We start from the raw sequence: 42,449 nt of genomic DNA, 5'->3' as shown, positions 1-42,449 counted from the left end.
TCAATCAGGGGGTGACGTCGCTTCTGAAGTCCAGGCTTTTCTGGAGCACCTTGCCGTAGAGCGATATGTGGCTGCGGCTACACAAAACCTGGCGCTAAATGCTTTAGTATTTCTGTATCGCCATATCCTTGATATGCCATTGGGTGATATTGGCACCTTTTCACGAGCTAAACGCCCGCGTCGATTACCTGTCGTACTTTCTCACGAAGAGGTTATGCGCGTATTAAGTCAATTGTCTGGGCCTATGCATTTAATGGCAACCCTGATGTATGGCTCAGGACTGAGACTCATCGAAACATGCCGTTTGCGCGTAAGAGATATTGATACCGAACGCCATATCCTCACCGTCAGAGCAGGGAAAGGTGCTCTGGATCGTAAGTACCCAAACGCGGGCATTTCCCTAGGTTGGCAATGGCTGTTTCCTGCCAGCCGCCCATGCTGCGATGATGCCGGTAACGTCGTTCTTCACCATATTCATTCATCGGCTGTGCAAAAGGCCATGAAGCAGGCGATGAAATCTGCATCATTGCCACGTCCAGGCTCTTGCCATATCTTACGGCACAGTTTCGCCACCCAATTCCTAAGCCAAGGCACGGACATTCGCACAGTACAAGAATTGCTAGACCACAAAAGTATCGAGACAACACAAATTCATACGCATGTAATAGGGAAGGAATTTGCAGGTGTGCGCAGCCCTTTAGGCTAATGAGCTAAAACGAAACCACGCTACCGCCACGGTGCATTCGAAGCACGTTAAAACGCTCCGCCTGCGACCGCATTTATCATATTAATCATACTTTATTCATAAATTAGTTTTAGGTCACGCTTCTATTCTAAGAAGTGGTTCGTATTTTAGTTGAATATCGAGTTTGGTGGCGTTGGTTTGGCATCGCTGCGCGATGCTCCCGCGGGTGCCTTATTTGCTCGTTCCTCGCAAAGTCGTTACCACGCGCTACGGAATGTGGCTGTATCTGGTTCAATGGAATCTTTATAAAGATGTAATTGTTGTGTGTTGTATAGCCGGTTTAGTGGCGTTCGCCTGGCATCGCTGCGCGATGCTTTCGCGGGTGCCTTATTTGCTCGTTCCTCGCAAAGTCGTTACCGCGCGCTACGTAATGTGGCTGTATTGGGTTCAATGTAGTTGCCTTTTTTGTTTTAATTGTTGTGTGTATAGCGGGTTTGGTGGTTTTGGCCTGGCATCGCTGCGCGATGCTTTCGCGGGTGCCTTATTTGCTCGTTCCTCGCAAAGTCGTTACCACGCGCTACGAAATGTGGCTATGCATTTATTAATGCCAACCAAGGGCACTGCCTCGCTCGTTTCCGCGCGCCACGAAAATCCCCTACCCCTAACTCTGAGCTTACTGCTGGCCTTCCTTTGCAAATCCGATTAGCCTGCTAATTCACTATTAAGGGTTTGGCATGCAAGAGACGACTTCTCGGCAGCGCTTGGCGGGCGTGCTGATTTTGCTTGGTTTGATCGCACAGATTATTGGCTTTACCGGCTGGTTGAGCACTGCCCATGCGGTGAGCTATTTGCTGTGGGCGGCAGTTGTGTTGCTGTGGCGGGATATTCCTCGGCGTTCGCGCATTCAGGCGGCCGTACTGATTGCGCTGGGGGCGGGCATGCTGCTGGTGGCGCGGTTTGCTTATGGTGCGGATGTCGATTGGTCTGCCATGTTGCAGGGCAACTCATTCGTGGCGGCGATGCTGGTGGGCGTTAGCTTTATCTCGCTGATTGGCAAGCAAGGTAATAAGGGCGCGTCGGGTAAGCGTGTTACCGGTGCCAGCGGCGTGATGAGTACCTGGTTGGGGGTGCACTTCCTGGGTACGATTTTGAATCTCTCTACCGTGTTTATGGTAGGCGATAAGCTGGCTCGGCGTGGGCCGTTGACGACTCCGCAGCTATTGGCGCTTAACCGGGGCCTCTCCAGTGCGGCGCTATGGTCACCGTTTTTTGCTTCCATGGGGGTGGTCATTGCCCTGGTGCCCGAGGTGCAGTATGCACAAATTGCCGTGGTGGGCTTTCCCATGGCGATGCTGTCGGGGCTGTTAACCACCCTGGAACTCAGGCGACGGTTTGATCTAAGCGAGGTGGATGGCTACTCACTGGCACCGCGTAGTCTGTTTATGCCGGTGGGTATGGCGGTGTTGGTGATGCTGTTTCACTTTGTGCTTACCCCTGCCCTGACCATTGTCAGCATTATCACCTTTCTACTGCCCAGCGTTGCGCTGCTAAGTAACCTGCCCCATGGGCCCAAATTTACCCTACGGCGCATTCGTCAGCACACCACTACACGTTTACCCGCTATGCGCGGTGAGATTTTGCTATTTTTGGCGGCGGGGTTATTAACCATTGGCCTTTCGACGCTGGTCACGGCCGCGGCTGGCAGTGACTGGACGCTGTTCACACGCTTTGGGGCGCCGCAGGCGATGCTCAGCTTTGCGGCGATCACGCTTAGTGCACTGGCAGGCTTACATCCAATTATTGGCGTCTCGGTGCTGGCGTCGATCCTCAATTTGCAGGGCGGCGAACAGACCGTGTTTGCGTTTGTGGCGTTAACCTCGTGGGCGGTAGGCACAAGCGTGGGCCCGCTTTCGGGGATTAATCTTTCACTGCAGGGGCGCTACGGGGTGAGCGGTTACCGCATGATGAAAAATAACCTGCTCTACGCGGCGGTGATGAGCCTGCTTTCGCTGGGAGCGATCGCAGGCGTCAGCTTACTGGTTACCTAATCGATCAGGTCTCAATGATTTTATTGGGGAAACGGTAGAAGTAACGGTGGCCGCACTGGTGGCAGGGTTCCAGGCGGGCAACAGATGGCAGCATTACCTGGGCATCGCAGTGGGTGCAGGCCATTAGGCCGGGTGCAGCCATTTCACCTTCGCAGTAGTCGGCGCGGGCGGCTTCTAGATCTTCCTCAAAGCGTTCGCGCTCGACCACGCTGCGGTCAGCAATCGACAGTAGCGACTCCGCCACGCGGCGGGAAAGGCCTTCGATATCGATGCCTAACCAGCTGGCCACCTGCTTACCGGTGTCGGCCATGTAATAGCGCATATCTTTGAGGTCACGCTCGACCCAGGCGCGAAGCAAGGCAAGCTCGTCTTTGGTGTACTCTTCCAGCTCCGCTTCAAACTCCACCGCGTCGTCCAGATCCTTCTGCAAGTTTTCCCAGGTTAGCTCGTTAGCGCCCCCCTGCATCCGCTCTAGCAAGCGTTCGTAGCCTTCGCGTAAGCGATTGTCATTCTGTTGATCACTCATGGTGCCTCTCCTTTTGTCGACGCGTGCAGTTACCTATCATCGGCTTACCGTTCAAGGATACACCTGCATAGGATACAATCGACCTCACATATCTGACAGATGTCATCTAACATTCACTTTGCGCCCCTTTTGGGCGAATACGCCAAGGCATTAATAAACCGATGGACGCACACTACAGCCCTCGTGATATCGAACGCGACGCCCAGCAGTACTGGGACAAACATCAGTGCTTCAAAGCCGTAGAGGACGCCAACCGCGAGAAGTTCTACTGTCTCTCAATGTTCCCCTACCCCAGCGGCAAGCTGCACATGGGCCACGTGCGTAACTATACTATCGGCGACGTTGTGTCCCGTTTCCAGCGCATGCAGGGTAAAAATGTCATGCAGCCCATGGGCTGGGATGCGTTTGGTATGCCCGCGGAAAACGCCGCCATCCAGAACCAGGTGCCGCCCGCCAAGTGGACCTATCATAATATCGATTACATGCGCAATCAGTTGAAGGCATTGGGTTTTGCCTATGACTGGAGCCGCGAGTTCGCCACCTGCGATACCAGCTACTACCGCTGGGAGCAGTGGTTCTTCACCAAGCTGGTGGAGAAGGGCTTGGTATATAAAAAGATGTCGACGGTGAACTGGGATCCGGTTGATCAGACCGTCCTCGCCAATGAGCAGGTTATCGAAGGCCGCGGCTGGCGCTCCGGTGCGCTGGTTGAGCGTAAAGAGATACCGTTGTGGTTCTTGAAGATTACCGACTATGCCGATGAGCTGCTGGCCGACCTGGATAAAGTCGAGTGGCCCGAGCAGGTCAAAACCATGCAGCGCAACTGGATTGGTAAATCCCGCGGCGTCGAGCTGACCTTTGATGTTAAAGACGCTGATGGCCAAGCCAATGAGCCGCTAGCAGTTTATACCACCCGCCCGGATACGCTGCTGGGCGTAACCTATGTAGCCGTTGCCGCGAGTCATCCGCTGGCCAAGCAAGCGGCTGAGCAGAATAGCGAGCTGGCTGCCTTCTGCGATGAGTGCGCCAAGGGCGGCACCACTGAAGCCGAAATGGCCACCAAAGAGAAAAAAGGCATGTTCACCGGCCATTTAGCGGTTCACCCGCTGACGGGCGATGAAGTGCCTGTTTACGTGGCTAACTTCGTGCTAATGGAGTTTGGTACCGGCGCCGTCATGGCGGTACCTGGTCACGACCAGCGCGACTGGGAGTTTGCCACCAAGTACGGCGTCCCAATTAAAGCAGTGATTGCCGATGAGAGTGGCAAACCTGCGGACATTTCCGAAGCCGCTTACGCCGAGTACGGCACCGTGGTGAATTCCGGGGAGTTCGATGGGCTGGGCTTTGAGCAAGCGTTCGATGCCATTGCCGCGAAGCTTGCTGAGCTAGGCCGTGGCGAAGTCAAAACCAACTTCCGCCTGCGCGACTGGGGCGTCGCTCGTCAGCGCTACTGGGGCGCGCCGATTCCGGTTAAGTACGGCCCGGAAGGCCAAACCGTACCGCTAACTGATGATGAGCTGCCGGTCTCGCTGCCGATGGAAGTCACCGTAGACGCCTCCGGCTCGCCGCTGAAAAAAATGCCGGCGTTCTCTGACCTAGGCGACGGCTGGACCCGTGAAACCGATACCTTCGACACCTTTATGGAGTCGTCCTGGTACTACGCGCGCTTCTGCTGTGCCGATAATACTGAGGCCATGCTGGATGACCGTGCCAACTACTGGCTGCCGGTGGATCTCTACATTGGCGGCATCGAACACGCCATTTTACACCTGTTGTATGCGCGTTTCTTCCACAAGCTAATGCGTGACTTTGGTTTGGTGGATTCCGACGAGCCGTTCCAGCAGCTGCTGACCCAAGGCATGGTCATCGCCGAAACCTTCTTCCGCCCTACCGATAACGGCGGCAAGCAGTGGTTTAATCCCGCTGATGTGGAAGTGAAGCGCGACGAGAAAGGTCGCCCGCTCAGCGCCATTTTGATGAGCGACGGCGAGCCGGTGGAGATGGGCGGCATTGAGAAGATGTCCAAGTCAAAAAACAACGGCGTTGATCCGCAGTCGATGATCGACAAATTCGGTGCCGATACCGTGCGCCTGTTTATGATGTTTGCCGCACCGCCCGAGCAGTCGTTGGAATGGTCGGACTCCGGCGTTGAAGGCGCTCACCGCTTTTTGAAACGCCTGTGGCGTCAAGTGAATGATCATTTGGCGGCGGGTACGCCGGGTACGCTGAACAGCGATGCGCTTAATGACGATCAAAAAGCGCTGCGCCGCAAAACCCACGAGACGATCAAGAAAGCCAGCGACGACATTGGCCGCCGCACCACCTTCAATACCGCCATTGCCGCGGTGATGGAGCTCTCCAACGCCATTGGCAAGTTCGACGATAGCTCTGAGCTTGGCCTAGCGGTTAGCCGCGAAGCGCTGGAAGCCTGCGTGCTGCTGCTATCGCCGATCACACCGCACCTGTGCCATAGTCTTTGGGAAGCGCTTGGTCACTCTGGCCCGGCGATTGAAGCGGCCTGGCCGGTGGTGGATGAGTCTGCCCTTACTCGTGACACTATTGAGTTGGTGGTACAGGTCAACGGCAAACTGCGCGCGCGCCTTGAAGTACCGGCAAGCGCCGATAAAGCGGCTATTGAAAAAATGGCGATGGAACACGAAAACGTTCAGCGCCATCTTGAGGGCAACACCGTGCGTAAAGTGATCGTAGTGCCCGGAAAACTGGTTAATATCGTGGTGAGCGGATGAACCGACGCACTTTTCTAACCGCAAGCATCGCCGCCTCGGCGGCGGTGCTGCTCAGCGGCTGCGGGTTCCATCTTCGTGGCCAAGCATCGCTACCTACCCTGCCAACCCTGTCCTTGGAGGGCAACACCAATAGTGCCGTCGCTCAGCAGGTTGCCTCACGCCTTCAACAGCTAGGCACCCAAGTAGCCTCTGGTGCGCCCTGGCGGGTTACGCTGGGCACGCCTGCCTTAACCGAACGTCGCTTGGGTGGCGATGGCCGGGCAAGCCGCGAACACGAGCTAACGCTCAGCATTCGCCTCTCGGTACAGGAGCGAGCGTCCAATGCCTATCACATCAATAACCAGACCCTGTCCACGGATACGCGTATTCGGGTCAGCGATGACGACCTGCTCAACCGTGAAACACTGATGATGGAAGCTGAGCAAACGCTTTCACGCCAGCTCTCTGATCGCATTATCGAACGCCTAGCTTACGTTGAGGGCATGCAGTGAAGGTATTTGCTGATCAGCTACCCGCTGCGTTGGCAAAAAAGCTTCCCCGCGTAGTCATTGTCGCAGGGGATGAGCCCTTACAGCATCGCGACGCCTGCGATGCTGTGAGGGTTGCCGCGCGTCAGGCGGGCGTTGAAGAGCGCGAAGTACTTGATGTCGAGCCCAACTTCGCTTGGGGCCGCTTGATGGAAATGTCGAGCAATCTCTCGCTGTTTGCGACCAGCAAGCTGCTGGAGCTGCGGCTCGGCAATCACAAGCTAGGCCAAGAAGGCAGTAAAGCATTAGCCCAGTACGCTGAAACGCTGGATAACAGCGACGACGTACTGCTAATCAGCATGGGTAAACTAGACGCCAAGCAGCAAAAAACCGCCTGGTTCAAAACGCTGGATAAGCACGGCCTGTTTGTACCCGTTTGGCCGGTGGATGCTTCACGCTTAGGCTACTGGCTGCGAGACCGGGCATCGCTCCATGGCTTACAGATTGACCTGGACGCCGCTCGACTGCTAGGCGAGCGCACCGAAGGCAATTTACTGGCCGCCGACCAGGAGCTTCAGAAACTGGCACTCATTCATCCTCAGGGTACGCGCTTGAACGTAGAGAGCATTGCCCAAGGGGTCGAAGACAGCACTCGCTTTGATGTTTTCAACCTGGCCGATGCCTGCTTGAAAGGCGAGCCCAGCCGCGCTTCGCGCATTGTCAATGGCCTACGCAGCGAAGGCGTTGAGGCCCCGATTGTACTCTGGGCGCTTAGCAGGGAACTACGCACTCTGCTCTCGCTGCACCAGCACTTGGATCAGGGGCAGAGTTTTGACCATGCCTGTAAAACCCAAAAGCCGATGATTTTTGATAAGCGCCGCCCAGCGTACCAGAAAGCGATTGGCCGCTTGTCCATGAAACGACTACACAAATTGCTGTTAATGGCGCAACGACTCGATTTAGCCGTCAAGGGCGCTGCGGCGGTGCCGCTATGGCCTGGCCTGCACGATTTGGCGATGACCATGGCCGGTGGCCGCGGGCTGCTCTCCGAATCCGCGTGGACCTATCGCATTAGTGCAAACAATTAGCATTTTGCATATTAAGCTTAAAAATCAAACCATTTGTTTCTATACTCATTCCACACCATCCCGACTAGTCTATAAGGAAGAAGACGATGAAGACATTGCGTGCTTACCTCTCCACCCTGCTGATTGCAGCGCTTGTTATTACCAGCTTACCCGTAGCAGCTGCCTCCACTGCGCCTCAATCTATGGATTTAGTCACTACCCAATCTGCTTTGGCAGCTGACCATGCTGGCGCTGATCGTGAGCGCATCAGCGAAATTCTGGCCCGCGCTGATGTGCAAGATCAACTGGTAAAACAAGGTGTTGACTTGGACGAAGTCGAAGCTCGTGTTGCCGCACTAAGCGATGCTGAAGCACAGCAAATGGCCGAACAGCTTGAGCAACTGCCTGCTGGTGCTGGCGTTGTAGGCGCTTTATTTGCCGTTTTCATCATTCTACTGGTAACCGATATTCTTGGCCTGACCGACGTTTACCCGTTTACTCGTTAATCAATAGGCAGTACATGACCAACCTGCTTACTAACGCCCGCTTTGCGGGCGTTTTTATTATGCTGCTGCTTAGCGGCTGTGCGCGAAATCCGGTATTGCTGCAAAGCACCTATCAAGCGCTACCCCCCCATGCAGAGATCTCCAGCGTGCCGTTTTATGCTCAAACGGAATATCAGTGCGGCCCTGCCACGCTGGCGATGGTACTCAATCATCAGGGCGTTGACACAAACGTCGAACAATTGATCCCCCAGGTGTTTTTACCCGGACGCGATGGCAGTGTGCAGCCAGAAATTCTGGCTACCGTGCGGCGGCATGAGCGCCTGGCGTTTCCTATTCGCGGCACCATGGATGCCCTCTTAAACCATTTGGCGGCGGGCGACCCGGTGGTCGTCATGCAGAATTTGTCGTTGCCAATTTACCCGATGTGGCACTACGCCGTCGCCATTGGCTACGATCTGCCCAATGAAACGCTCATCTTGCGCAGCGGCGAAATTGAGCGTCATAGCATGTCGTTCAGCCGCTTCGATGCCACTTGGGCACGCACGGAGCGCTGGGGGTTTGTGGTCGCCGAGCCGGGAACACTACCCACGGGCATCACAGCCCGTAACGCGCTAGAGGCAATTAGCGCCTACGAGGAGTCTCATGGGCCGCGTGCCACGCTTTCGAGCTGGCAAGCGTTTATAGAGCACCATTCTGGTAACGCAATGGGCCAGTTTGCGCTGGGCAACTCGCTTTACGCCGATCAACAACCCGACAACGCACGCAAGGCCTTTGAGCGGGCAACCGAACTGGATGAAAACATGGGCGCCGCTTGGCTAAATCTCGGCCTTTTACTGCTACAAAACGATGCGCTAGAGGAAGCGCGCGAGGCATTAACCCAGGCAGCATCGCTTGAGGGTAGCTGGCAGGGAAAAGCACGTTTAGCCTTAGACTCTCTAAATAACGATTAAATATCAAACACTAACAGCGTTATTAATAATAACGAGCACAAGTATGATCCTGTAATTAGTAAAGTTGTGGGATGGCATGTATGGCAACTGAGTGCTTAAGTTGCATAAGGATGATGTCTTGAAGCTGTTCATTGGATTACCTAACCATTAACAGGAGAGGTGCCATGCAGAACTGCCCTTTGCTACGGAAGCACTTTTTTGATGACCACACTTTATTGCCCATCGTACTTGCGCCTACTCGGCAGTATGCAAAGAGGGGCATCATTACTGCCAGCTCGTTGATTATCTTAGGATGATGCCTCTCTTTTTTCATCAGCCTGGCGGGCGCTTTGCGTCCATTTTTGCTGTCATACTCTGCGCAATGTCCGTGGTGATGGGTAGCTACGTCTACAGTGCGTGTCAAAAAGCCAGTGCCGACTACACCACGTTAATCAGCGACATTTTACTGGCTCAGCAAGCGACACCTCAGTTACGGGCCGCGCTGGAGGAAGGCAGCCGTAGGCCTGATAGCGAGCATATCGAATATATCGAATATTTTACTGCCCTTTCCAAACAGCATTTAGATAACATCCAGGGCAGTATCGAACGCCATCGTTACCTCATTGCAGATGTCGAGTATCTCAATAGCTATTTCAATAAGCTTAATAACCACCTTGTTGAGTTAGCCCAGCAAACGCGCGAGGCCCAGCGGCGACCAGAGCTGGTCGAAGCGCTCCAGCCCACGGCCATGGAGATCGGTGCCTCTCAGGTATGGTTGTATAATCAACTGCTGGAAGACGTTCACACCATTGCCAGTCAGCAACGTTTGATCATGCAGCGCCTATCGATCGCTGTGAGTGTGCTACTGGTGCTCATGGTCAGTGCGGCGACCACACTCTGTTTGGCGGTTATTTACCTGCGCAGTCAGCGTACCGTCATGCATCAGCAACTTCTGACCGATGAGCTGACCGGACTATATAACCGGCGTCATTTGGTTAATGTCGCCTTCGCCGCGATCACCCAGGCACGGCGTGATCAGGCACCGCTCAGCTTAATGCTGTTGGATATCGATCACTTCAAACAAGTCAACGATACCTATGGGCACCCTACCGGCGATGAGGTTTTGCGCCAGATTAGTCAACAGCTTCGCCTGCTATGCCGTCCATCGGACACATTAGCAAGAATTGGTGGCGAGGAGTTTTGCTTATTGATGCCCAACACGGCTACCCATGATGCGCTACAGGCAGCAGATCGGCTGCGCCGAGAAATTGAAGTCAATACGCTGATTGGTATAGACCTTCACGCCCACCCAACCATTAGCATCGGCGTGACGACGTGCCAAAGCGGCTCGCTGACGTTTGAACAGCTTTATTCGTTTGCCGACAAAGCGCTCTACCAAGCCAAAGCACTGGGGCGCAACCGTGTTGAAAGTCTGTTGCCCCCCAGTGCCCCATCAGCTTACAACGACCCACAAACTTACGCCCAAACGTTTATTCACGAGCCCAGCGACTCTTGAACCTCGAAGGCACAAGGAAGCCACGATTAGAAAACCCGGTTTAAACCGTTCTGTGCAGCCACTCGATATGCTTCTGCCATGGTGGGGTAGTTAAAGGTGGTATTCACAAAGTACTTGAGCGTATTGGCCCCGCCCTCTTGCTGCATGATGGCTTGCCCGATATGCAAAATTTCTGAGGCCTGGTCACCAAAGCAGTGAATCCCCAATATTTCCAGGGTGTCCTGATGGAAAAGAATTTTTAGCATACCCACGGTATCGCCGGTAATCTGCGCCCTAGCGGTATCTTTAAAGAAGGCTTTACCTACCTCGTAAGGCACTTTTGCTTCCGTGAGCTCACGCTCATTTGGGCCAAACGAGCTAATCTCGGGGATGGTATAAATCCCGGTGGGCACATCACTGACAAAGCGATACTCTTTATCGAGCAGTTCATTGCACGAATTCAGGCCTTGATCATAAGCAGCGCTCGCTAGACTCGGCCAGCCAATCACATCGCCCGCTGCGTAGATGTGCGGAACTTCGGTACGATAATGCTCATCGACGCTTAGCTGCCCGCGCCCATTAGCGGTTAAGCCAATGTTCTCAAGGCCTAGACTGTCGGTATTGCCGGTGCGTCCATTGGCCCACAAAAAAGCATCAGCACGAATTTTCTTGCCTGACTGAAGGCGAACAACAACACCTGAGTCATCCCCCTCCACACTCTCATATTCCTCATTATGTCGCACTAACACACCGTGCTTGCGCAAATGGTAAGAGAGCGCATCACTAATCTCATCATCAAGAAACGACAGGAGGCTGTCACGGTTATTAATGAGATCAACTTTGACACCCAAGCCTGAAAAGATCGAGGCATATTCACAACCAATCACGCCAGCGCCAAAAATCACCAGGGTGCGCGGGGTGTGCGAGAGACTAAGTATGGTATCAGAGCAGTAAATTCGCGGATGGCGAAAGTTTATATCCGCGGGACGATAAGGGCGCGAACCGGTGGCAATCACCACTTTTTTAGCCACTAGTTCTTCCATACCTTCCTGACTGTCACGCACCACTAAGGTGTGCTCATCCTTAAACCGGGCGACGCCGTGAAACAGGTCAATGCGGTTACGTGCATAGAAGGTGGTGCGCATTTCGACCTGTTTGTCGATAGTGCCGCGTGAACGCTCCATTACTTTAGGAAAAGAGAACCAGCGTGGTTCACCAATATCGCGGAACATACGGTTGGTGTTGAACGCCATGATCTGTTTGACCTGATGGCGCAACGCTTTAGAAGGAATAGTACCCCAGTGAGTACAGTTGCCACCGACCTGCGCCTGCTTCTCAATAATCGCTACGCGCTTGCCATGTTTTGCAGCGTTAATAGCAGCGCTTTCCCCTGCAGGCCCCGTACCGATAACCACAACATCGTAATTGTGAACCGCCATACTCTCTGCGTCTCCTATTCCTGTTTGTTAAGCGTGACCCTTTTCTCTACCACACGATTTTCTTATCGACGGGTGGCGTCGTAGCCTAAGTCAGCGCCGCGGCTCTCGTCGCTACGGCGGCGAATACTGCCACGCTTGCGGTTCTCTTCTTCACAGACTTCGTCTTTACCGCCGCAAATATCACAGCCATCTTTCATGCCAATTTGGTTTAAACCACCGCAAGAGCCAGCAATCGGCTTTCGGCCCATTAAGACACCCACAGCCATAGCACCCATGATCAGTGCCATAAAACCAAATACCAGTAGCCAAATCGTCATATCAACCTCCCAGCATTACATTGCCTAGCTTTAAATTATTGGCCTCACCTGCCGACAACAGCCGTACTGATAAGTGCCTCACAGTCTTTATTAATTGGATCTATTGTACCTCAGCCAAGCTATTCATATCAGCGCTTGAGGCGGGTCTTCATTTATAAACAAACGGGGCCGACCAAAAGGCCAGCCCCGCTTACAGCTACTATCGATTCATGCCAGGTGATTAGCCACCGAAGTCATCCAACAGGATATTTTCCGGCTCAACACCCATATCAAGCAGCAACTTGATAACCGAGGCGTTCATCATTGGTGGCCCACACATGTAGTACTCGCAATCTTCAGGCGCAGGGTGATCCTTCAGATAGTTCTCGTACAGCACGTTATGGATAAAGCCTGTCGGCCCTTCCCAGTTATCTTCCGGCTGGGCATCAGACAGCGCCAGGTGCCACTCAAAGTTGGGGAACTCTTCGGCTAACTGGTCATACTCTTCGTTGTAGAAGGTTTCACGCCAGGAGCGGGCACCGTACCAGAAACTGATCTTGCGTTTCGATTTCAAACGCTTGAGCTGATCGAAGATATGGCTTCGCATCGGCGCCATGCCTGCACCACCACCGATAAAGATCATTTCGGCGTCAGTATCACGGGCAAAGAACTCACCGAACGGACCCATAACGGTGACCTTATCGCCTTCTTTCAGGTTGAAGACGAAGGTGGACATCAGGCCAGGCGGATGGTTAGTGCCGGGAGGCGGCGTGGCAATACGGATGTTGAACTTGAGGATACCCTTTTCGTCTGGGTAGTTCGCCATAGAGTAGGCGCGAATCACTTCCTCGTTGTTCTTATGGGAAACTTTGAACATATCAAATTTTTCCCAATCACCCCGGTACTCCTCATCAATATCAAAGTCAGCGAACTTGATATCGTAAGGCGGCGCAACAAGCTGCACGTAACCACCGGCGCGGAAGGCAACTTCTTCGCCCTCTGGCAGTTTCAGGTTCAGCTCTTTGATAAAGGTGGCCACATTGGGGTTAGCAATAACCTCCGTTTCCCACTTCTTCACCCCAAAAACTTCTTCTGGCACTTCGACTTTCATGTCCTGTTTCACAGGTACCTGACAAGAGAGGCGCCAGCCCTCTTTCTTTTCACGCATGGTGAAGTGTGATTCTTCGGTCGGCAGGATAGAGCCGCCACCTTCTTCTACCCGGCACTTACACTGGGCACAAGAACCGCCGCCACCACAGGCGGAAGAGAGGAAAATGCCGTTAGCGGCAAGCGTGTTTAGCAGCTTACCACCGGCCTGGGTCTTTAAAGTGTGCTCGGGGTCACCGTTGACCTCGATGGTCACGTCCCCGCTACTCACAAGCTTGCTGCGCGCTGCCAGAATGATCGCCGTTAAGCTAATAACGATGACCGTGAACATGACAACACCGAGCAAGATGACTGTTGTATCAACCATGTCGGTTTCCTATTGCTGGAGGTTTTCTATTACCCAGCAGCGCTTGGCACCGCTGGGAAAAACCGGCTGCGCTTAAAGCTGAATGCCTGAGAAGGACATGAAGCCCAACGACATCAGCCCCACGGTGATAAAAGTAATGCCCAGTCCTTGGAGGCCACCCGGCACATCGCTGTACTTCAGCTTTTCACGAATACCCGCCAGGGCAGCAATGGCAAGTGCCCAACCGGTGCCCGCACCAAAGCCATAGACCACGGCTTCGCCAAAGTTATAGCTACGCTCCACCATAAACAGCACGCCACCAAGGATGGCACAGTTAACGGTAATCAGCGGCAGGAATACCCCTAGCGCGTTGTAGAGCGTCGGCACATACTTATCAAGGAACATTTCCATGATCTGTACCAGCGCGGCAATAACACCGATATAGGAGAGCAACCCAAGGAATGAAAGGTCAATGTTTTCAGCACCGCTAATGCCGGTCCAGGTTAACGCACCTTCCTGCAGCAAGAAGGTATAAACGAGGTTGTTAACCGGTACGGTGACAGTCAGTACAACAATAACCGCAATGCCCAGGCCAATCGCTGAAGAGACTTTTTTGGACACTGCCAAAAAAGTACACATCCCCAGGAAGAAAGCCAGTGCCATGTTTTCAACAAACACCGAGGCAACAAAAAGACTCAGATAATGTTCCATGTTACACGGCCTCCTTGGGTTTGGTGTTTTCCTTCATTTTGAACTCATTATCTTCTACCTGCTCAGGGTTAACGGAGCGCATCACCCAGATCAGTAGACCGATAATAAAGAACGCCGAAGGTGGCAGTAACAGCAAGCCGTTGGGAACGTACCAACCACCGTTTTGAACAGTCTGGAAGATGGTAAACCCAAATACGCTGCCAGAACCCAGCAGCTCGCGCACAAAGCCCACTACCATCAGTACAAAACCGTAGCCCAGGCCGTTGCCGATACCGTCTAAAAACGACATGCCTGGCGTGTTGGACATCGCAAAACCTTCCGCACGCCCCATGACGATACAGTTGGTAATGATCAGGCCAACGAATACCGAGAGTTGCTTGGACATCTCATAGGCATAGGCTTTAAGAATCTGATCAACCACGATAACCAGCGAGGCAATAATGGTCATCTGCACAATGATACGAATCGAAGAGGGAATATGATTCCTGATCAGCGATACGAACAGATTCGAAAGCGATGTTACGAAAATAACTGCCAGCGCCATAACGAGCGATACGCTCATGCTGGTGGTTACCGCAAGTGCCGAACAAATCCCCAGTATTTGTAGCGCAATGGGGTTGTTGTGAAAAATCGGCGCCGTTAAAACGCCTTTTGCATTTACGTCCGCCATGATCAGGCCCCCTCAACGTCTTCGAAGTTGGTATCGGACTCTTCGGCGTCTTCCGGCTCAGTGCCACTACGGAATTTAGCCAAATACGGACCGAAAGCCTCTTCGCTTAGCCAGAACTGCAGCATGTTAGTGACGCCGTTACTGGTTAGCGTAGCGCCAGATAGCGCATCGACTTCGTATTCGCTGCTAGCGCCACCTTTGGTCAGGTGAATTTCCGGTGAGAGGTCGCCCTCTTCATCGTAAATTTTCTTACCCTCCCACTGTGCTTGCCAGCGCGGATTGTTTACTTCAGCGCCTAGACCCGGTGTTTCGCTGTGCTCGTAGTAGGTGATGCTGACGATGGTATTGCCATCACCCTCTACGGCCAGGAAGCCACGCATTAGGCCCCAAAGACCTTGACCACGAATAGGTAGCACGATCTGTTCCGGATCGTCTTCACCGCCAATCAGGTAAACCGTAGCGTAGTTTTCGACGCGTGATAGACCTGCGATATCCTGATCGCCGGAAAGCGTGCGACCCGAGGCGGGGTCACGGGCGGCTTCAAAGCTATCGTAGGTATCGGGATCAAACTCATCGGAGTATTCGCCCGTATCCAAGTCAACGACTCGCGCAGTGATCGCTTCGCTAAACACCTTTTCAACGTCCATGCCCGGCTCATAAAGCTTGGCAACGTTCAGGATATTAGTTTTGCGATCGAGCTCCTGATTAAGCTGCTGCATGGGCCGCAATGCGACCGCAGCGGTCGAGACGATGACGGAACACACGATACACAGTGAGAACGCCACAATCAGGATTTTCTTGATGGAGTTGTTACCTTGTGCCATTAGGCAGTCTCCTCGGCCGGTACGCCGGTACGCTTCACGCGACGCTTGATATTGGCCTGAACGAAGAAATGGTCAATCAGCGGTGCAAACAGGTTAGCGAACAGAATCGCCAGCATGATGCCCTCCGGGAAAGCCGGGTTCACAACGCGAATCAAGACGGTCATCACACCGATCAGCGCACCAAACAGCAGTCTGCCTTGGTTAGTCATTGAGGCTGACACAGGGTCAGTCGCCATGAACACCATACCGAAAGCGAAACCACCAATGACCAAATGCCAGTACCAGGGCATGGCAAACATTGGGTTGGTATCAGAGCCGATCAGATTAAACAGCGTGCTGGTCACCACCATGCCCAGGAATACACCCAGCATGATTCGCCAGGAGGCGATTCGCGTCCACAGCAGCACAGCAGCACCGATAAAGATCGCTAGCGTCGAGACCTCCCCCACTGAGCCGGGGATAAAGCCAAGGAAGGCATCCCACCAGCTAAAGGTGTTTGTCAGCGCAGACATACCATCCTGGAACGCCATAGAGAGGGCCGTTGCACCGGTATAGCCATCGGCGGCCACCCATACAGAGTCACCGGAGATTTGCGCAGGATAAGCAAAGTAAAGGAATGCACGGCCAGTGAGTGCGGGGTTCAAGAAATTTTTACCCGTGCCACCGAAGATCTCTTTACCGATCACCACACCGAAGGTGATGCCCAGAGCCACCTGCCACAACGGAATAGTGGCCGGAAGTATCAGCGCAAACAGCACCGAGGTAACGAAGAAGCCTTCGTTAACTTCGTGGCCACGCTTGATAGCAAACAGCACTTCCCAAAAGCCACCGACGACAAAGGTGACCAGATAGATAGGCAGGAAGTAAGTAGCGCCAAGGACAAAGTTCGCCCAAAAACTGCTGGGATCATGCCCGGACGCAAAGACCATCATAATTGCTTCGCGCCAGCCAGCCATAGAGGCGTAACCTGCGTCGATGGCGGTGTTAGCCTGCCAGCCTGCGTTCCACATACCGAACAGCATGGCGGGGAAGGTACACATCCATACAGTAATCATGATGCGTTTTAGATCGATACCGTCACGCACGTGAGCAGTGGTTTTAGCCACGCTCGGTGGCGTATAGAAAATGGTATCTACCGCTTCAAAGAGCGGATAGAACTTTTCGTATTTTCCGCCTTTGTGGAAATGCGGCTCGATATTTTGGAGTGTCTGTTGAATACCCATTATCAGGCCTCTTTCTCAATCATGGTGAGATTGTCACGCAGGATGGGGCCATATTCGTATTTGCCAGGGCAAACATACGTGCATAGCGCCAGATCCTCTTCGTCCAGCTCCAAACACCCAAGCTGCATGGCAACCTCAATGTCGCCCACGATCAGCGAACGCAGTAACTGAGTTGGCATGATATCCAACGGCATCACCGTCTCATATGCACCTACTGGCACCATAGCACGCTCAGAGCCATTGGTAGAGGTAGTTGGCGCATAGTTGCTCAGGCCCTTGATCTTGGAGATGTAGATACCCAAGACCGAGTGGCGATTGGCACCAGGAGAGAGCCAACCCATAAACGTGCGCTTGTTGCCTTCTTCCAGCAAACTGAGTTGATTGCTGAACCGGCCAAGGTAAGTCAACTTACCTTCAGCGGCGAAACCAGAGAATACAGAACCAGAGATAACGCGGGTGTCATCGGGTTTGATGACTTCGCCTGCCAGGAGTTCATCCGTGTTGACGCCAACACGTGTACGCACCAAGCGAGGATTTTCAGCACGAGGGCCGCCAATGGCAACCACTCGGCTCATATCCAGCTTCCCTTCGACAAACAACTTACCGAACGCAATAACGTCCTGATAGCCGATATGCCAAACCTTTTTATGCAGCGCGACCGGCGAAAGGTAGTGAATATGCGTACCGACAAGCCCGGCAGGATGAGGGCCTGCAAAGCTTTCGACTTTTACGCCGTCCACATCGCCGCCTGGAATTGAGGCATTTTCGCCTGTACCGCTAGCCCCTGTACACAGGAAGACGTTGCCCTCGGTCAGGCGCGCTAACACCTTGAGGCCATCTTCGAATGCCTGCGACTGTTCATTAATGATCAGTGCAGGATCAGGGCTAAGTGGATGAGTATCCACAGCGGTTACAAAAATATCGGCCGGAGTGCTATCAATGGCCGGTGTACGCGAGAAAGGACGGGTGCGTAAAGCCGTCCACAGTCCTGACTCTACCAGTTGGTCGACGACGACCTGACGCTCAAGCTGCGCCAAAGCATTACGATCGTGAGCCGCGAATTCAACCGCTTCCTCAGTTTCATCGACTTTGATCACGACAGATAGTAAACGACGTTTTTCGCCACGGTTTATTGCAAGCACTTCACCGGCAGCGGGCGCTGTATAGCGCACACCATCAATTTTCTTATCGGTGAAAAGCAATTGGCCCAGTTTGACCTTATCCCCTTCCTGTACTTCCATTGTCGGCTTCATGCCAACGTAGTCAGTTCCCAGGATTGCCACGTGGCGCACAAACCGCGCATCTTCAATACGCTGCTCGGGCGCTCCCGTGATGGGGAGATCCAGGCCTTTTTTGACTTCGATCATAGTCTCGCCCAGTTGTTGGATCGGATATACGAAGGTATGGGGTTCGAATGCTTCTTTTCTGCTCAGTGAATTGTTGTTTTCTGTTCAGATTGTTACCAGTCGGGCCCAAGCAGCACTTGAACCACCCCGAAAAATCCATCGTATTATAAAGATAAGCGCGGCCAATGACCACATCCCTGAGGGCCACCTAAAGTGTTATAGACAACGAAAAAAGGCTTTATTGAGGTAAAAAAAACGCCACCCGAAGGTGGCGTTGGTAACCGAGTTGAGCCTGAGAGCCCCGTATAAGGGCAATCCGCCCCCCGTAGGTTAGCGAGGCAACTTCAAAAACCGCACATTAGACATCTGCTGTAAAATACGTACAACTTGGCAACTATAGCCAAATTCATTGTCGTACCACATGTATACGACAGCGTGATGACCATTGGCGATAGTCGCTTTAGCATCGACAATACCGGCATGGCGGTTGCCGACAAAGTCCGACGACACCACTTCTGCCGAGTCAACAAAGTCGATTTGCTTCTGATAGGCAGAGTCAATCGACATACGCCGCAAGTAATCATTTAGTGCGACAGCATCAGTGGTTTTGTCTAGGGTCAGGTTAAGAATCGCCATAGAGACGTTGGGGATCGGTACGCGAATGGCATTACCGGTCAGCTTACCCTCAAGCTCAGGCAGTGCTTTGGCCACCGCCTTAGCTGCACCTGTCTCGGTCAACACCATGTTTAGCGCCGCACTGCGACCACGACGATCACCTTTATGGTAGTTATCGATCAGGTTCTGGTCGTTGGTGTAAGCATGCACGGTTTCTACGTGACCATTAACCACACCGTACTCATCGTTAAGCACTTTCAATACCGGCACGATCGCGTTGGTGGTGCAAGACGCAGCGGAAACGATTAAATCATTGTCGCCGATAGACTCGTGGTTGATGCCGTAAACGATATTCTTAATATCGCCTTTACCCGGCGCTGTTAACAGCGCTTTAGCAGCGCCTTTACATTGCAGGTGCTGACCCAGGCCCGCTTCATCGCGCCAAATACCGGTATTATCCACAATCACTGCGTTATCGATATCATACTCGGTGTAGTCGATATCGCTGGGCGAATCGGCGTAAATCACCTGAATAACATTGCCGTTGACCGTTAGCGTGCAGGCCTCTGCATCAACCATGATGGTGCCGTCAAAGGGCCCATGGACGGAGTCACGACGCAGCAGGCTGGCACGTTTCTCAAGGTCTTTAGCCACATCCCCGCGGCCACGCACCACAATAGCGCGCAGACGCAGCAAATTGCCGCCACCGGCCTTCTCAATCATAACCCGTGCCAACAAACGGCCAATGCGACCAAAACCGTAAAGCACTACGTCTTGCGGCTCGCCGGTACTGGCACCTGGCTGGTAGCCATCAATAATCTCGTGCAGCTCTTTGCGCAGGAAGGCCTCAACATCACCACCGCCCTGATTCTTGAACATCACCGCCAGCTTGCCCACATCCACATGCGCAGGGCCAAGGTTCAAAGCGACCATGCCCTTCACCAGGGGGTAGGTATCCTCAACCAAGAGCTCAGTGCCCTCTAACTTGCGCACAAAACGGTGGTCTTTAAGGATACGGATGACCGAGCGTTTGATCAGCGAACGTCCGAACATGGTGGCAACGACATTATTCTGACGATAGAGCTGCCCTACTAACGGGATCATCTGCTCCGCCAAGGCTTCGTTGCCTTGCCATTCTTGAAAAACGTTTTCGAGCGCTTGCTGACTCACGTGCGGCCTCATCAGGTAATGGAAACAGTGAGTGCATTATCCGGGGCGAGCTTCGTGGCCGCAATGAATGGATAGTCGCACACCGTGTAGGGGTATTACAGAAACGACGATCTGACTACAAAACTGTCTTACGGGAACAGATTCAGCCGCTACTATCCGTCGCGGCACTCTAACTGAAACGGGTGATCGTGTATGATCTCTTTTCCGTTTCAGCGCAAAACGATATCTTGCTTATGCCGACATTCTCTCTGCTCGATCCGCCCCAGCCTCAAGGGACTCGCGATACGCTCTACTGGACATCGCCGCCGGGCAGCGCGACTGCGCTGGCACTTTCCCGCGTTGCCACAAACGCCCCGCTATTGGTGATCACCCCCAATACGGCCAGTGCCCAGCGCCTGGAACAAGATCTCTACTTCTATAGTGATGTACCGGTACTGCCTTTCCCCGACTGGGAAACGCTGCCCTACGACAGCTTTTCACCCCACCAGGATATTGTCTCGGCCCGGCTGCGCACTCTGCGCCAACTGCAAGACGGCGTGCGCGGCATTGTGCTAGTGCCGATCAATACGCTGATGCAGCGCTTACCCCCGGTTGAATATATCGCCGGACGGGTAATGACGCTTAAAACCGGCGAGCGACTGGATCGCGAAGCGTTTCGTGAAGCGCTCTCCCGAGCGGGCTATCGCGCCGTCGAAACTGTTTATGAGCCCGGCGAATACGCCATGCGCGGCGCGCTAATTGATCTGTTTGCCATGGGCATGGACGAACCGATCCGCATTGATCTGTTCGATGATGAGATCGATTCACTGCGCCACTTTGACCCGGGTAGCCAACGCTCCACTGACAAACTAGACGCCCTGGAACTCCTCCCCGCCCACGAATATTCGTTAAGCCGCAGCGCTATCGCCTGTTTTCGTGAGCAGTTTGAGACCCTGTTTGACGTCGACCCACGCCAGTGTCCGCTATACAACGATGCGCTGAAAGGCATTCCTTCGCCGGGGCTTGAGCACTACCTACCGCTTTTTTTCGAGCAGACCGCATCGCTGTTTGACCACCTGACCGACGATACCCGTGTAGCACTGCTGCCAGGGGTTTTTGAGGCGGCCGAGCAGCACTGGCAGTCAATCGATGCACGCTACGTTAATTTGGGCGTTGACCCAACCCGACCGCTATTGCCTCCGCATCGGGCGTTTTTTCCGGTCAACGACGTATTCTCGGCGATCAAAGCCCGCCCGCGCATAGAGCTGACCGAAGATAGCGAGCAGCGCCATGCGCAGCAGCCTGAAGCTGAGCCGCTCCCCACGCTCTCTATCAACGCCCGCGCCAAGCAACCATTGGCAGAAATATCAGCCTTCTTACACTCCCATGCCCAAACCCGGGTGTTGTTTGTGGCGGAGTCGCGGGGACGTCGGGAAGCGCTGGAAGAGATACTGTCACCGCTTAAGCTCTCGCTACCGCATACCGATAGCTTTCATGACTTTCTCGCTGACAACCAACCCTACGCCATCACCGAAGGCTTGGTGGATAGTGGCCTTTGGCTGAGTAATCCAAGCGTTGCGGTGATTAGTGAAACCGAGTTGTTTGGCGACGTGGTACGCCAGAGCCGTCGGCGCGAAAAAGCCACCGATGACAACGAGCTTGCGGTCCGCCATTTGTCGGAGCTGCGCGAAGGCGCGCCCGTGGTTCACCAGGCCCATGGCGTTGGCCGCTACTTAGGGCTAGAAACCTTAGAGGCCGGTGGCCAGGCGAATGAGTTCCTGGCGCTCTCCTACGCCGATGGCGCCAAGCTTTATGTGCCCGTTGACAGCCTGCATATGATCTCCCGCTACAGCGGTGCCGGTGACGAACTGGCCCCGCTGCACAAACTAGGCTCAGATCAATGGGAAAAAGCCCGCCGTAAAGCCGCCGAGAAGATTCGTGATACCGCCGCGGAGCTGCTGGACGTCTACGCCCGCCGGGAAGCCCAGCAAGGGGTGGTCTACGAAGCGCCAGGCGAGGAGTACCTGCGTTTTGCGGGCAACTTCCCGTTTGAGGAAACCCCCGATCAGCACGCGGCGATTGAAGCGGTGATCAGTGACATGACCTCTCCACAACCGATGGATCGCGTGGTCTGTGGTGACGTCGGTTTCGGCAAAACCGAAGTGGCCATGCGCGCGGCGTTTTTGGCCGTACAGTCTGGTCGTCAAGTGGTGGTACTGGTGCCCACTACGCTGCTGGCGCGCCAACACTTTGAGAACTTCCGCGACCGCTTTGCCGACACCGCCGTCAATATTGGCCTAATTTCCCGCTTTACCAGCGGCAAAGAGGTCACCCAAACGCTAGAGAGCATTAAAAGCGGCCAAACGGATATCGTCATTGGCACCCACAAGCTGCTCGCCAAAAGCGTTGAGCTGCCCAAAATGGGCTTACTGATCATCGATGAGGAGCACCGCTTTGGCGTAGCGCAAAAAGAGAAGCTCAAAACGCTGCGCGCTGAAGTCGATATTTTGACGCTGACTGCCACCCCTATACCGCGCACGCTGAATATGGCCATGAGTGGCATCCGCGATCTGTCGATTATCGCCACACCGCCCGCCCGCCGCCTATCGGTCAAAACATTCGTCCAGCAGCATGACGCCAGCATTATCAAGGAAGCCCTGCTGCGCGAGATACTCCGCGGTGGCCAAGTCTACGTACTGCATAATGAAGTTAAGACGATCGAAAATGCAGCGGAAAAGATCCGTGAGCTGATCCCAGAAGCCCGCGTGGCGGTTGCCCACGGCCAGCTCCCCGAGCGCAGCCTGGAACGCATCATGTCGGACTTCTATCACCGCCGTTTTAACGTGCTGGTATGTTCGACCATTATTGAAACCGGCATTGATGTGCCGAGTGCCAATACCATTATTATTGAGCGCGCCGATAAATTTGGCCTGGCGCAACTGCACCAGCTGCGCGGCCGGGTTGGTCGTAGCCACCACCAGGCTTACGCCTACCTACTGACCCCGCCACCCAAAGCGATGACCCGCGATGCCATCAAGCGACTGGAAGCTATCAGCGCTTCGGATGATCTAGGCGCAGGCTTTACTCTGGCCAGCCACGATATGGAGATCCGCGGCGCAGGCGAACTGCTGGGGGATGAGCAGAGCGGCCAGATGGAAACCATTGGCTACACGCTTTATATGGAGATGCTGGATCGAGCGGTGAAGGCTATTCGTGCGGGCAAAACACCCAATATAGATGCACCCTTCAATACTGGCGTGGAGATTAATCTTAACCTGCCCGCACTGATTCCCAATGATTACATTCACGATGTCCAGCAGCGGCTGGTCATGTATAAACGGATTGCCAACACCCAAAGTGATAGCGAGCTTAAAGAGCTGCAGGTGGAGCTAATTGATCGTTATGGGCTACTTCCCAACCCGCTTAAAAACCTGATTCGCCAGACCAAGCTGCGCCACCGCGCAGAGCAGTTGGGCATCAGCAAAATCGAGGCCGGCGAAAGCCGTGGCAGAGTGCTGTTTGACGGCAGCACCCAGGTGGATCCCTTAACCCTGGTGACGCTTATTCAGACCTCTCCCACACATTACCGTTTAGACGGTTCTGACACCTTACGATTTGAATTACCAATGGAAAGTGTCGACAAGCGCTTCCAGCAACTTGAAAACCTATTCAGCACCCTTAATCAAAAAGTAGCGGCGGCGTGAAGCTTGGGGCAAACTTGCCAGTAGCCAGCTGCTAATCAGCAACAGCGGCCCAACAACGTGCAGCAGCAGTGAATTAACACACTAGGAACGACCATGAACATTCGCGATACCTTTACCCTCTGGGGCCCCACCAGCTTGGCCGTGCTACTCACCGCCAGCCTGCTTAGCCCCGCTTATGCGCAACCGGTTGACGAGCAAGCCGACAGCCAAGCGCAAGAACAGCAAACGCAGGAACAATCAGCCGAGGCGTCACAAGAACAAGCGCAGGAAGTCAGCATTGACGCCGTGGATAGCGCTGTTCAGGTGGCTGACCAGGACGAACTGCCCCGCGGCCACTTCCGCTTACCTGAAAAAGGTGACGTGATTGGGGAGCGCTATACCGTTGTTGTTGAAGACCCCAAGCAGACGCTGATCGACATCGCCCGGCGCCACAACATCGGCTATGAAGAGATCCGCATGGCTAACCCAGATGTCAGCCTATGGGTGCCAGGGGTAGGTACCGAGGTAGTGATTCCCGCCCAGTACATTCTACCGCCTGCGCCGCGGGAAGGCGTTGTGGTCAATCTTTCTGAGCTGCGCCTCTACTATTACCCTGCCAATAAGCCCGGCATCGTCGAAACTTACCCGGTCAGCGTAGGGCGCGAAGAGTTCGCTACTCCGGTCGGCATCACCCGCACAACCGTTAAAGTCAAAGACCCGGCCTGGGCGCCACCGGCGTCCATGCGCCGCGAAGCAGCTGAGCGCGGCGAACCTGCCCCGTCGATAGTGCCGCCTGGCCCGCAGAACCCCCTTGGCGAGCACGCCATTCTGCTGGCCATGCCTAGCTATCTAATTCACGGCACCAACCGTCCCGATGGCGTGGGCATGCGCGTTAGCCGCGGCTGTATTCGCATGTACCCCGAAGATATTAAGTCGCTTTATGAACGCTTACCCAGCGGCACCCAGGTCAACCTGATGGATGCTCCGTTCAAAGCGGGCTGGGCAGCCGACGGCACGCTGTTTGTACAATCTTTCCCACAGCTGGAAGAGAATGTAGGCGATTTTGAGCCGCTGCTGAACGCTCTTCAGCGAGTCACCGATCTGACTGAGGATAATATTGAGATCGACTCTGAGCAGATCGAGCGAGCGGTTGCAGCGCCAGATGGCCAGTTTATTGCCCTCTACGGCCCTCAAGCGCCTGAACCAGAACCCGAGCCTGTCGAGCTATTTGAAGAGGTAGAGCTCAGCGTCACACCCAGCACTGAAAAAGACGCTTAACCGAAAGCGCAGCAACAAAAGCAAAAGCGTAGTAACAAAAAACCCCGCCTAGGCGGGGTTTTTGCGTAGCTAGTGGCAAAAAATGCTTGCCTGACGTCTTAACTTACCAACGCTGTACTAACTACAACTTTCATCCAGCAGCTACTGAGAGAGTCTGGTGACTCCCTCAGCAGCCCAAGCAGAATTACTTCTGCATGGAACGCTGGAACATACGGTTCATTTCTTCACGGTTCTGCTCAGACATCTGCAGAGCAGCCTGCGCATCGCGCTGGGCTTGGTTTGCAGTGTTCATTGCTTGTGAAGCCATGCTGCGTGCTTCTGCAGCGTCAGCTTGTGCAGATTCTGCAGTCATGCGAACTTCTTCCAGCGCGCTGGTAGAAGCACAACCAGCAAGAATAGCCAGTGAAGCGGCAGCAGCAGTCATCTTCAGAGTAGTTTTCAGAGTCATAATGTTCTCCTTGAGTCGTCCTTGGGTACTACGTTAAGGGTATGACAAAAATAAGGTCACGCACTTAAATAACATGCTTAGCTTAAATTTGTCTACCTGCGGTGCAGGTTCTTTTCAGTGACTTGTTGCGATGCTCGCAAGTCAAACGCTGTTTTATAATAGTCCACAGCGGTTGTCTATAGCCACTTATTTAAAACCTCGAACTTCCATCAACGGCAATAGCTTAACGGATCACTACACGAGTGCCAACACCCACAAGCGCTGCCAAGCGATCAATTTGCTCGTTAGTCACGGCGACGCACCCCTGGGTCCAATGATAGCGCCCATGAATATCAGGGTCTGCGCTACCTAGGCCATGGATACCGATCGCACCACCCAGTGCGGTGTTTTGCGGTGGGTGTCCGTAACGTCGATAGTAGTCGAAGTAATCATCATAGTCTGTTTGGGAATAAATCCCTTTTTCCAGCGCCATTCTAGCGTGCACTGGTGTTGGGTAGTCAATGCCAATGAACGTACGCCACTGGCTCTCGTAATTAAAACGATTGATACGAAACTCACCCATAGGCGTGACGTTATCACCGCGAATCCGCTGGGTTTTAGCCCCTGCGCGCCCGAGCGATATGGGGGAAAAGCGCTCCAATAGCGCATTGCCACGAAACACACTAAGGGTCGCTTCTTGGTCATCAACCAGTACCCACAGCTCGTTGCTATGGCGCGGCACATGGGCACGGCTAAGCATCGTTTCCACGAGGTCAGTGGGAACGGCCTGGCTGGGTGTAGAGACAGCAGCGCTAGCCACGGCTGGCAAGCTCAGTGCCATGGCTAAAAAACGACGGCGATTAACTAAAAACATGGCAGCTCTCGAAACAAGTAAGCCCGTGGTTGACCGACTAGGCGTATCTGGTGGCTGTTATACCTCATTCCCACATCCGCCGTTAGTAATTTCGTCATATACGCGGCTAACGCACCCCAAAAGCAATGATCCATAAACCACTGATAGAGACCCATTAAACGCCCTGCAACTCTTCCATACTGGCCATTATATGGCGCATTTCAGCATTATGCCCTTGAGCAAGAGCATTGAAAAACTCTTCTTCAGGTTCGATTTTAGCCCGCGAAGCGCGATGTTCGTAAAGCGTTTGGAGACGCTGATGCGCACAGGTTGCGGTTGCCATTGCATCGTCTATTGAGCCGGTTACCGTTTGCTCCGCTAAGCGATCCAACTCAGGCGGTTGGGGGAAATCACTCGAATCATCGAACCATATCTCTAAAACCTCTGAATGATCAGAGCCATCATGAAAAAGATCTTCTAGGCCCGTTTTCATTTTCAGCTCGCGGCTGACCAGGTAATTAAACGCCATTTGCAGACGCTCGCTGTCCGCTTTATCAGCGGCTTCGCTATACTGTTCTGCCATCCGCGCATGGAAACCGGCAGCCCATTCGACTAAGTCTTTGACTTGGTTATAGCGCATTATAATCTCCCTTCCTGACTACTTGAGCAATGCCTCGCCACTCACCACTCCAAACTGGTTTCGCGCAGCGCACCTATTTCACGCTTGGCAGCCTGCAGGTTATCCAGCAGTTGCTGGCACAAACCGGCTTGATTACCCACTGCAATCAGGGCCGGATTGTGAGTCGTGCGCCGTGCAGCTCCGTCATCACTATGCAGGCGCTCAAGCTGCACTAACAACCAATTCAGCCAACTTTCCGGCTGACCTGCTAAGTCGCGCAGACGCTGTAGCTCGGCTAAAGCAGGGCCTTCTTGGGCTAGCAATATCGACCAGCGATGGTCAGACAAACGGGCGTGTTCAGTAACCTCTCGCAGCAGAGACTCCAGTGCCAGTTCAAACAGCGCCAACGCACTCTCCTCCAGCGCCATCTGCCGAGCCGGGGCATGCTCATCATCCCCGGCCGGCAAGCTGGCTAATAGCTCAGCTTGATAGAGCAGTTGGTTGGTTCGTGACCGTGCATTCACTTGCGCTTGTCCTCCACGTGCCATTTACCGGCATCAAACATGGCCTTCCAACCAGTGGCCTTACCCTCTTCGTCGGTCATCACGTACTGCTCTTTACTCTTACGCGAGTAGCGGATCTGGGCCGGGCGGCCATCCGGATCTTCGCTGGGCGCTTTGAGAATAAAGTGATACTTCTCAGGTAGCTCCTCGGCATGCGCTTTAAGCTCTTTCACCAGCGGCGGTCGCGTTTCACGATTCTTAGGAAACTTGCTAGCGGCTAAAAACAGTCCGCTTGCCCCGTCACGTAGCACGTAGTGGTCGTCAACTTTTTGACAAGCCAGCTCCGGCATGGGAATCGGATCCATTTTCGGCGGCGCCACTTCACCACTCTTCAATAGTTTACGAGTGTTCTTACACTCACTATTGGTGCAGCCAAAATACTTGCCAAAGCGGCCAGATTTCAACTGCATTTCAGAGCCACATTTGTCGCATTCGATAATTGGGCCGTCGTAGCCCTTGATCTTGAATTTGCCGCTTTCCACCTCGTAGCCATCACAATCGGGGCTATTACCGCAGATATGCAGCTTACGTGTTTCATCGATCAAGTAGTTGTCCATCGCCGTGCCACACTTGGAGCAACGACGCTTGGCACGCAGCGCATCCGTTTCGGCCTCTTCGCCCGCGTCTTCGGCTACCGCCTCTTCACCTGGAATCAGGTCAATGGTGGTTTTGCAACGCTCCTTGGGCGGCAGATTGTAACCACTACAGCCCAGGAAAACCCCGGTAGAAGCGGTACGAATCTGCATATGACGGCCACAACTTGGGCAGTCGATATCCGTTGGCACCGGCTGATTGGGCCGCATGCCATCTTCGCTCTCCGCTTTGGCCAGCTCTTCACGAAACTCCCCATAGAAGGTATCTAACAGGGCCTGCCAGTTACGCTCACCCTCAGCGACTTCATCCAGGCCATCCTCCATGCGGGCGGTAAACGAAAAGTCCATCAAATCTGGGAAAGACTCTTTTAACCGCTCGGTAACGATATCGCCCAGTTTTTCGGCGTAGAAGCGGCGGTTTTCCAACTTCACATAGCCGCGATCCTGGATCGTCGAGATGATCGAGGCATAGGTAGAAGGTCGACCAATTCCCTGCTTTTCAAGCTCCTTCACCAGGCTTGCTTCGGTGTAGCGTGGGGCAGGCTTGGTGAAGTGCTGCTGGGGGTCAAGTGCTTCCAGCGCCATGGGCGTGCCTTTAGGCAAGTCGGGCAGGCTCTGGTCTTCGTTTTTACCACTGGGCTTCATCACCCGGGTATAACCATCAAACTTCAGCACACGGCCTTTTGCACGCAGCTCATAGCCATCAACTTCCACGCTGAGCGTACTCGACAGGTACTCGGCAGGGGTCATTTGACAGGCCACGAACTGACGCCAGATCAGCTCGTAAAGGCGCTCGGCATCACGCTCCATACCAGCAAGGTCGGATGCCTTACGCTCAACGCTGGAAGGCCGAATCGCCTCGTGGGCCTCTTGAGCACTCTCTTTGCTGCTGTAGCGGTTAGGCGCTTCTGGCAAGTAGCGCTGGCCAAACTCTTCACCAATATAACTGCGCACACTTTCAACCGCATCTTTCGACAAGTTGGTTGAGTCGGTACGCATATAGGTGATGTAACCCGCCTCATAGAGGCGCTGAGCCATGGTCATGGTTTTCTTGACGGAAAAGCCTAACCGACCGCTCGCCGCTTGCTGCAGCGTAGAGGTAATAAAGGGCGCCGTGGGTTTTGAACTAGTCGGCTTATCTTCCCGAGAGGTAATCGCTAGCTTGGCTTTTCTAAGCTGCTCAATACGCGCCAGGGTGTCTTTTTCAGAGGTGGGTTTAAAGGCTTTGCCATCCTGACGAACCAGGGCAAAACGCACCAGCTCACCTTCGGGTGAGGCCAAATCCGCGTGCACATCCCAAAACTCTTCAGGAATAAAGGCGCGAATTTCACGCTCGCGCTCGACAATGAGACGTACCGCAACCGACTGAACGCGGCCAGCTGACAGCCCACGTGCCACTTTCGCCCACAGTAAAGGCGAAAGCATAAAGCCCACAACACGATCCAGAAAGCGCCTTGCTTGCTGCGCTTCTACCCGCGGTATATTGAGCGCCCCGGGTGCCTTGAAGGCGTCCTGAATAGCATTTTTAGTGATTTCGTTAAATACCACGCGCTTGTAGCGACTGTCATCTCCACCGATGGTCTCGCGCAGGTGCCAAGCAATGGCTTCCCCTTCGCGGTCCAAATCCGTTGCGAGATAGACAGCGTCAGCTTTCTCAGCCAGCTTTTTTAGTTCAGCAACGACTTTCTCTTTTCCGGGCAGCACCTCATAGCGGGCTTCCCAACCGTTATTGGGGTCAATCCCCATCCGTCGAATCAGCTGATCCTGGCTTTTACGCTTTTTGTACTCTACTTTCTCTTCCGCCGACATCTTGCGTGTCGCTGCGGCCTGGCGCGCGCGCTCCTTGGGGTCGGAGGCTGCCTTACCTGAGCCGCTGGTCGGCAGGTCACGAATGTGACCCACGCTCGACTTCACGATGAAATCGTTGCCGAGGTATTTGTTAATCGTCTTCGCTTTAGCCGGCGACTCGACGATGACCAGTGACTTGCCCATAGTGCTCCACTTTCCTAATGCACGGACGTCTAGCGCGTGCTCTGAATTCGGTGCCGTATCACCGGGATGAAACCGCCCGTTAAAAAGATACGGATGAAAAAATGCGCCTACCCTACCCCAGCCCTTAGCTAAGCGCCAGTGGCAACCAGTTCCTAAGAATCAGTCGATTTTGGACAACCAAGGTTATATTTCAGATAAATAGTAGCTAGACACTAGACTGCCGCCAGCATTACAGCAACCCAAAAGCGATTGAGACAAACAAAGCGCCCCCACCAAATAGGCAGGGGCGCGATGAGCTAAAGCACTGTTTTAGCGTTTAGTCGGCGTCTTTTTACGCTCAGCAGTGCTATCGACTTTAGTCGTTGGCTCACTGGACGACTCGCTAGCCGCAGCTGATTTTGGCGCCGAATCTTCGACAACCGACCCTTTAGCCACTGGCGCAGGCTTGACTGCTTGCGTCTCAGACACTGTCGGTTTAGTAGCATCAGGCGCTGCTTTGACAGCTGTGGATGCCTTCGGTTTACTCACCCCACCTTTACTAGAGCCTTCAGCGTCAGCCTGTGGCGGTTTCGCCGAGGCGGCCTTGGACTTAGTAGACGCTGTAGCCTTAGTGGAGGCGGTTGGTTTAGCGGTGGGCTCTGGTTTTGCAGGGCCAGGTTTTGCAGGGCCAGGCTTTGCGGAGCTAACTTTTTCCGAGGCCTTGGCTTGAGCAGGTACCGCTTCAACGCTTGGCGCTGGCTTCTGCGCAGCAGCGGGTTTAACCGCCGAAGCCGATTTGCTGGCTACTGCCTTGCTCGACACCGGCTTACTCGACACCGACTTATCGGGCCTTGCCTTATCGAACAGTGCCTTAATCTGAGCAAAGCGCTCTGCGGCATGCTCTGAAAGATCTCCGCTAGCAGCGAACACGTGCTCAAGATGACTAATATGGCCATCAATATCGGCATTACTGTTACCTGCAAGCAAATCAGGCAATGAGTTCAACGCCAGTTCGCGATCCAGCTTCAAGATAAAAAACTGCTCGCGCACTAACCGTTTGAATTCACTCAGTTCAATACCTGGTTCAAGCTCCGCGCGCGAAGCCCTCAAGCGCTTAAAGTTACGCTCATCCGTGGCTGGAGCGCCGCCGAGCACGTAGATAAGCGAGCGCATCACTGCTTCATGGGCACTACCCTTGGCAATTTTCTCAGTCAGCTCTTCCTGACGCTGCTCAATAAAGCGGCGGTGCTCAGGCTCAGCCCCTGGACGACGGCGATGCACATGGGCATCGCCATACAGGCCAACGGCGGCCTGCAACAACGGCTGGCCGTAGATGTCCATAAACATTTTTTCGGTGCTGCTATCACGCAGATCGCGCATCGCGTTAAGGCTTGCGACCAGTTGGTCAGAGCCCATGGTTTCAAGCGCTTTAAACAGATTGTCTTGAGATACCGGATGGCGATTTTTACGCACGGCTTCCGCCATTACCGGTAGCGGTACTGAAAGCGGGTTTCGATCAGAAAGCAGCTTATAGCCCAAGCGGATTGGGTGCATACGCCGAATAAAGCGGGCAGCTTCCGGCGTCATAATGGCTTTTAGCCAGGGCTGCATAAAGAGCCGATACAAGCCCAAGTTAATCTCTGAGATACGCGCCACGGTGGCAAAGCGACGATCATCCTCTGGCTTATGCATTACCGCACGGTCTAACTCTTCAAAGTTCCGCGGCATAAACTCGAGTAGATAGTCGCGTTCAAATAACTCGGCGTCTTCACCCTTTTCGGCCGGTGATATGGACGTTTCATATAGCCCGGGCGGCAATACGTCGATGTAATCCATATTGGCGGTGAATTCGGTATGCTCTTTGCGCGACACACTGCCCGAAACGAAAATACCTAGGTGGCCGGTGGTATCGTGCTGGCAATAAACGATAGTTTGCTCGTTGGCAATAATGTCGTCTGCATTTTCATACAAGTCACGAATCCAGCCCAGGGCTTGGGGCGGCGGGGTAATATCGTCGCCACGCGAGCAGAACACAACCACCGGAGAGCGCACATTGCGCAGGTCGATGCGACGCCCATCGCGGGTCACCAACTGTGCGGTAGAGAGTCGATTGCCGACAAACAAGTTATCGACAATATATTGAATTTCTTCACCGCCCAGTACGACGTGACCGCCCCACCAGCGTTCAAAATCGAGGTATCTGCCCGCTTCGGTGTCGATATTGTCGTAGAGGTGGTACTGCTTCTTCCAGTAGGTATTAGCCGGATTCAAACGCTCGAAGTTCTGAACCAACCACGCCCCGTCAAACAGGCCGTCACCAATATCACTCGTCAGCGCCGTAATCCAGCTCCCCCCCGCCATACCGCCGGTATAGCGCATTGGGGCTTTGCCGTGCTCACCCGCCCAGTAGGAAAGCGGAGCACCAGCGATAAGGATAGGTCCAAAAACGTCCGGCTCTAAGGCCGCCGCCATCATGATTTGCCAGCCCGCCTGGCAATTGCCCACCACCATCGGTTTTTCGGTGGTTTCGGGATGAAGTTCGATCACATGACGAAGGAAGGCAACTTCCGCTTCAACCACATCTTCGACGGTTTGGCCCGGCTCTGGAAACGGCAAAAAGCCAATAAAATAGCAGGGATGCCCCGCTTTGAGCGCCACGCCCAACTCGCTGTCCGGCTTAAAACCACCAATCCCTGGCCCGTGCCCCGCACGTGGGTCTACCACCACAAAAGGACGCTTCTGCAGATCAATTTCCGTCCCGTCGTGGGGTAGTACACGCAGTAGCTCGTAGTTGGTTGGCCGCGGTAACGTCCGACCATCCATTAGCACCTCGGTATCAAACCCGAGCACATTGGGCTTGGTTTGCTCCATATGCTCAAGGTACTGATTACCACGCTCGCGCATAACGTCCAAATACAGAACGCTACGCTCCATGCTATCGCGCCAGTACCCAAAGGCAGCACGGCCAAACCCGAACGGGTCGAAAAAAGCTGAGATCGCCTCGCTACCGGGCACCGTGGTGGCGTCATTGTGCTGTTTCGACCACGCGCTTGTAAAAGCGCTAGCTGGAAACAAAGAGGTGGTCAGAGGATTGGCAAGAAAGTTCATAGGGTCTCCCGTTGGGTTGATGCACAAGCACCAGACCCGAAAGCAATAATGCTGCAATGCAATATAGTCTAGTCCACTACGTGCGCGACGTCGATCATTAACCCTGACAATTACGCCTTACAAGACTAATGAAGCCCTGTTTAGGCAGTGCCAAAGATTCAGTGTTAGCATGCTTTGCCCTGGCGATGAAGTCTGATTTTGATATTAATTTTTCCGTTATTAAAGGGTGCTCACTACGAGGTTGCTATGTCGTCCCCTAACCTGCTCAATCGCCTCACATTTCGTCAGCTACAGGTCTTCCAGGCAGTGCATCGGCAGCGCTCATACTCCCGCGCGGCTGAACAGCTAGGACTTACCCAGCCGGCGGTGAGCGCGCAAATACGTCAGCTTGAGCTGACACTGGGCCAGACACTGTTTAACTACTCGGGCAAAACGCTCCACTCACTTCCTGCCGCCGATACCCTCGCCCACTCGACGCGAGAAATTTTTGGCCAGCTGTCACGGCTGGAAATGAACCTATCGGATATTAACGGCAAAATTAGCGGCGAACTTAATATCGCCGCGGTTTCCTCGGCCCAGTATGTAGTGCCCTACTTACTCGCCCGCTTCCGTGCTCACTACCCCGAGGTGCATGTGCGCTTAAAGGTGTGCAACCGCCGTCAGGCGCTTGAACGGCTGACCGAGCAACAAGACGATCTCGTCATTATGGCGATGGTGCCTGAAGATGATCGCTTAGTGGTCATGCCGATTATAGATAACGAACTGATCGCCGCCGTCTGGCCAGAGCATCCGCTACTTTCAACGCCACAGCCCTCGCTAGCAGACTTCGCTCGCCACTACGTGCTGATGCGTGAACCCGGCTCGGGCGTGCGCAATGCCTTTGAACAAATGGCCGCCAACCAGCAGGTCGCCCTTCCCCACTGTATTGAGCTAGGTACCAATGAAGCGATCAAAGGCGGTGTTATGGCGCACTTGGGTGTCGCCGTGCTGCCGCGGTTGGCGGTACAACTGGAGCTAGAGCAGGGGTTACTTTTTGAGCTGGGGCTACCCGACTTCCCCATCCACCGCTCGTGGTGCACGGTCTATACGCGAGAGCGCTTACCCACGCCGGTTGCTGAGCTCTTTTTAAGCTTTGTTCGTGAACACTTACCCGACTACCGCCGCCATTTCCAGGCACCTTCAAGCCCCCTGCCCAGCCACGGTGTCGCCTGTTTACCGATACTTTCTCCCTGAAGGCGAGTAACGGTTTACGGTGTCTTGTAGACAACGAGATATGTTACATTAGTGGTAACTAGCGCGATTAAATATCGCGCGTACTTCGTATTAATTAGGTAACAATTGGCAGGTTTTGGGAGGCTCAACGCCCTTTCATGCCTTTGGCCTACCGCACAGAAGAGAGGCTCTGTCCCTATGAGCAATAACCCCTCACAGCGCGTGTCCAGCGGTGAAAAATACCGTAACGAACATGGCATGTCGGTGATCAAGGATGGCATGAAGCAGCGCAAAGCGCAGCCAGAGGCCCCTTCTGTTGAGCTTGAACGCAAACCCAAGTGGTTACGGGCACAGATCCCAGGGGGCGAGCGTTTTGAGGCGGTCAAGAAAAACGTCGCCACCCATCGACTAAGTACCGTATGCGCCGAATCCCACTGCCCTAACATGGGTGAGTGCTGGAGCAACGGCACCGCCACCATTATGCTAATGGGCTCGGTATGCACCCGTGCCTGTCGATTCTGCGCGGTGGACACCGGCAACCCCCAGGGGTGGCTAGACCACGAAGAGCCTGAGAACACTGCCAAGTCGGTAGAGCTCATGGGACTGCGCTATATCGTCCTCACCTCAGTTGACCGTGACGATCTTGACGACGGCGGTGCCACTCATTACGCCAACTGCATTCGCGCGATCAAAGCACGAACGCCAGACGTGGTAGTAGAAGCTTTAACACCTGACTTTGATGGTGAACTTGCTGCTATCGAGCGGGTGGTCGATTCTGGCCTGCAGGTATTTGCCCAGAATGTGGAAACCGTCGAAAGGCTAACAGGTCGCGTGCGTGACCGGCGGGCAGGTTACCGTAAAACACTCGATGTACTTGCCCATGCCAAGCGCTACCGCCCAGATATCATCACCAAAACTAGCCTGATGCTGGGCTTGGGTGAAACCGACGAAGAGATTTTGCAAACCTTTGATGATCTTCGTGAGATCGGCGTGGATATCGTCACACTCGGTCAGTACCTTCGCCCGACCAAAAACCACCTTTCGGTGGAGCGCTGGGTGACGCCTGAAGAGTTTGATCGTTACCGCGAGATTGGCCTGGAAAAAGGCTTTATGGAAGTGCCTTCTGGCCCACTGGTTCGCTCCAGCTACCGCGCGGATCGCGTGTTCGAGAAAAACAATCTGGGGCTCGCCTCACCCGCAGCAATCCCCGGCCAGGAGCAGGAAGCGAACCCCAATCTGATTCCGGCAATGAACGTGGGTTAACACCCAATCGCTTAAGACGCTATCAACCACGATTAAGCTATCAAACACGATTAAGAGGGTAGCCCCCTCTTAATCGTGTTAATTTCTGATTATAACGGCCATTCCTGACCTGTTACCAAACCACGCTTTAAACGCACCGCTAATGCTTCGGCCAGTTGCTCTCCTACCCGATGGTCGCTTGGCAATGCCACCAAGTCAGCCAACTTCGTCATCGGCATACCCGCATAACCGCAGGGGTTAATCCGCAAAAAAGGCGTCAAGTCACCGTCTACATTTAACGCCACGCCGTGAAAGCTAGCACCCCGCCGAATACGTAAGCCAAGTGAAGCAATTTTCGCCTCACCCGCTTCTGTCATAACATAAACACCGGGCGCATCGGGCCGAGCCCGAGCGCTTACTCCATAGTGGCTCAACACATCAATCACGGCATTTTCCAATGCAGTGACTAAATCACGCACGCCTATTTTACCCCGCCGCACATCCAGCAGTGGATACAGCACCACCTGCCCCGGCCCGTGGTAAGTGATTTGCCCTCCGCGATCAACGTGCACCACCGGAATATCACCGGGCAGCAGCAAATGCTCAGGCTTGCCCGCCTGTCCCTGGGTAAACACCGGATCGTGCTCAACCAGCCAAAACTGATCAAGGGTTTGCGCATCCCGCGTATCAGTGAGCGTACGCATCGCCTGCCAAACCGGCAAATAGGCTTGGTGGCCCAAATTATGTAACTCAATCGGTACAGCGTTGTCCACGCTCACACCACCATATGTACACGGCCGGTAGCTTTGAGATCCTCAAACAGCTCTTTAATATGCTGCTCACCGGTCGCTCTAATCACCACACGTACCGATTGAAAACGGCCATTACGGCTGTCGACCACCTGCATCGCTGTTGCATCGAAGTTGGGGTCATGGCGCACAATTACCTGGCACACACAGGCAGGAAAATCTTCGGCTGCATCACCGACAACTTTTAACGAGTAATCACATGGAAAGGTGATTTTCGGCGGCTCCTGAGCCGCCGGTTGGCGCAAATCACGCAGCCCCTGGGGGGCATCTTTTTTCATAACCAGCCTATTTCGTAAAGACACCGTTCATTACGGATACACGATAAAACCATTCAACGTACAGCTCGTTGAGCTGATTAATCGGTAAAACTACTAATCAAATTACTGAAGAAGCGCTGCACTTGATCGAACAGACGCTTGAAAAAACCACCCTCTTCGATGTTTTCCAGCGCTACTAAGCGGCGCTCACCGACCACTTCGTCACCTAAATGCACTTCCAGCGTACCAACCTCGTCGCCAATGGCAATCGGTGCTTTTAGGTCTGGGTTGAGGTTGAGACGTGCACGCAGCTCTTCGTTGCGGTTGCGTGGCAGGGTCATAAACACCTCTTCATCAACACCCACGCGTAGTTCGTTGATATCGCCACCCCAAACACGCGGTGTTGCCAGTACGGCACCACGCTCATAGAGCTTCATAGTTTCGAAAAAGCGGAAACCGTAGCTGAGCAACTTTTGGGTTTCTTGGGCGCGCGCCTCATCGGAGTTGGTACCCATCACCACTGAAATTAAGCGCATATCGTCACGCTTGGCCGATGATACCAGGCAGAAACCCGCTTCTGTCGTCCAGCCCGTTTTCAGGCCATCTACAGACGGGTCACGCCATAGCAGACGGTTACGGTTGGGTTGATCAATACCACCGTAAGAGAAAGTACGCTGAGAGTAGATAGCGTAGTGATCTGGATAATCGTTAATGATGTGCTGCGATAACCGCGCCATGTCATGGGCAGTTGAGTAGTGATTATCACCCGGCAAACCGGTGGCATTCTGGAAGTTGGTATTATTCATGCCCAAACGAGTAGCATGCTGATTCATCAGGTCGGCAAACGGTGTTTCACCACCGGCTAAATGCTCCGCCATGGCAACACTGGCATCGTTACCCGAAACGATAATAATACCGTGGAGCAGGTTATCTACCGATACTTGATCCCCCACCTCGATGAACATTTTCGAACCGCCGGTACGCCAAGCATTCTCACTGATGTTGATCATATCGGTGAGCTTGATAGTGCCGCGATCCAGCTCACGCTCCACCAAATAGGCGGTCATCAGCTTGGTTAGACTCGCCGGCGGCAGACGCTCATCGGAGTTATGTTCCGCCAGTATACGGCCACTGTTAGCATCCATGAGTATCCACGAACTTGCCGCTAACTGAGGGGCTGCAGGGATAATGGTTTGCGGCTGCGGAATAACGGGTTGAGGAACTGACTGGGCACTGACAGGCACAGCAACTGTTGCCATGGCAGCAAAAAGGCACAGGCGTGCAGAGCGACCAATGGATGTAAACACGTTCATACGATTGTCTCACTTAACTTAAAAGCTTGCTTGCAAAGCTACCTGCAAAGCTTATTTGTAAAATACAGAGGCGCTTCAGACGCGCCACAAGGAATAAATAGAGGGTGAATTATCGCACAACAAAGACTTGGGGGAACCCCGCTTGGCGCAGTGTTTCTCGCGCCTGAGGTTCTTGGCTTGGCGCAATGGGCCCTACTTGAACACGATAAACGTCAGCATCGTTCATAATACGCACCGCATGGGGCTGCTCACCTTGTAAACGCTGCTGTAACTGCTGAGCGCCTTCAGGATTACCTAATGCCGCGATCTGTAGATACACCGCATCACTTGTTCCGCCCTGATTCTGCGGCGACTGAGGCACTTGTGACGAGGAAGCAGGCGCGGACGCTGCCGGCGGTACTTGCGAAGCTGCCGCAGGTGAAGCGTTTGAAGCGACGCGCGGCGCCTCCCTTGCCTGAGCAGGGGCGCTGCCGCCCCTACCACGTTCGGCTAACCACTGTACCGGATTGATCGCTTCAACTTTAACGGCCCCGGTACCATTGTCGAGAAAGCCCAGGCGTGCAGCCGCCGCGTAGGAAAGGTCAATCTCCCGGTCACTGTGGAAGGGACCGCGGTCATTCACACGGACGATTACCGATCGGCCGTTATCCAGGCTAGTCACCCGCGCAAAGGTGGGCAGAGGTAAAGAACGGTGCGCCGCCGACATTTTATACATGTCGTAGATTTCACCGTTTGAGGTTGCATAGCCATGAAATTTTTCGCCATACCAGGATGCCGTGCCTCGCTTCTCGTAGCCCGTTGCATCAGGCAGCACGTGGTAGGTTTTGCCCCATACGTCATAGCTAGGACGGTTGCCCGCACGAGAAGGTTGCTCAACACGCGGCTCTGCATCAGGCACCTTGGTAACATCCGGCGGCTCAAGCGGGTAGGCATCACCACTCATTGCATAGCGGCCTCCGCTAGTGCTGGCCGCCGTTGAGGCCGGAGCCGTAGTTTGTTTGCCGGGTTCCGGCGGCGCGTCTATCCGCTGAGTGCCATTGCTGGCACAGCCGCTGACCAACGCCAGCAAGGCAATCATGCCGCCCGCACGCTGGGTCATCGTCAGTTTGCTTTTCATGCCCCATCCTCGTGTAGCTTATCGTGCCGTTCAGCAATCGCTTCCGCCAACTCAGCTACGGCCATGGCATAGAGATGACTATGGTTGTAGCGGGTAATCACATAAAAATTATACTCGCCAAACCGGTAGCGGGTTGTCCCATCGGCGAACTCAAGCGCCAAAGGCACAACCAACAAATTATCATCGAGTGGCTCGTTGGGCTCAAACCCATGTGAGGCCAACTGAGCAATACTCACCGTGGGAGGCGACGTTTGATTAAATGAGAGTTCCTGCAGTAACTCTACGGGTAGTACCTCTGGCCCGCTGGCCTGATGAACAATATCGGCTCCCGGCTGCCAGTTATGTTCCGCAAAGTAATTGGCGACGCTGCCAATTGCATCGACCGGATTTTCCCAAAGATCACGCCGCCCGTCGTCATCAAAATCCACGGCATAGGCTTGATAACTGGTGGGAATAAACTGAGGATAGCCCATGGCACCCGCATAGGAGCCGCGTAGCCCGGTAGGATCAACCTCCTGCTCGTAGGCGATCCTTAAAAAGGCCGCTAGCTCACCGCGAAAAAAAGCCCCCCTTGCCGGGTGGTGAAACGCCAGCGTGGCAAGCGAATCCAGCACGCGGTGCTGGCCTTTATGCCGACCATAGTAGGTTTCAACGCCAATAATGGCGGCAATAACCTCAGCGGGTACACCGTAGCTACTTTCAGCACGCGCAAGGGCATCAGCATGCGCGTCAATAAATTCTGCGCCCTCTTCAATGCGCTGCTGAGTCAGAAAAATAGCGCGATACTCATGCCACTTTAGGCGGCGTTCTGCGGCCCCTTCCATCGCGTCTAACACGCTCTGGGTGTAGTTTGCCTGAGACAGCGCCTTTTCCAGCCACGCCTGCGGCAATCCTTGTTCGATCAGTTCTTCCATCAACACTTGGCTGTCAGCATTCTGCTGGGGTGCGAAGTGCTGGGGAACAGCGAATTGAGATCCCTGTGAAGGTTGATCAGCAAACGCCGCGGGCGTTGCCCAGCACATTAGCGCGGCCAACACATAGCTGCTCGTCTTCCCTTGAACCTTGTTCATTGGCTCTCCACTCTTGAGCTATTCATTCCAGAACCATCCATGCCTGAGCTTTCTATTGCCGAGCAACAAAATTAATGAGCAACCTAGTTATTGAGCAACCCTGTCATTTAACAACCTAGTTGTTGAACAACCCAGTTATTGAACAACCTAGTTATCGAGCAACATCGCCGTCTGAACTAGACAGCCCAGCTAACGCGAAAGCCCGACTAACGCGACAGCAGCCGTCGATGAGCATGTATCGACATGAGAATACCGAAACCCGCTAACAAGGTCACGCTAGAAGTGCCACCATAACTAACCAACGGCAGCGGCACACCTACCACGGGTAAAATGCCGCTCACCATGCCCATATTGACAAACACGTAGATGAAAAACGTTAAAATGATGCTACCTGCCACCAAGCGGCCAAAGGTATCCTGCGCTGAACTTGCCATCCACAAGCCACGACTCACAATCAATAGATACAGGAACAACAACACCAGCATACCGACTAAACCAAACTCCTCGCCTAAAACGGCAATAATGAAATCGGTGTGCCGCTCAGGCAAAAATTCTAGCTGAGACTGGGTACCCTGCAGCCAACCTTTCCCCCATAGCCCGCCACTGCCAATAGCCGTGGTCGACTGGATAATGTTCCAGCCAGCACCCAGTGGATCGCTTTCAGGGTTTAGAAACGTCAATACCCGCTGGCGCTGGTAGTTATGCATATTCATCCAGAGCAGTGGCACAGCGGCTGCCCCTAGCACAGCTATAAATCCGATTAAACGCCACGATAAGCCCGCCAGCAGCACTACAATTAGAGCCGCACTGGATACCAACAGCGAGGTACCTAAATCAGGCTGAATCGCGGTTAGCACCACAGGGACGCCAATAATGACTCCGCAGACGACAATATCGCGCAGGCGGGGTGGTAGTTCGCAGCGATTAAGATAGGCCGCTACCATTAACGGAGCCGCCAACTTCATCATTTCTGATGGTTGAAAACGTATTACCCCCGGTATCTCTAGCCAGCGCTTGGCACCCATGCCCACATCGCCCACCACATCAACGGCAACCAGCATGGCAACACCAACGCCGTAGGCCAGCGGTGCCCAGCGTAGAAAGGTGGACGGTGAAAATTGGGCAATAATCACCATCCCCACCAATGCGATACAAAAGCGCATGCCCTGGCCGATAACCGCATCAAGGGATTGACCGGAAGCGCTATAAAGAACAATTAGACCGCTCCCCATTAACACTAACAGCAAGCCTAGCAGCCAAGGATCAAGATGAATTCGTTCCCATATACTTTTGCGCCGGGCGATACCACTTTCGGGTGGACGCACAGGATGGCCACGCATCGAACGGGCTAAGTAATGCCAAGGCATGGCTTAGTTACCCTCCACATTGGCATTATCTTCCTCTAGCACTTCACGCACTTCCTCAACGCCGGGGGCATCATCTTTGAGCAACCATGCATCCGTCATGGCGCGAGCCAAGTGGGCCGCATGGGTACTACCGCCGCCGGCATTCTCGACAATGACGGAGACGGCAATCTGAGGATCATCCAACGGCGCAAAGGCCATAAACAGGGCGTGGTCACGTAAACGCTCTGCTAGCTCGTCAGCGTTGTAGCGCTGATCCTGACCTAACGAAAATACCTGTGCCGTGCCTGATTTACCGCCCATACGGTATTCAAGCCCGACACCGGTTCTGCGAGCAGTACCCTCACGGCCACTCATCACTTTTTCCATCCCACTGAATACCCTATCCCACCAGCTATCATTGGCTAGCTGAATATCATCCAGGGTATCTGGCAGATCACGAGGAACGGGGGTGTCGCCAATCTGACGAGCCAGCCTCGGTTTCACCCAGTGACCGCGATTGGCCAACGTTGCCGTGGCACTAGCAAGCTGAAGAGGCGTCACTTGCCAATAGCCTTGCCCAATCCCCACCGAGAGGGTTTCACCGGGGTACCAGGGCTGATTAAAGCGGCCACGCTTCCAGTCCCGCGAGGGCATCAATGCGGTGCTTTCGCCTTGTACGTCATGGGCTACGCGCTGGCCAAAGCCAAAATTACTCATTTGCTCATGCAAATTATCGATGCCCAGGTCATGTGCCAAGGTGTAGTAATAGGTGTTATTGGAGACGGCAATGGA

General features: G+C 53.9%; 35 protein-coding genes (1 of these 35 running past the window's edge). 12 read left to right on the top strand and 23 right to left on the bottom strand.

What is annotated here, in order from left to right; all coding sequences use genetic code 11:
* Nucleotides 1-706, top strand: a 706-nt coding sequence (locus J7J49_RS15510) for a tyrosine-type recombinase/integrase (RefSeq protein ID WP_215093826.1), incomplete at its 5' end; no start/stop codon positions are given.
* 713 nt (nt 707-1,419) lie between these two features.
* Complete coding sequence (locus tag J7J49_RS15505) at nt 1,420-2,733, top strand: hypothetical protein (RefSeq protein WP_215093824.1); 1,314 nt, start codon at nt 1,420-1,422, stop codon at nt 2,731-2,733.
* A 4-nt stretch (nt 2,734-2,737) separates the two neighbouring features.
* On the opposite strand, the gene J7J49_RS15500 is transcribed toward J7J49_RS15505, so the two are convergent.
* Nucleotides 2,738-3,259 (bottom strand): zinc ribbon-containing protein, encoded by a 522-nt coding sequence (locus J7J49_RS15500; protein ID WP_215093822.1) that lies wholly within the window; start codon nt 3,257-3,259, stop codon nt 2,738-2,740.
* A gap of 161 nt (nt 3,260-3,420) precedes the next feature.
* Between J7J49_RS15500 and leuS the strand changes: the two genes are divergently transcribed.
* The 6 genes from leuS to J7J49_RS15470 all read left to right on the top strand — a co-directional run bounded on the left by leuS (nt 3,421) and on the right by J7J49_RS15470 (nt 10,491).
* Nucleotides 3,421-6,006: a leucine--tRNA ligase gene (gene leuS / locus J7J49_RS15495; protein ID WP_215093820.1), complete on the top strand. Its 2,586-nt coding sequence runs from the start codon at nt 3,421-3,423 to the stop codon at nt 6,004-6,006.
* The gene (locus J7J49_RS15490) at nt 6,003-6,497 is read left to right on the top strand and encodes an LPS-assembly lipoprotein LptE (protein WP_215093818.1); all 495 of its coding nucleotides are present in this window, start codon (nt 6,003-6,005) and stop codon (nt 6,495-6,497) included. The genes leuS and J7J49_RS15490 overlap by 4 nt, the downstream gene beginning before the upstream one ends.
* Entirely contained in the window at nt 6,494-7,561 is a 1,068-nt protein-coding gene (gene holA / locus J7J49_RS15485; protein ID WP_064233458.1) for a DNA polymerase III subunit delta, read from the top strand. The genes J7J49_RS15490 and holA overlap by 4 nt, the downstream gene beginning before the upstream one ends.
* Before the next feature lie 86 nt (nt 7,562-7,647).
* The gene (locus J7J49_RS15480; RefSeq protein ID WP_064233457.1) at nt 7,648-8,046 is read left to right on the top strand and encodes a PA2779 family protein; all 399 of its coding nucleotides are present in this window, start codon (nt 7,648-7,650) and stop codon (nt 8,044-8,046) included.
* 14 nt (nt 8,047-8,060) lie between these two features.
* The gene (locus tag J7J49_RS15475) at nt 8,061-8,996 is read left to right on the top strand and encodes a PA2778 family cysteine peptidase (RefSeq protein ID WP_215093816.1); all 936 of its coding nucleotides are present in this window, start codon (nt 8,061-8,063) and stop codon (nt 8,994-8,996) included.
* Nucleotides 8,997-9,288: 292 nt separating this feature from the next.
* Nucleotides 9,289-10,491, top strand: coding sequence for a GGDEF domain-containing protein (locus J7J49_RS15470; RefSeq protein WP_215093814.1), 1,203 nt, complete (start codon nt 9,289-9,291; stop codon nt 10,489-10,491).
* 26 nt (nt 10,492-10,517) lie between these two features.
* Here the strand turns inward: J7J49_RS15470 and sthA are convergent, their stop codons facing one another.
* The 9 genes from sthA to J7J49_RS15425 all read right to left on the bottom strand — a co-directional run bounded on the left by sthA (nt 10,518) and on the right by J7J49_RS15425 (nt 20,217).
* Nucleotides 10,518-11,909 (bottom strand): Si-specific NAD(P)(+) transhydrogenase, encoded by a 1,392-nt coding sequence (gene sthA / locus J7J49_RS15465; protein WP_064233454.1) that lies wholly within the window; start codon nt 11,907-11,909, stop codon nt 10,518-10,520.
* A 62-nt stretch (nt 11,910-11,971) separates the two neighbouring features.
* Nucleotides 11,972-12,226 (bottom strand): (Na+)-NQR maturation NqrM, encoded by a 255-nt coding sequence (nqrM, locus tag J7J49_RS15460; protein WP_064233453.1) that lies wholly within the window; start codon nt 12,224-12,226, stop codon nt 11,972-11,974.
* 220 nt (nt 12,227-12,446) lie between these two features.
* Complete coding sequence (nqrF, locus tag J7J49_RS15455) at nt 12,447-13,679, bottom strand: NADH:ubiquinone reductase (Na(+)-transporting) subunit F (protein WP_215093812.1); 1,233 nt, start codon at nt 13,677-13,679, stop codon at nt 12,447-12,449.
* Nucleotides 13,680-13,751: 72 nt separating this feature from the next.
* On the bottom strand, nt 13,752-14,369 hold the full coding sequence (nqrE, locus tag J7J49_RS15450; protein ID WP_064233451.1) for an NADH:ubiquinone reductase (Na(+)-transporting) subunit E: 618 nt from the start codon (nt 14,367-14,369) through the stop codon (nt 13,752-13,754).
* Between the two features lies 1 nt (nt 14,370).
* On the bottom strand, nt 14,371-15,039 hold the full coding sequence (locus J7J49_RS15445) for an NADH:ubiquinone reductase (Na(+)-transporting) subunit D (RefSeq protein WP_064233450.1): 669 nt from the start codon (nt 15,037-15,039) through the stop codon (nt 14,371-14,373).
* 2 nt (nt 15,040-15,041) lie between these two features.
* Complete coding sequence (locus J7J49_RS15440) at nt 15,042-15,863, bottom strand: Na(+)-translocating NADH-quinone reductase subunit C (RefSeq protein WP_215093810.1); 822 nt, start codon at nt 15,861-15,863, stop codon at nt 15,042-15,044.
* A complete protein-coding gene (locus J7J49_RS15435; protein WP_064233448.1) occupies nt 15,863-17,086 on the bottom strand; it encodes an NADH:ubiquinone reductase (Na(+)-transporting) subunit B in 1,224 nt (407 codons plus the stop codon). The genes J7J49_RS15440 and J7J49_RS15435 overlap by 1 nt, the downstream gene beginning before the upstream one ends.
* A gap of 2 nt (nt 17,087-17,088) precedes the next feature.
* Entirely contained in the window at nt 17,089-18,453 is a 1,365-nt protein-coding gene (locus J7J49_RS15430) for a Na(+)-translocating NADH-quinone reductase subunit A (RefSeq protein ID WP_064233447.1), read from the bottom strand.
* A gap of 309 nt (nt 18,454-18,762) precedes the next feature.
* On the bottom strand, nt 18,763-20,217 hold the full coding sequence (locus tag J7J49_RS15425; protein WP_215093808.1) for a glyceraldehyde-3-phosphate dehydrogenase: 1,455 nt from the start codon (nt 20,215-20,217) through the stop codon (nt 18,763-18,765).
* Nucleotides 20,218-20,450: 233 nt separating this feature from the next.
* Between J7J49_RS15425 and mfd the strand changes: the two genes are divergently transcribed.
* Together mfd and J7J49_RS15415 are read left to right on the top strand one after the other, a co-directional pair.
* On the top strand, nt 20,451-23,900 hold the full coding sequence (gene mfd / locus J7J49_RS15420; RefSeq protein ID WP_215093806.1) for a transcription-repair coupling factor: 3,450 nt from the start codon (nt 20,451-20,453) through the stop codon (nt 23,898-23,900).
* Nucleotides 23,901-23,993: 93 nt separating this feature from the next.
* Nucleotides 23,994-25,157, top strand: coding sequence for a L,D-transpeptidase family protein (locus tag J7J49_RS15415; protein ID WP_064233444.1), 1,164 nt, complete (start codon nt 23,994-23,996; stop codon nt 25,155-25,157).
* A 184-nt stretch (nt 25,158-25,341) separates the two neighbouring features.
* Here the strand turns inward: J7J49_RS15415 and J7J49_RS15410 are convergent, their stop codons facing one another.
* The 6 genes from J7J49_RS15410 to J7J49_RS15385 form a co-directional block, all read right to left on the bottom strand.
* On the bottom strand, nt 25,342-25,605 hold the full coding sequence (locus J7J49_RS15410) for an Lpp/OprI family alanine-zipper lipoprotein (protein ID WP_022523170.1): 264 nt from the start codon (nt 25,603-25,605) through the stop codon (nt 25,342-25,344).
* 223 nt (nt 25,606-25,828) lie between these two features.
* A complete protein-coding gene (locus tag J7J49_RS15405) occupies nt 25,829-26,458 on the bottom strand; it encodes a L,D-transpeptidase family protein (RefSeq protein ID WP_064233443.1) in 630 nt (209 codons plus the stop codon).
* Nucleotides 26,459-26,612: 154 nt separating this feature from the next.
* Nucleotides 26,613-27,077, bottom strand: a complete 465-nt coding sequence (locus J7J49_RS15400; RefSeq protein WP_215093804.1) for a 2-hydroxyacyl-CoA dehydratase — start codon at nt 27,075-27,077, stop codon at nt 26,613-26,615.
* 41 nt (nt 27,078-27,118) lie between these two features.
* Nucleotides 27,119-27,580 (bottom strand): DUF6586 family protein, encoded by a 462-nt coding sequence (locus J7J49_RS15395; RefSeq protein ID WP_215093802.1) that lies wholly within the window; start codon nt 27,578-27,580, stop codon nt 27,119-27,121.
* Nucleotides 27,577-30,204: a type I DNA topoisomerase gene (gene topA, locus J7J49_RS15390; protein ID WP_215093800.1), complete on the bottom strand. Its 2,628-nt coding sequence runs from the start codon at nt 30,202-30,204 to the stop codon at nt 27,577-27,579. Before topA ends, J7J49_RS15395 begins: the two co-directional genes overlap by 4 nt.
* Nucleotides 30,205-30,513: 309 nt before the next feature.
* Nucleotides 30,514-33,291 (bottom strand): DUF3141 domain-containing protein, encoded by a 2,778-nt coding sequence (locus tag J7J49_RS15385; RefSeq protein WP_215093798.1) that lies wholly within the window; start codon nt 33,289-33,291, stop codon nt 30,514-30,516.
* A 246-nt stretch (nt 33,292-33,537) separates the two neighbouring features.
* Here J7J49_RS15385 and J7J49_RS15380 point away from each other — a divergent pair, with 246 nt between their 5' ends.
* Nucleotides 33,538-34,524 carry a LysR family transcriptional regulator gene (locus J7J49_RS15380; protein ID WP_215093796.1) on the top strand — a complete coding sequence of 329 codons (987 nt, stop codon included), beginning with the start codon at nt 33,538-33,540 and terminating at the stop codon, nt 34,522-34,524.
* Between the two features lie 177 nt (nt 34,525-34,701).
* Entirely contained in the window at nt 34,702-35,766 is a 1,065-nt protein-coding gene (lipA, locus tag J7J49_RS15375; protein ID WP_064233438.1) for a lipoyl synthase, read from the top strand.
* Nucleotides 35,767-35,855: 89 nt separating this feature from the next.
* Here the strand turns inward: lipA and lipB are convergent, their stop codons facing one another.
* The 7 genes from lipB to mrdA all read right to left on the bottom strand — a co-directional run.
* Nucleotides 35,856-36,518 (bottom strand): lipoyl(octanoyl) transferase LipB, encoded by a 663-nt coding sequence (lipB, locus tag J7J49_RS15370; protein WP_373557062.1) that lies wholly within the window; start codon nt 36,516-36,518, stop codon nt 35,856-35,858.
* A 2-nt stretch (nt 36,519-36,520) separates the two neighbouring features.
* Nucleotides 36,521-36,832: an HP0495 family protein gene (locus J7J49_RS15365; protein ID WP_064233436.1), complete on the bottom strand. Its 312-nt coding sequence runs from the start codon at nt 36,830-36,832 to the stop codon at nt 36,521-36,523.
* 77 nt (nt 36,833-36,909) lie between these two features.
* Nucleotides 36,910-38,124: a D-alanyl-D-alanine carboxypeptidase family protein gene (locus J7J49_RS15360; RefSeq protein WP_064233435.1), complete on the bottom strand. Its 1,215-nt coding sequence runs from the start codon at nt 38,122-38,124 to the stop codon at nt 36,910-36,912.
* 109 nt (nt 38,125-38,233) lie between these two features.
* Nucleotides 38,234-39,241 (bottom strand): septal ring lytic transglycosylase RlpA family protein, encoded by a 1,008-nt coding sequence (locus J7J49_RS15355; protein ID WP_064233434.1) that lies wholly within the window; start codon nt 39,239-39,241, stop codon nt 38,234-38,236.
* Nucleotides 39,238-40,311 (bottom strand): lytic murein transglycosylase B, encoded by a 1,074-nt coding sequence (mltB, locus tag J7J49_RS15350; RefSeq protein ID WP_215093794.1) that lies wholly within the window; start codon nt 40,309-40,311, stop codon nt 39,238-39,240. The genes J7J49_RS15355 and mltB overlap by 4 nt, the downstream gene beginning before the upstream one ends.
* Nucleotides 40,312-40,517: 206 nt before the next feature.
* Nucleotides 40,518-41,678 (bottom strand): rod shape-determining protein RodA, encoded by a 1,161-nt coding sequence (gene rodA / locus J7J49_RS15345; protein ID WP_064233432.1) that lies wholly within the window; start codon nt 41,676-41,678, stop codon nt 40,518-40,520.
* 3 nt (nt 41,679-41,681) lie between these two features.
* A protein-coding gene (gene mrdA, locus J7J49_RS15340; RefSeq protein ID WP_064233431.1) for a penicillin-binding protein 2 crosses the window boundary here: on the bottom strand, nt 41,682-42,449 show its 3' portion. Its footprint extends 1,140 nt past the window's final position; only the last 768 of its 1,908 coding nucleotides appear in the window; the start codon falls outside the window, past its right edge; the stop codon is at nt 41,682-41,684.

The organism is Halomonas sp. ISL-56 (assembly GCF_018612805.1).
GTDB lineage: Bacteria > Pseudomonadota > Gammaproteobacteria > Pseudomonadales > Halomonadaceae > Vreelandella.
The sequence above is the reverse complement of the archived record's forward strand: the minus strand, read 5'-3'. Positions and strand labels throughout refer to the sequence as shown.

What these genes read in the sequence shown, in the direction of transcription:
- J7J49_RS15380 (WP_215093796.1), top strand. Translation starts at nt 33,538, where the DNA reads ATGTCGTCCCCTAACCTGCTCAATCGCCTCACATTTCGTCAGCTACAG.
- J7J49_RS15365 (WP_064233436.1), bottom strand. Translation starts at nt 36,832, where the DNA reads ATGAAAAAAGATGCCCCCCAGGGGCTGCGTGATTTGCGCCAACCGGCG.
- J7J49_RS15490 (WP_215093818.1), top strand. Translation starts at nt 6,003, where the DNA reads ATGAACCGACGCACTTTTCTAACCGCAAGCATCGCCGCCTCGGCGGCG.
- topA (WP_215093800.1), bottom strand. Translation starts at nt 30,204, where the DNA reads ATGGGCAAGTCACTGGTCATCGTCGAGTCGCCGGCTAAAGCGAAGACG.
- rodA (WP_064233432.1), bottom strand. Translation starts at nt 41,678, where the DNA reads ATGCCTTGGCATTACTTAGCCCGTTCGATGCGTGGCCATCCTGTGCGT.
- J7J49_RS15435 (WP_064233448.1), bottom strand. Translation starts at nt 17,086, where the DNA reads ATGGGTATTCAACAGACACTCCAAAATATCGAGCCGCATTTCCACAAA.
- J7J49_RS15410 (WP_022523170.1), bottom strand. Translation starts at nt 25,605, where the DNA reads ATGACTCTGAAAACTACTCTGAAGATGACTGCTGCTGCCGCTTCACTG.
- J7J49_RS15500 (WP_215093822.1), bottom strand. Translation starts at nt 3,259, where the DNA reads ATGAGTGATCAACAGAATGACAATCGCTTACGCGAAGGCTACGAACGC.
- J7J49_RS15400 (WP_215093804.1), bottom strand. Translation starts at nt 27,077, where the DNA reads ATGCGCTATAACCAAGTCAAAGACTTAGTCGAATGGGCTGCCGGTTTC.
- J7J49_RS15360 (WP_064233435.1), bottom strand. Translation starts at nt 38,124, where the DNA reads ATGAACGTGTTTACATCCATTGGTCGCTCTGCACGCCTGTGCCTTTTT.
- nqrM (WP_064233453.1), bottom strand. Translation starts at nt 12,226, where the DNA reads ATGACGATTTGGCTACTGGTATTTGGTTTTATGGCACTGATCATGGGT.
- J7J49_RS15405 (WP_064233443.1), bottom strand. Translation starts at nt 26,458, where the DNA reads ATGTTTTTAGTTAATCGCCGTCGTTTTTTAGCCATGGCACTGAGCTTG.
- J7J49_RS15430 (WP_064233447.1), bottom strand. Translation starts at nt 18,453, where the DNA reads ATGATCGAAGTCAAAAAAGGCCTGGATCTCCCCATCACGGGAGCGCCC.
- J7J49_RS15355 (WP_064233434.1), bottom strand. Translation starts at nt 39,241, where the DNA reads ATGAAAAGCAAACTGACGATGACCCAGCGTGCGGGCGGCATGATTGCC.
- mltB (WP_215093794.1), bottom strand. Translation starts at nt 40,311, where the DNA reads ATGAACAAGGTTCAAGGGAAGACGAGCAGCTATGTGTTGGCCGCGCTA.
- J7J49_RS15385 (WP_215093798.1), bottom strand. Translation starts at nt 33,291, where the DNA reads ATGAACTTTCTTGCCAATCCTCTGACCACCTCTTTGTTTCCAGCTAGC.
- leuS (WP_215093820.1), top strand. Translation starts at nt 3,421, where the DNA reads ATGGACGCACACTACAGCCCTCGTGATATCGAACGCGACGCCCAGCAG.
- J7J49_RS15475 (WP_215093816.1), top strand. Translation starts at nt 8,061, where the DNA reads ATGACCAACCTGCTTACTAACGCCCGCTTTGCGGGCGTTTTTATTATG.
- J7J49_RS15445 (WP_064233450.1), bottom strand. Translation starts at nt 15,039, where the DNA reads ATGGCGGACGTAAATGCAAAAGGCGTTTTAACGGCGCCGATTTTTCAC.
- sthA (WP_064233454.1), bottom strand. Translation starts at nt 11,909, where the DNA reads ATGGCGGTTCACAATTACGATGTTGTGGTTATCGGTACGGGGCCTGCA.
- J7J49_RS15505 (WP_215093824.1), top strand. Translation starts at nt 1,420, where the DNA reads ATGCAAGAGACGACTTCTCGGCAGCGCTTGGCGGGCGTGCTGATTTTG.
- nqrE (WP_064233451.1), bottom strand. Translation starts at nt 14,369, where the DNA reads ATGGAACATTATCTGAGTCTTTTTGTTGCCTCGGTGTTTGTTGAAAAC.
- lipA (WP_064233438.1), top strand. Translation starts at nt 34,702, where the DNA reads ATGAGCAATAACCCCTCACAGCGCGTGTCCAGCGGTGAAAAATACCGT.
- J7J49_RS15480 (WP_064233457.1), top strand. Translation starts at nt 7,648, where the DNA reads ATGAAGACATTGCGTGCTTACCTCTCCACCCTGCTGATTGCAGCGCTT.
- nqrF (WP_215093812.1), bottom strand. Translation starts at nt 13,679, where the DNA reads ATGGTTGATACAACAGTCATCTTGCTCGGTGTTGTCATGTTCACGGTC.
- J7J49_RS15415 (WP_064233444.1), top strand. Translation starts at nt 23,994, where the DNA reads ATGAACATTCGCGATACCTTTACCCTCTGGGGCCCCACCAGCTTGGCC.
- J7J49_RS15470 (WP_215093814.1), top strand. Translation starts at nt 9,289, where the DNA reads ATGATGCCTCTCTTTTTTCATCAGCCTGGCGGGCGCTTTGCGTCCATT.
- mfd (WP_215093806.1), top strand. Translation starts at nt 20,451, where the DNA reads ATGCCGACATTCTCTCTGCTCGATCCGCCCCAGCCTCAAGGGACTCGC.
- J7J49_RS15440 (WP_215093810.1), bottom strand. Translation starts at nt 15,863, where the DNA reads ATGGCACAAGGTAACAACTCCATCAAGAAAATCCTGATTGTGGCGTTC.